The organism is Burkholderia aenigmatica (assembly GCF_902499175.1).
Classification (GTDB): Bacteria; Pseudomonadota; Gammaproteobacteria; order Burkholderiales; family Burkholderiaceae; genus Burkholderia; species Burkholderia aenigmatica.
On the sequence record NZ_CABVQC010000055.1, the window covers coordinates 1 to 57,110 of the forward strand.

Below are 57,110 nucleotides of genomic sequence, written 5' to 3' on the forward strand. Positions count from 1 at the left end.
ACCCCTCGATCCGGGCCCGGCACCCGACCGCTCGCGCGTGCGGACGTTCGCACTCGACAGCCGCGTGCTCGAATACCGCCTGAAGCGCTCCGCGCGCCGCACGATCGGCTTCACGATCGACGGCAGCGGACTGTCGATCACCGCGCCGCGCTGGGTCACGCTCGCTGACATCGAGGCGGCGATCGCCGAGAAACAACGCTGGATCTTCGCGAAGCTCGCGGAGTGGAAGACGCGCACCGAGCAGCGCGCGTTGCCGCAGATCGACTGGCGCGACGGCGCGCAACTTCCCTATCTCGGCAAGACGGTGACGATCGCGCTCGGCGCGGGCGCCGTCGCGTTCGATGGCGACGCGCTGCGGCTCTCGCTGCCGTTGCCCGTGCAGGCCGACATGCAGCAAATCAAGGATCGCGTGCAGGGCTGGCTGCAGGGCGAAGCCAAGCGGATCTTCGGGGAACGCCTTGCGGTCTATGCAGAGAAGCTCGGTGTCTCGTATTCGATGTACGCGCTGTCGTCGGCCGCGACGCGCTGGGGCAGCTGCTCGAGCGACGGCAAGATCCGCCTGAACTGGCGGCTGATCCATTTCCCGATGTCGATCATCGACTACGTCGTCGCGCACGAGTTGTCGCACCTGCGCGAGATGAACCACAGCCCGGCCTTCTGGCAGACCGTCGAATCGATCTTTCCCGAGTTCCGCGAGGCGCGGCACACGCTCAAGCATCACCCGCCCGAACTGCTGCCGTCGCTTTGACGCGCACGGCTTCGCCGCCGACGAAAAAGGGCGATGCGGGTCACCCCGCATCGCCCTTTTTTGCGGCCGCGGCGCACATCGCGCGCCGCAGCCCGGGTCATCCGGCGCTCAGTGCGCCTTCTTCTGGATGAACTCGATCTTGTAGCCGTCCGGATCCTCGACGAACGCGATCACGGTCGTGCCGTGCTTCATCGGGCCCGCTTCGCGCGTGACCTTGCCGCCTTGCGCCTTGATCTTGTCGCAGGCCGCGTATGCGTCGTCGACTTCCAGCGCGAGATGGCCGAAACCCGTGCCGAGGTCGTACGACGGGGTGTCCCAGTTGTGGGTCAGTTCGATCACCGTGTTGTCGCTTTCATCGCCGTAGCCGACGAATGCGAGCGTGAACTTGCCTTCCGGATAGTCGTCGCGGCGCAGCACCTTCATGCCGAGCAATTCGGTGTAGAACTTGATCGAGCGGTCGAGATCGCCGACTCGCAGCATCGTATGCAGCAATCGCATGGGTTGTACTCCTGTGGGGACTTTCCAGAACCGGGAACTCTACCAGAGTCGGGTAAATTTCGCCGGGGGCGCCTAGCCGGGGACGGCCAAGCCCGGAGGCGCCAGGCCGGAGCTCGGCCGAACCGGCTCATCGATACCGATCGGCGCGAGCACCACGCCGGAAAACGGCACGATCCGGCTCGCCCGGCTACCGCGCCGATCGGGTAACATCCTTCCACCTCGCACCAAAAGCGGGCATGTGACCCACCGCCCGAACGCGACCACCCACGCTCCCTACCACTACACTGCCGTGCGAAACCGCCGATTCGAGCGCGCCGGATGCGCCGCCCTCCCGATCTCGCTGCCGCCGTCCCGAACCGGCGAGGTTCGCCGATGACCACGCTCGCCGCTGCCCCCGTGCGCCGCGCGCTCGATACGCGTGCCGTCGGCCTGATGCTGCTGCTGTGCGCGATCTGGGGCTTCCAGCAGGTCGCGATCAAGAGTACGAACGCGGCGATTGCACCGATGTTCCAGGCCGGGCTGCGCTCGGTGATCGCGGCGGTGCTGCTATGGGGCTGGGCCCGCTCGCGCGGCACGCCGCTGTTCCAGGCCGATGGCACGTTCGGCCCAGGCCTCGCGGCCGGTGCGCTGTTCGCCGGCGAATTCATCTGCGTGTTCTTCGGGCTGACGCTGACGAGCGCGTCGCACATGGCGATCTTCCTGTACACGGCGCCGTGCTTCACCGCGCTGGGCCTGCACCTGTTCGCACCCGGCGAACGGCTGCAGCGCACGCAGTGGGCCGGCGTCGGCCTCGCCTTCGCCGGCATCGCGCTCGCGTTCGCGGACGGCTTCCTGAAGCCGCGCGCACCCGGTGCATCGGTGCTGGCCGGGCTCGCCGGCGACGCGCTCGGGATACTCGGCGGTGCGATGTGGGCCGCGACGACGGTCGTCGTGCGCTCGACGACGCTCGCGCGGGCAAGCGCGAGCAAGACGCTGTTCTATCAGCTCGCGGTGTCGGCGGTCGTGCTGGTCGCGCTGGCCGCGCTGTTCGGCCAGGTGTCGTTCGCGCGCGTCACGCCGGTCGCGATGGCGAGCCTCGCGTACCAGTCGGTGATCGTCGCGTTCGTCAGCTACCTGTCGTGGTTCTGGCTGCTGACGCGCTACAGCGCGTCGCGGCTGTCCGTCTTCACGTTCCTGTCGCCGCTGTTCGGCGTCGCGTTCGGCGTGCTGCTGCTCGGCGAATCGGTCGGCTGGCGCTTCATGTCCGCGGCCGCGCTCGTGCTGACCGGAATTGCACTCGTCAACGCGCCGCAGCGCAGGCGAGCATGACAACCCTGCGCGACACGCGCGCGTCCACGCGATAAAAAAGGCTGCCCCGCAGGGCAGCCTTTTTCGTCCATCCGGGCCGGCTCGCGTGACCGGCCTTGACCCGCGTCAACCGGCCTTGCGCACCGCCGCGAGCGCCTGCGCGACGCCGACGTATTCGGCCACGCTCACGTCCTCCGCGCGGCGCGCGAGATCGAAGCCGAGCGCATCGAAATCGATCGTCTCGCGATAGTCGCCGAGCGTATTGCGCAGCATCTTGCGGCGCTGCGAGAACGCAGCGGTGACGACTTCGCCCAACAGCACGGGATCGACGTCCGGCAGTTCATGCGGCTCGTACGGAATCATCCGGACGATCGCCGAATCGACCTTCGGCGGCGGCTGGAACGATTCCGGCGGCACGTCGAGCATCTTTTCCATCACGTAGCGGTACTGCAGCATCACCGACAGACGCGAAAACGCCTTCGTGCCCGGCTCCGCGACCATCCGTTCGACGACTTCGTTCTGCAGCATGAAGTGCTGGTCGATGACCGCGTCGGCGAACGTCATCAGGTGAAACAGCAGCGGGCTCGAAATGTTGTACGGCAGGTTGCCGACGATCCGCAGCGACGGCTTGTCGCCGGGCGCCGCGAGCGAACGGAAGTCGAACGCGAGCGCGTCGCCCGCGTGCAGTTCGAGCAGCGGGCCGAAGCGTTGTTGCAGGCGCCCGATCAGGTCGCGGTCGAGCTCGACCGCATGCAGCGGCGACTCGGGCGTCGCGAGGCGCTGGATCAGCGGCTCGGTCAGCGCGCCGAGCCCGGGGCCGATCTCGACCATGCGCTGGCCGCGCGCGGGGCCGATCGTCGAGACGATCGAATCGATCACGCCGTGATCGACGAGGAAGTTCTGCCCGAAGCGCTTGCGCGCGAAGTGGCCTTGGTGCTGTCTGCTGTTCGACATCGACTGAGTAAAACGAAAAATACGACGAATGAGGTGAAGCCGGGCCGCGTCAGGCCGCGCGGCGATGGCGCGCCATCGTGACGGCCGTGTCGAGCGCGGCGATCATGCTGCCCGGATCCGCGCGGCCCGTGCCGGCCAGATCGAGTGCCGTGCCGTGATCGACCGACGTCCGGATGATCGGCAGCCCGAGCGTCACGTTGATGCCCTCGCCGAACGTCGCGTACTTCAGCACGGGCAGACCTTGGTCATGGAACATCGCGAGCACGCAATCGGCATCGGCGAGATGGCGTGGCTGGAACAGCGTGTCGGCCGGATACGGGCCGCGCGCGTCGATACCCTGCGCGTTCGCGCGGGCCAGCGCCGGCGCGATCACGTCGATCTCCTCGCGGCCGAGATAACCGTTCTCGCCCGCGTGCGGGTTCAGGCCCGTCACGAGGATGCGCGGCGCGGCCAGACCGAAGTCGCGCCGCAGGTCGCGATCGATGATCGCGAGCGTCTCGACGAGCCCGTCGACCGTCAATGCGGCCGCAACGTCCTTGAGCGGCAGGTGCGTGGTCGCGAGCGCGACGCGCAGCGGCTTGGGGCCGGTACCGGCCAGCATCATCACGACACGCGGCGTATGCGTGCGCTCCGCCAGGTATTCGGTATGGCCGGTGAACGGCACGCCCGCATCGTTGATCGTGCTCTTCTGCAGCGGCGCGGTAACGATCGCGTCGTACCGGCCTGCCAGCGCGCCGTCGATCGCCGTATCGAGCAGCCCGAGCACGTACAGGCCGTTCGCCGCGTCCAGCTTGCCCGCCTGCGCGGGCACGGCGAGCGCGTGATGCGCGACCGACACCGGCCCGCCACCGGCCAGCGTGGCCCGGTCGGCACCGACGGCCGCCGCCCGCGCATCGAGCAGCGCCGCATCGCCGAGCACGGTGAAATGCGCGTCGGGCCAGCGCTGCGCGGCATCACGCAGCGCCTGCACGGTCAGCTCCGGGCCGACCCCCGCCGGTTCGCCGGTGGTGATTGCGATCTGCAGCGCGGGCGTGGTCATCTGATGCTCGCTCAGTTCGCCGGACCGGCGCCGCCGAACTTGTACTGCACGTACGACGAATCGCGCAGCTCGCGCAGCCAGTCGGCATACGCCTGTTCGGCCTTGCGCTGGCCGATTGCCTGACGCGCGATGTCCATCTGCTGCTGCACCGAGCCTTCCGCTTCGCGGCGGCTCAGCACCTGGATCAGGTGATAGCCATACTCGGTACGAATCGGCTGGCTGACCTGGCCGTCCTGCAGGTTGTTCATCGCGCGCTCGAATTCCGGTACGGTCTCGCCCGGGCTGATCCAGCCGAGATCGCCGCCCTGCGACGCCGAACCGTCCTGCGAGTAGGTGCGCGCGAACTTCGCGAAATCGCCGCCGGCCTCGACCTGGTTGCGGATGTCGGCCAGCTGCTGGCGCGCCTGGCCTTCCGACTTGCCTTCGCCCACGCGCAACAGGATGTGGCGCACGTGCGTCTGAACGATCTTCGGTGCCGCGGCGGACGCGCCCTGGCTCTGGCGACGATCGACGAGACGCACGATCTCGAAGCCGTCCGGCACGCGGATCAGCGTCGGGTTGACCTGGCCCGGGCGCAGCTTCGATGCGGCGTCGACGACGTCGGCCGGCAGCGCGCTCGGCGACTTGAAGCCGAGGTCGCCGCCCTTCTTCGCGTCGTTCGCTTCCGAATTGTTCTTCGCGAGCTTTTCGAAATCGGCGCCCGACTTCGCCTGCTGCAGCAGCGCATCAGCCTTCTTCTGCGCGGCTTCGATGTCGGCCTGCGGCGCGTTGGTCGGCGCCTTGATGAAGATGTGCTGGAAGCGCAGGTCCTGCTGCTGCGACGCGTTCGGCCCGCGCTGGCTCGCGATGTAGTTCACGACCTCGGCGTCCGATACGGTGATCTTGCCGTCGACCTCGCGCTCGCGCAGCTTCGACAGCATCAGTTCGGTGCGCGCGTCGCTCGTGAAGATGCTCCAGGGCACGCCTTGCGCCTCGAGACGCGCGCGGTACTGCTCGAGCGTCATCCCGTTCGCCTGCGCGAGACGCTGCAGCGTGGACTGCACGGTCGCGTCGTCGATGCGGATCCCGTCGTCCTTGGCCTTCTGTACCTGGATACGCTCGAGCACCATCTGGTTCAGCACCTGTGCACGCAGCTGGTCGACCGGCGGCACCGGCGCGTTCTGCTGCTGCAGCCGGCGCGCGATCAGGCCTGCACGCTGGTCGAGTTCGCGGCCCGTGATCACGTCGTTGTTGACGACCGCGACGACTTCGTCGGCGAGCTGCGCACCTTGCGAACCGAGCGCCTGCGCCGCAGCCGGCGCGGCGGCGAGCAGCGCGGCGGCCGCAGCGAGGCTGGACACGACTGCCGCGAAACGAAGGGTTTTCTTCATTGCCACTGGAACTCCATTGAAATCGTGCTGACCGGTGCAGACAAGCCGGCGTTACTCGTAGTTGCTGAAGCGGGACATCGGCGGCGGCGCCGGCGGCAGCGGCGTGTAGCCCGGCACACCGGCACGGAACGCGGACACGAGGCCGTTGTCGACCGTCGACAGGCCCTTGAGCGTCAGCTGCATCATGACTCGCGTCGACGAATTCTGCTGTCCCGACGAATTGATGCCGTTCGCAAACCGCTGCACCCCGACCCCGAGCGCCCAGCAATCCGCGTCGTATTGTAAGCCGACCAGACCGTCGATCACGCGATTGCCGGCGATGTCGTAGTTGAAGCGGCCGATCGCATACAGGCTGCGCGTGAGCGGCCATTGCGCGGACACCAGGAACTGGTTGATCGGCTGGTTGTCGAGCGTGGTGTTCGATCGCGTATAGCGGTAGCCGACGTTGATCACGCGGCGCTCGCCCGGGCTGTAGCCGAAACCGACACTCGACTTCACGAGCTGGTTGTTGTTCTGGTTGTACTGGAACGCCGTCTCCGACATGAAGCCCGAGCCGAGCTTCAGCGCGGCGCCGACGATCAGGTCCGAGTGGCGCGCCTGTGCGGCGGCCTGCCCGGAATTCAGCGTGACGCGCTGATTGGCGAAGTAGTACTGCTGCGCGATCACGAAGCGCGCGCGCTCGTCGCCGGTGCGCGGATCGATGAAGCGCGACGTCAGGCCGGCCGTGATCCGGTTCGCATCGGCAATCCGGTCGTTGCCGACGAACGTGTTCGGCTGGTAGATCTCCGCGAGGCCGAAATCCGATTCCGCGGTGTCGAACAGCGGTGCGTTCGACTGGTTGCGATACGGCGTGTACACGTAGTACAGGCGCGGCTCGAGGGTCTGGATGAAGTCCTGGCCGAACAGGCGCACCGAGCGGTCGAAGATCAGGCCCGAATCGAAGCTCACGGTCGGGATCGACTCGGTGAAGCGCTTCGGGCTGTTCGGCGTGGTCGACGACAGGTAGTTCAGGTCGTACGACGCGAGGTGGTACTGGATCTTCGGCACGACGAAGTAGCCGGGGCCGTACACGCCGTACGCGATATACGGGTTGAAGACGATCCGGTCGCCTTCCGTCGCATCGGCCGTCGTGATGCGGAACCGCGAATAGTCGGCTTCCGCGCCGAAGTCGAAGCCGCCGACGTTGTACTTCGTGTACTTCACGTTCAACTGCGGCTCGCGGCTGTAAGGCGCGATCGACGGCGGCAGCGTCTGCCAGTGCTGGTAGCGCGCGAGCACCGACCACGGGCCGTTGTTGTACGTGAGACCCGCTTCCTGCTGGTACAGCGTCTGCGTCCCGTTGACGAACTGGTTCGTCGACCCGAGGTCTTCGGGATACGTGTTGTCCGAGACCTTGTTGTAGTAGACGTAGCCGCCGAAACCACCGCCGAAGTTCTGCTGGTGCTGCCAGTAGATCGCGTAGCGGTTGCGGTGCGCAAGCCGGTCGTCCGGCAGGTAATTGGCCGTAAACGTGCCCGAATACGACGGCGACAGGTAGCGGAACGTCGCCTCGGCCATCACGCCGCGCCGCGAGATGATGCGCGGCGTGAGCGTCAGGTCGCGGTTCGGCGCGATGTTGAAGTAGTACGGCAGCGACAGCTCGAAGCCGTTGTTCGAGCTCATCGAGAACGTCGGCGGCAGCAGGCCGCTGCGCCGCTCGCCCGACAACGGGAACGTCATCCACGGGCTCGCGAAGATCGGCACGCCCTGGAAGAACAGCACGCCGTTGCGCGCGGTGCCTTCGTCGGCGCCCGTATCAAAGTCGAAGCGGCTGCCCTTGATGTACCACGCGGGGTTCGTCGAGCACTGGCACGCAGTGTAGGTGCCGTTGACGAACACCGAGCGCTCGTTGTCGACCATGTCGACGCGCTCCGCGCTGCCCGAGCCGCCCGTCATGTTGAAGTGGTACTTCGGCGCCGTCATGAAGCCCTGGTTCGCTTCGATCTTCAGGTGCGCCTCGGGGCCTGCGAACGACGTACCGCCATTGACCACCTTGACCTGGCCGTACGCATCGGCCATGTCGGTATCCTGATCGTAGTGGATCGCGTCGGCCTTCACGACGGCGTCGCCGCGCCGCAGCTCGGCCGAGCCCTTCGCGGCGAGATCCTGCTCGGCCGTCCCGCTCGTGTGGTCGGCGATCACGAAGGCGGCCGGCTTCGCGCCGTCCTTCAGCGGATGATCCTCGAGCTGGGGCGCGAGACGCAGATCCCACGGCGAGTCGAGCAGCTGCGGCTGCGCGGCCGCGCCCGACAGCTGCGCGTACGACACGGCCGGCACGAGGCCGGGCACGGCCAGGAGCGCGAGCGCGAGTCGCCGTTTGCGCGGCGCCCCGTCACCGGGGAAAACATTCGGGAATAGCGGTTTGGGCGGCATCTATCGTTTGGCGAATCGCCCCTTGTCAACCGCGCCGACGCGGCACATTCGCGCACGGCGGGCCGCGCCGTCGCACCGCGACTGCGGCTGAGCGCAAACCGGGGAGGCGATCGGGCGACGGCGCGACAGGCGGCGAGCCGGCACGGCGGAAAGCTGACGCGGGGCGCGTCAAAAAAGTCGTGGGGTATTATATGGCAAGACGTTCCCCCCTCCTCCGAGTTTCATGACGCCCCCATCCGCCGCATCCCAGCCCGACGCCCGCCTCGAAGCGCTCACCGCGTGGCTGCACCCGCTCGCCGACCGCTACGCACTCGACCTGTCGACCCTCGCGCCCGCCTCGTCGGACGCCAGTTTCCGCCGCTATTTCCGTGTCGCATCGGCCACGAGCGCCGGCGGCACGCTGATCGCCGTCGACGCGCCGCCGCCCGAGAAGTGCCGTGAGTTCGTCCAGGTCGCGCAGCTGCTCGCCGCGGCCGGCGACCACGTGCCGGACGTGCTGGCCCACGATTTCGACGCGGGCTTCATGCTCGTGACCGATCTCGGCCGCACATCGTACATCTCGGTGCTCGATCCGGCCGACCCGGCCGCCGCCAAGCCGCTGATGCGCGCCGCGCTCGACGCGCTGATCCGCTTCCAGCTGACGTCGAAGCCCGACGTGCTGCCGCCGTTCGACGAGGCATTCCTGCGCCGCGAGATGGAGCTGATGCCCGAATGGTTCGTCGGCCGCCACCTCGGCAAGCCCGTCACCGACGCGATGCGCGGCACGCTCGACCGCACCTTCGCGCTGCTGGTCGCCAGTGCGCACGCGCAGCCGCAGGGTTTCATGCTGCGCGACTTCATGCCGCGCAACCTGATGGTCTGCGAGCCGAACCCGGGCATCCTCGACTTCCAGGACGCCGTCTACGGGCCGCTGACGTACGACGTCGTGTCGCTGCTGCGCGACGCGTTCATCAGCTGGGACGAGGAATTCGAGCTCGACTGCTTCGCGTACTACTGGGAAAAGGCCAAAAAGGCCGGCCTGCCGGTCGACCCCGATTTCGGCGAGTTCTACCGCCAGCTCGAATGGATGGGGCTGCAGCGCCACATCAAGGTGCTCGGCCTGTTCGCGCGCATCAATTACCGCGACGCCAAGCCGCACTACCTGAACGACCTGCCGCGCTTCATCACGTATGCGCGCAAGGTCGCGCTGCGCTACCGCCCGCTCGTGCCGTTCGCGAAGCTGCTTGACGAACTCGAGGGCAACGCGCCGGCCGACGTGGGCTACACGTTCTGACCGTTCCGACTCTCCTGATACCCGGCCGAACATGAGCAACACCCTGACCACGGCGATGATCTTCGCCGCCGGGCGCGGCGAACGGATGCGCCCGCTCACCGACACCCGTCCGAAGCCCCTGCTCGAAGCGGGCGGCAAGCCGCTGATCGTGTGGCAGATCGAAGCGCTCGCGCGCGCAGGCATCGAGACGATCGTGATCAACCACGCGTGGCTCGGCGAGCAGATCGAGGCCGCGCTCGGCGACGGTTCGCGCTGGGGCGTACGGCTCGCGTATTCGGCCGAGGGCGACGCGCTGGAAACTGCGGGCGGCATCGCGCAGGCATTGCCGCTGCTCGAGCGCGACGGCCAGCCGGCCGTGTTCGCGGCGGTCAGCGGCGATGTGTACTGCGCGTTCGACTACCGGACGCTCGCGCCGCGCGCCGCGCGGATGGCCGCGCTCGACGCGCCCGCGATGCATCTCGTGATGGTGCCGAACCCGCCGTTCCATCCGGCCGGCGACTTCGCGCTCGGCGACGACGGCCGCCTGGCGCTCGACGGCGTCGCGCGCTTCACGTTCGGCAACATCGGCGTGTACGACACGCGGATGTTCCGCGATCTCGCACCCGGCACACGGCGCGCGCTGACGCCGTACTATCGCGCGGCGATCGAAGCCGGCCGCGCGAGCGGCGAACTGTATGAAGGTATCTGGGAGAACGTCGGCACGCCCGCGCAGCTGGGCGAGCTCGACGCGCGGCTGCGCGCCGCGAAGTGACCCGCTGATGGGTCGTCAGGTTGATCGATCCACTGGCGGGTTGATCGACCGGTCAGTTGGCCGGCTGGTTAGCTGACCGACTGGCTGGCTGACCGACTGGCTGGCTGACCGGCGAACTGACCGGGTTGGCTAGGCCGTCCAACCGATCCAGCGCCCGCCGGGCCATCGTGCCGGCCCGACTCCGCCCATCGAGCAAGCCCCTCCCGCTGTGCGCCCCCGCGCGCAGCACCGCCGCTCACGCGGCCTCGGCCTCTTCCCCGCCCGCCGCCGCGCGCTGCTGCTGCAGCGCCCACATCTGCGCATACAACCCGTCGGCGCGCACGAGTTCGTCGTGCGTGCCGCGCTCGACGATCCGCCCGTGGTCCATCACGAGGATCTGCTGCGCGTGGACAACCGTCGACAGCCGGTGCGCGATCACGAGCGTCGTGCGATGCCGCGCAATCTGGTCGAGCTCGTGCTGGATCGCGCGCTCCGAGCGCGAATCGAGCGCCGACGTCGCTTCGTCGAACAGCAGCACCGGCGGGTTCTTCAGCAGCGTGCGCGCGATCGCGACGCGCTGCTTTTCGCCGCCCGACAGCTTGAGCCCGCGCTCGCCGACCGGCGTGTCATAGCCCTTCGGCAAGCTTTCGATGAAATCGTGGATGTGCGCGGCACGCGCAGCCGCGATCACCTCGTCGCGGGTCGCGGCCGGCCGCCCGTACGCGATGTTGTAATAGATCGAGTCGTTGAACAGCACGGTGTCCTGCGGCACGATCCCGATCGACGCGCGCAGCGAATCCTGCGTGACGTCGCGGATATCCTGCCCGTCGATCCGGATCGCACCGCCGGCCTGCCGGTCGAGATCGTAGAAGCGGAACAGCAGCCGCGACAGCGTCGACTTCCCGGAGCCGCTGTGGCCGACCACCGCGGTCGTCGTGCCCGCGTCGATCGTGAACGACACGTCGTGCAGGATCTGCCGCGCCGGCTCGTACGCGAAATTCACGTGCTCGAAGCGCACCTGCGCGCCGGATACCGCAAGCGGCCGCGCATCGGGCAGGTCGGCCACTTCCTTCGCGGCCGACAGCAGCCCGAACATCCGGTCCATGTCGGTGAGGCTCTGCTTCAGCTCGCGATACACGACCCCGAGGAAGTTCAGCGGAATGTACAGCTGCAACATGAACGTGTTGATCAGCACCAGATCGCCGAGCGTCAGCTTGCCGGCGAGCACGCCCTGCGTCGCACGCCACAGGATGAACACGAGCCCCGTGCCGATGATCGTCTGCTGGCCGAAGTTCAGCACCGACAGCGAGTTCTGCGAGCGGATCGCAGCCTTGCGGTAGCGCTTGAGGTTCTCGTCGTAGCGCTGCGCTTCCCACTCCTCGTTGCCGAAATACTTGACCGTCTCGTAGTTGATCAGCGAATCGATCGCCCGCGAGTTCGCGCGCGAATCGAGCTCGTTCATCGTGCGGCGGAAATGCGTGCGCCAGTTGGTGACCTTCACCGTGAACACGATGTAGGTAACCAGCGCCGCAAACGTCACGTACGCGTAATAGGCCTCGTACTTGACCACGAAGAAGCCGAGCACGAGCCCGACCTCGACGAGCGTCGGCAGGATGCTGTACAGCGAATACGAGATCAGCTGCTGGATGCCGCGCGTGCCGCGCTCGATGTCGCGCGACATGCCGCCCGTCTGGCGCTCCAGGTGAAACCGCAGCGACAGCCCGTGCAGGTGCCGGAACACCTGCAGCGCGAGCTGGCGCACCGCGCTCTCGGTGACCTTCGAGAACAGGATCTCGCGCAGCTCGGTAAACAGTGAAGTCGACAGCCGCACGAGCGCATACGCGACGACCAGCAGCCCCACGCCGCCCGCGAGCACGATGCCGGCCGACTGTTCGGCGCGGCCGATCGCGGTGATCTGCTGGACGTAGGACAGGTGGTCGACGATGCGCTTCATCACGACCGGCACGCCGAGGTTCGCGACCTTCGCGCCGATCAGGCAGCCGAGCGCGAGCGCGACGCGCCATTTGTAGGTGGTCAGGTACGGCAGCAACGACCGGATGGTCTGCCAGTCGTTGCGGGGCCCGGTCGAAGCCGGCGCGGGCTCGCCGGAAGCAGGAAATCGGCGCATGGGGGAAGGATCGGCGGCGGTGCCGGGCGCGTGCATCGGCGGCCGGCTCGCTCACTTTCTCGTACAATTTGCGAACGTTGTATTGTCGCAGAAGCCGCTTCGCGCCGCTGCCGGCGCCCTCGCCGGCCGGCCTGCGCGTGGCGGCCTATTTATTACAGGATGAAAGCCCCCGCCATGACCGATTCGACCCTCGACCTCCCGCAAAAGCAGCCCGCGCTGCGCGTCGTCCCGCAACCGCATGACGCGAACGTCCACGGCGACGTGTTCGGCGGCTGGATCATGTCGCAGGTCGACATCGCCGGCTCGATCCCCGCGAGCCAGCGCGCGAACGGCCGCGTCGCGACGGTCGCGGTCAACTCGTTCGTGTTCAAGCAGCCGGTGTTCGTCGGCGATCTGCTGAGCTTCTACGCGACCATCACGCGCACCGGCAACACGTCGATCACGGTCGACGTCGAGGTGTACGCGCAGCGCATGCGCCTGATGGGCGAGGTCGTGAAGGTCACCGAAGCGACGCTCACCTACGTCGCGACCGGCCCCGACCGCAAGCCGCGGCAACTGCCGCCGCTCTGACCGGCGCGCGCCGCGACCGCGCGACGCACGGCCGCGTCAATGCGTGGCCGTCAGCCCGAACTCCCGCATCGCGGGCAGGAAATCGTGGTTCAGCTTCGGCTTGCGCGACAGCTTCACCAGCACGTAGCGCTGGAACGGCGCGAGCCGCTGCCACTGCGCAAGCTCGGGCGCCATCAGCCCGGCCAGCGCGCTCTGCTGCACGAGCGACTCCGGCACGATGTCGGTGGCACGCCAGGTCGGCTGCTCGTCCGGCTGGAACCACGACGGTTCCAGATCGGCATGCGTGCGCAGCATTTCGAACAGCGCGTGATCGAAGTTGGGCTCGATCGCGGTGTCCTCGTCGGCCGGAAAGCGCGCGAGCAGCTTGCGGTCCTCGAGCGGCAGCAACTGCCACTGCTCAAGCGAGATCCGCAGACCGAAACGGTCGAGATTGAAACGCACGATCATCGGAATGTACGTCAAATTTTCCGACGAATCGTGTTCGAAGTTGAATAGCAACGGAGCGTCGCTGAGTCCCATGGTCGTTACCTGACGTGGCGGATGCCGGCGCGGCCGGCCTGCCTGAGGTATTTTAGAACCTCTGCGCACGGGCGGCGGACACGATTGTCGCCGCCCGTGCTTCGAATCAACGGGAGTGCTCGTGAATCCGACCGAAACAACCGAACCGCGCGGCGCGATCGAATTGTCCGTGCGCCGCACCCGCGGCGGCACCGTCGAAGCCGCGCACGACTACGTGGGCCAGGAATGGCCGGTCGCCCTCGTGTTCAACGGCATCTCGCACGCGGTGATGATGTGCACGCCGTGCGACCTCGAGGCATTCGCGGTCGGCTTCGCGATCTCGGAAGGGATCGTCGCGCGCGGCAGCGACATCAAGGACATCGAGGTGATCCTGCACGCCGACGCGCCGCTGCCGCATGCGGAAGTCCATCTGGAAGTCGTGCAGCAGGCGTTCGCCGCGCTAAAGGACCGGCGCCGCGCGCTTGCCGGGCGCACCGGCTGCGGCGTATGCGGGATCGAAAGCATCGACCTGCTCGACCTCGCACCCGAACGCGTGCCCGATACGGGCTTTCTGGCTCGCCTCGCGCCCGACGCGCTCGCGCGCGCGGCGCAGGCGCTGCCGGCTCACCAGGCGCTCACGCGGCTCACGGGCGGCCTGCACGCGGCCGCGTGGTGCGACGCAACAGGCGCGATCCGGATGGCGTTCGAGGACGTCGGGCGCCACAACGCGCTCGACAAGCTGATCGGCTCGCTCGTGCTGTCGCGCGCCGACACGACCGACGGCTTCGTGTTCCTGTCGAGCCGCGCAAGCTACGAGCTCGTGCGCAAGGCCGCGCGGGTCGGCATCCCGCTGGTGGCGACGATCTCCGCCCCGTCGTCGCTCGCGATCGAGATCGCGAAAGCGGCCGGCTTGCGGCTCGTCAGCTTCTGCCGCGAAACCGGCCACGTCGACTACGGCACGGCCTGAGCGCGATCGCGGGCGCGCGCCGGCGGCTCGCCGCCGGCGTGGCCTGCTCCGTCAGTCGAACTGACGGAAATCCGGCTTGCGCTTCTCGAAGAACGCCGTCATCGCCTCGCGCGCTTCCGGTGCACGCAGCATCGCGGCGAAGTGGCCCGCTTCCTCGGCCATCCGCGCCGACGTCGCAACACCACCCGTGTCTTTCAGCAGCGCCTTCGTCACGCGCAGCGACGACGCCGGCAGCGCCGCGAGCTTCGCCGCCTGCTTCGCCGCGAACGCGTCGAGTTCGGCGGCCGGCAGCACGCGGTTCACGATGCCGATCCGGTGCGCTTCCAGCGCATCGAACGCCTCGCCGAGCATCAGCTTCTCGGCGGCGACCTGATGGCCGGCCAGGCGCGGCAGCAGCACGCTCGATGCGGCTTCCGGGCACAGCCCGAGCTGCGCGAACGGCAGCGAGAACGTCGCCGTGTCGGCCGCGTACACGAGATCGCAATGCAGCAGCATCGTCACGCCGACGCCGATCGCGATGCCCGGCACCGCGGCCACGATCGGCTTGCTCGCGCTGCTGATCCGCGCGAGAAACTGGAACACCGACGCGTTCTCGTCCTTCGGCGGCGACTTCAGGAAATCCTCGAGATCGTTCCCCGCGGTGAAGTTGCCGTCGCCACCGCGCAACAGGATCACGCGAACCGCCTTGTCTTCCTGGGCTTCGGCGAGTGCGTCGGCCATCGTCTGATACATCGCCGCCGTCAGCGCGTTCTTCTTCGCCGGGCGCGCGATCGTGATCGTCATCACGCCATCGGCGCGTTCCACTTGAATTTCGGCCACAACCGTCTCCTTTGACTTTCCTCTATCGGAATGAAAAAACGGTGCGCGAGCTCGTGGCCCGCGCACCGTCGTCGCTGTTCGTCCCGCTCCGCTTACAGGCGTTCGATGATGCCCGCGGCGCCCATGCCGGTGCCGACGCACATCGTGACCATCCCGTACTTCAGGTTGCGGCGACGCAGGCCGTGCACGACGGTCGCCGCGCGGATCGCACCGGTCGCGCCGAGCGGGTGGCCGAGTGCGATCGCGCCGCCCATCGGGTTGACCTTCGACGGGTCGAGGCCGAGATCACGCATCACCGCCAGCGATTGCGCGGCGAACGCTTCGTTCAGCTCGATCCAGTCGAGATCGTCCTGCTTCAGGCCGGCGGCCTTCAGCGCGGCCGGAATCGCTTCCTTCGGACCGATGCCCATGATTTCCGGCGGCACGCCACGCACCGCGAAGCTCACGAAGCGCGCGAGCGGCGTCAGGTTGAATTCCTTCAGCACCTTCTCCGACACGACGAGCAGCGCGCCCGCGCCGTCCGACGTCTGCGAGCTGTTGCCGGCCGTGACCGAGCCCTTGTTCGCGAACACCGTGCGCAGCTTCGCGAGGCCTTCGATCGACGTATCCGCGCGCGGACCTTCGTCGAGCGCGATCTCGCGCGTCTTCACGTCGACTTCACCGGTCGCGAGGTTCGGGAAGCGCTCGGTGATCGTGTATGCGGCGATCTCGTCGTTGAACTCGCCGGCCTGCTGCGCGGCGAGTGCCTTGCGGTGCGACTCGACCGAGAACGCGTCCTGGTCTTCGCGGCTCACCTTCCACTGCTCGGCGACGCGCTCGGCCGTCAGGCCCATCCCGTACGCGATGCCGAAGTCTTCGTTGCGATCGAAGATGTGCGGCGACATCGACGGCTTGTTGCCCATCATCGGCACCATGCTCATCGATTCGCAGCCGCCTGCGAAGATCGCGTCCGATTCACCGACGCGGATACGGTCGGCCGCCATCGCCAGCGCCGTGATGCCCGACGCGCAGAAGCGGTTGACCGTCACGCCGCCGACCGTCTGCGGCAGGCCCGCGAGCAGCGCGCCCATCCGCGCGACATTCAGGCCCTGCTCGGCTTCCGGAATCGCACAGCCGATGATCGCGTCTTCGATCAGCTTGGTGTCGAAGCCCGGCACCTGCGCAACCGCCGACTTGATCGCGTGGACCAGCAGCTCGTCCGGGCGCGTGTTCTTGAAGACACCGCGCGGGGCCTTGCCGATCGGGGTGCGGCTGGCGGCGACGATGTATGCGTCTTGCAGTTGTTTGCTCATTTGAAGCTCCTTATCCGCTCGCTCAGTTACGCACCGGCTTGCCGGTCTGCAACATGCCCATGATCCGTTCCTGCGTCTTCTGCGTGCCGAGCAGCTCGACGAACGCACGGCGCTCCAGCGCGAGCAGCCACTGCTCGTCGACCAGGCTGCCGGCTTCGACGTCGCCGCCGCACACGGCTTCGGCGATGCGGCTCGCGATCAGGTAGTCGTGGTCGCTGATGAAGCGGCCGTCACGCATGTTGACGAGCGATGCCTTGATCGTCGCGATCGCCGAACGGCCTGCGACCGGCACGTCCTTCGCGCGCAGCGGTGCGCGGTAGCCGGTTGCAGCCAGCGCGCGCGCTTCCTTCTTCGCGGTGTCGAGCAGCTCGAACACGTTGAAGATGATCGTGTCGGACGGCTTCACGTAGCCCATCGCACGTGCATCGTGCGCGGACGCCGACACCTTCGCCATCGCCGCGTTCTCGAACGACTTCGTGACGAACTTCAGGATGTCGGTGGTCGCGTTCGCGGCCGTGGCGGCATCCGCTGCGCGCAGCGCCGCTTCCTTCAGGCCGCCGCCTGCCGGCACGAGGCCGACGCCCACTTCGACGAGACCGATGTAGCTCTCGACGTGCACGACGCGCTTCGCGCTGTGCAGCATCAGTTCGCATCCGCCGCCGAGCGCGATGCCCGACACGGCTGCGACGACCGGCACGTTCGCGTACTTCACGCGCAGCATGCCTTCCTGGAACTTCTTCACGAACGGCTCGATACCCTTCGCGCCGCCCATCATGAACGCGGGCATCGCCTCTTCGAGGTTCGCGCCGGCCGAGAACGGGCCGCCCGGCGTGCCGAGCTTCAGCGACGTCGGTTGCCAGATCACGACGCCCTTGTAGTCCTTCTCCGCGAGTTCGATCGCCTGCACGAGGCCGTCGATCACGCTCGGTCCGATCGTGTTCATCTTCGACTTGAACGACACGATCACGACGTCGTCTTCACCCGCACGGTCGTCGACCCACGCGCGTACCGCGTCGGTCTCGAACAGCGTCTTGCCGTACGTCTTCGGATCGGCACCCGCTTCGCCGAGCAGCGGCGCGCGGAATACCTGCTTGTTGTAGACAACGAGATCCGAACGCGGCACGAAGCGCTTCGCTGCCGGCGCCCACGAGCCTTCGGCCGTGTGCACGCCACCGTTCTCGGCAACCGCGCCTTCGAGCACCCACGACGGCAGCGGCACGTTTGCGAGGGCCTTGCCGGCCGCGATGTCTTCCTGCACCCACTCGGCGACCTGCTTCCAGCCGGCAGCCTGCCAGCCTTCGAACGGGCCTTCGTTCCAGCCGAAGCCCCAGCGGATCGCGAGATCGACGTCGCGCGCGTTGTCGGCGATCGACTCGAGATGCACGCCGATGTAGTGGAACACGTCGCGGAAGATCGACCACAGGAACTGCGCGTGCGGATGGTCCGTTTCACGCAGCAGCTTCAGGCGTTCTGCCGGCGGGCGCTTCAGGATGCGGCCGACGGTTTCGTCCGCCTTCGCGCCCGAATCCACGTAGGTGCCCGTCTTCGCGTCGAGCACCTTGATCGCCTTGCCTTCCTTCTTGTAGAAACCGCCGCCCGTCTTCTGGCCGAGCGCGCCCTGCTTCACCAGTTCGGCGAGCACGGCAGGCGTCTGGTAGACCGGGAAGAACGGATCGTCGGCGAGGTTGTCCTGCATCGTCTTGATCACGTGCGCCATCGTGTCGAGGCCGACCACGTCCGCGGTGCGGAACGTCGCCGACTTCGCGCGGCCGAGGCGGCTGCCCGTCAAGTCGTCGACTTCGTCGAAGCGCAGGCCGAACTTCGCGGCCTCGGTGATCACCGCGAGGATCGAGAAGATGCCGACGCGGTTCGCGATGAAGTTAGGCGTGTCCTTCGCGCGCACGACGCCCTTGCCGACGATGCTCGTCAGGAACGTCTCGAGCTGGTCGAGGATCTCCGGACGCGTATGCGCGGTCGGGATCAATTCGACGAGGTGCATGTAACGCGGCGGGTTGAAGAAGTGCACGCCGCAGAAGCGCGACTTCAGCTCGTCCGAGAAACCTTCGGACAGCTTCGTGATCGACAGACCCGACGTGTTGGTCGCGAAGATCGCGTTCGGCGCGATGTGCGGTGCGACCTTCTTGTACAGGTCGTGCTTCCAGTCCATCCGCTCGGCGATCGCTTCGATCACGACGTCGCACTCGGCGAGCTTCGCGATGTCGTCTTCGTAGTTCGCTGCTTCGAGGTACTTTGCGTCGTCCTTCACGCCGAACGGCGCGGGCGACAGCTTCTTCAGGTTCTCGATCGCCTTCAGCGCGATCGCGTTTTTCGGGCCTTCCTTGGCCGGCAGGTCGAACAGCAGCACCGGCACGCGCGCGTTGATGAGGTGCGCGGCGATCTGCGCGCCCATCACGCCGGCGCCCAGCACGGCGACCTTGCGAATCAGGAAATTGCTCACGGGATGTCTCCGGATAGTGTCGTGCAGCGCGGGAGGGGTGGGCTGCACGGCGAAGTGAGTACCAGGAACCGTTGCGTTCGGGCGGCGCGCATCGCGCCCCGCCCGGTCTCGCGTCAGAACAGCGATTCGTCGACTTCCATCATCGTCTTCGAACCGGCGCGTGCGGCGCGGATCGTCGACGCCGTCTCGGGCAGCAGGCGCGCGAAGTAGAAGCGTGCAGTCGCGAGCTTCGACTTGTAGAACGGATCGCCCGACGCTTCCTTGTCGAGTGCGAGGCGCGCCATGCGCGCCCAGAAGTACGAGAACACCAGGTGGCCGACGGTGCGCAGGTACGGCACGGCGGCAGCGCCGACTTCGTCCGGGTTCTGCATCGCCTTCATGCCGATTTCCATCGTCAGCTTCTGCACCTTGTCGCCGATGTCGGCGAGCGGGTTGATGAACTCGGCCATTTCCGGCTTCACGCCTTCGGCTTCCGCGAATTCCGTGACGAGCTTGCCGAACTTCTTCAGCTTCGCGCCCATGTCGCCGAGCACCTTGCGGCCCAGCAGGTCGAGCGACTGGATCGAGTTCGTGCCTTCGTAGATCATGTTGATCCGCGCGTCGCGCACGTATTGCTCCATGCCCCACTCGGAGATGAAGCCGTGGCCGCCGTAGATCTGCATCGCGTGGTTGGTCGACTCGAACGCGTTGTCGGTCAGGAACGCCTTGATGATCGGCGTGAGCAGCGCGACGAGATCGGCCGCCTCCTTGCGCACCGCTTCGTCACCGTGCGACAGTTCCTTGTCGATCTGCAGCGCGGACCAGTACGTGAACGCGCGCGCGCCTTCGGCGTAGGCCTTCTGCGTGAGCAGCATGCGGCGCACGTCCGGGTGCACGATGATCGGGTCGGCCGGTTTGTCCGGTGCCTTCGGGCCCGTCAGCGAACGCATCTGCAGGCGTTCCTTCGCGTACGTGAGCGAGTTCTGGTACGCGACTTCCGTGAGGCCGAGGCCCTGCATGCCGACGCCGAGACGCGCGGCATTCATCATCACGAACATCGCGTTCAAGCCCTTGTTCGGCTCGCCGACCATCCAGCCCTTCGCGCCGTCGAGGTTCATCACGCACGTCGAATTGCCGTGGATGCCCATCTTGTGCTCGATCGAGCCGCACTTGATGCCGTTGCGCTCGCCCGGCTCGCCTGCTGCGTCGGGGATGAACTTCGGCACGATGAACAGCGAGATCCCCTTGGTGCCCTGCGGCGCTTCCGGCAGGCGCGCGAGCACGAGGTGGACGATGTTCTTCGACATGTCGTGCTCGCCGCTCGAGATGAAGATCTTCGTGCCGCTGATCGAGTACGAGCCGTCGCCGTTGGGTTCGGCCTTGGTGCGCAGGATGCCGAGGTCGGTGCCGCAGTGCGGCTCGGTCAGGCACATCGTGCCCGTCCATTCGCCCGTCACGAGTTTCGGCAGGTAGCGTTGCTGCAGTTCCGGCGCGCCGTGTGCGTGCAGGCACTCGTAGGCGCCGTGCGACAGGCCCGGATACATCGTCCAGGCCTGGTTCGCCGAGTTCAGCATTTCGTAGAGCGCGTTGTTCACGAACGCGGGCAGGCCCTGGCCGCCGTAGTCCGGATCGCAGCCGAGTGCCGGCCAGCCGGCCTCGACGTACTGCTGGTAGGCTTCCTTGAAGCCGGTCGGGGTCTTCACGACGCCGTCGCCTTCATACGTGCAGCCTTCGCGGTCGCCGACCTGGTTCAGCGGGAACAGTACCTCGGAGCAGAACTTGCCCGCCTCCTCGAGGACCTGGTTGATCGTGTCGGCGTCGAGGTCCGCATGCTTGGGCATTTGCTTGACTTCGGCTTCGACGTTCAGAAGCTCGTGCAACACGAATTGCATGTCGCGCAGCGGCGCGGCGTACTGTCCCATGACTCTCTCCAAAGGTGGGCAAAACGGCTCGAGCTCCTGGCGGGCGGATCACGCGCCGCTAACGGCTCTCGCTCTGATACGAAACAATCGTCTTTTCCAGCGCGGCCCACGTGAGGCGCACGGCGTCCGGCGAATGCAGGAAGCGTGCGTCGTGATGCAGGCCGAGCGTGAAGCTGTACAACTCGAAGAGCATCAGGTCCGGATCCGTATCCGCACGCAGATGGCCTTCTTCCTTCGCCTGCGAAATGGCACGCAGCATCGCGGCACGCCAGGCCGTCACGCTTGCGATCAACTGCTCGCGCACGGGGCTGTCAGGCCGGTCGTCGTACTCGACGGCACCGCTGATGTAGATGCATCCGGTCGTCACCTCCTGGATGCGCTTCTCCGTCCAGCGGGCCAGCATCGCCCGAAGGCGCGGCAAGCCTCGCGGCTCGCGCAGGCTCGGAAAGAACACCTCGTTTTCGAAACGATGGTGATACTCGCGGACGACCTCGACCTGCAGGTCCTCACGCGATCCGAAGTGCGCGAACACACCGCTCTTGCTCATCTGCATGCGCTCGGCCAGCAGGCCGATCGTCAGCCCCTCCAGCCCATCACGGCTGGCGAGGTCCAAAGCAGCTTCAAGTATCGCGGCACGCGTCTGTTCGCCTTTTCGCATAGCTATTTCTGTAACCGTTCGGGGGTTCGAATAAAATCGAACGGCCGTACTATTATTGAGTGCGGCCGCTCGCGAAACAAGGAAATTATTAGAAACCGGTGTCTAACCGAGCCGCTATTTTGCGCGATTCCGGCGGGACCGGAGCGGCTTTTCCGCACGAACGTGCGGACAGATTTTTTGAAGCGAACGCTTAGTCTTCGTCAGTCGTAACCACCGACCGTCAGCGCCTTCATCACGACGCGATACGCCGTATAGGCGAGCCAGTTCAGCATGCGCTCGATGCGCGGGCGCGCGGCGAATCGAGCGGGGTCGATTTCCCGACCGTCGGCGAACGCGGCCGCGATCGCGTCGCGCAGTTCGTTCGTGACCGCATCGTAGCGCACCAGCACGACATTCGCTTCATTGTTCAACATCAGGCTCAGCGCGTCCAGGTTCGACGAGCCGACCGTCGCCCAATTATCGTCGATCACGGCCACCTTGCCGTGCAGCATCGTCTTGTCGTATTCGGCCACGCGCACGCCTGCACGCAGCAACGCGTGATAGAGGAACGGCACGGCCGTATCGAGTGCCGCGAATTCCTTGCGGCCGATCAGGATCCGCACGTCGACGCCGCGTCGCGCGGCGCCCGTCAGCGCCCGGCGCAGCTTGCGGCCGGGCATGAAGTACGGATTGGCGAGCAGGATCCGCTGCCGCGCCTGGCCGATCGCCGCGAGATATGCCTTCTCGATCGCGCGGCGGTTCACGACGTTGTCGCGCGCGACGAACGCGACGCTCGGCTCCGTCACGACCCGCAGCGCGCCGGCCTTGATCCAGCGGTGGCTGCGCATCCAGCGCCGGAACATCTCGGGGAACGCTTCGCCGCCATACAGCCCGGCCGCGTATTGCGCATACGGCTTGTGACCGAACATGATCCGGTGCCACTGCAGTTCGAACGCGGCGCGCACGTCGGACACCGCGGGCCCTGCCATCTCGACCGCGAAATCCCAGCGTGGAAACGGCAGCGTCGTGCCGCCCTGCGCGTAGTCGTCGATGATGTTGATGCCGCCGCAGAACGCGACCGCGTAATCGATCACCGCGAGCTTGCGATGCGTGCGCGAGAAGCCGAAGCGGCCGAACAGGAAACGGTTGTAGATGCAGTGCTCGACGCCGGCCTCGCCCCACGTGTCGAACAACGGCAGGCGGGCAGTGCCGATGCCGTCGGTGATCACGCGTACGCGCACGCCACGCTGCGCCGCGCGGATCAACGCGTCCGACACCGGCCGGCCGGCCGCGTCGTCGCAGAAGATGTAGGTTTCGAGCATCACCTGCTCACGGGCGGCATCGATCCGTTCGATCAGCGCCTGGAAGAATGCGCCGCCGCCCTCGCACAACCGCACGGTGTTGCCCGACGTGAAGGCGAGCCGCGACGCGGAACCGCGTTCCTGCAGGAACATCTGCCGCAATTGCGCGAAGCGCTTGCGGGCTTCCGCCGTCATGCGGACGAGCCGTGCGGCGCGCGCGACAGTGCCACGCGCGCGGGCAATTGCAGAATCGCCTCGGCGTTCGACGGCGAGAAGCAGCGCGCGGCCGCCTCGCGGAACGGCAGCCACGCATGGTCGACATGCTCGCGCGGCGACAGCGTCACGTCGACGCGATACGGCACGCACAGGCCGAACCAGTGCTCGGTGTTGCGCGTGACGCCCGGCGCATAGCGGTGCAGGTATTGCGGATAAATCGCGTATTCGATCCGGTGGCGCCAGTCGACGAGCGCGCCGGGCGGCACGTCCGGCGTGCCGATCGTGATGCCGGTTTCCTCGGCCACTTCGCGCGCGGCGGTGACCGCGAGCGGCTCGTCGAGCGCGTCCTTCGAGCCCGTCACCGATTGCCAGAAATCAGGCTGGTCGGCACGCTTGATCACGAGCACATCGAGGTCGGGCGTGTAGATCACGACAAGAACGGATTCGGGGATTTTCGGCGGCTTCGTCATCTTTATTTCATGCGGCACGGGGCCGCGCGCCGGGCAAATGCTCCGAACGGGCGGCAAGTGCTGCGACTGTACCGCAAAAAACGAAAAAGGCGCATCGCTGCGCCTTTTTCATGTGCGTCGTGTGCGCGTGAACGCACACACGACCGGGTACGAAGCGCGTTACGCCTTCGGTTGCTCCGGCTGACGCAGACGGATGTGCAGTTCGCGCAGCTGACGCTCGTCGACCGGGCTCGGTGCTTGCGTGAGCAGATCCTGCGCGCGCTGCGTCTTCGGGAACGCGATCACGTCGCGGATCGAATCGGCGCCGGCCATCATCGTGACGATGCGGTCGAGACCGAAAGCGATACCACCGTGCGGCGGCGCGCCGTACTGCAGTGCGTCCAGCAGGAAGCCGAACTTCAGCTGCGCTTCTTCCGCGCCGATCTTCAGCGCGCGGAACACCTTGCTCTGCACTTCCTCGCGGTGGATACGCACCGAGCCGCCGCCGATTTCCCAGCCGTTCAGCACCATGTCGTACGCCTTCGCGAGGCAACGGCCCGGATCGGTCTCGAGGTACTCGAGGTGCTCGTCCTTCGGGCTCGTGAACGGGTGGTGCGCAGCGACGTAGCGCGCATCTTCGTCGTCGTATTCGAACATCGGGAAGTCGACGACCCACAGCGGCTTCCAGCCGGCATGGACGAGGCCGTTCGCCTTGCCGAATTCCGAATGGCCGATCTTCAGGCGCAGTGCGCCGAGGCTGTCGTTGACGACCTTCGCGCGGTCGGCCGCGAAGAAGATGATGTCGCCGTCTTCCGCGCCGGTGCGCTCGAGGATCGCCGCGATCGATGCATCGTGCAGGTTCTTGACGATCGGGCTCTGCAGGCCGTCACGGCCCTTCGCCTTCTCGTTGACCTTGATCCAGGCGAGACCCTTCGCGCCGTAGATGCGCACGAATTCGGTGTAGCCGTCGATGTCGCCACGCGACAGCTCGCTGCCCTTCGGCACGCGCAGTGCCGCGACACGGCCGTCCTTCGCGTTGGCCGGCGTGCTGAACACCTTGAAGTCGACGTCCTTCATCGCGTCGGTCAGCTCGGTGAATTCGAGCTGCACGCGCAGGTCCGGCTTGTCCGAACCGAAACGCGCCATCGCTTCCGAGTACGGCATCACCGGGAAGGTCGCGTCGAGTTCGACGTCGATCGTCGACTTGAAGATGTGACGGATCATGTCTTCGAACAGGTCACGGATTTCCTGCTCGCCGAGGAACGACGTTTCGCAGTCGATCTGCGTGAATTCCGGCTGACGGTCGGCACGGAGGTCTTCGTCGCGGAAGCACTTGGTGATCTGGTAGTAACGGTCGAAGTTCGCGACCATCAGCAGCTGCTTGAACAGCTGCGGCGACTGCGGCAGCGCGAAGAACTGGCCCGCGTTCGTGCGCGACGGCACGAGGTAGTCGCGCGCGCCTTCCGGCGTGCTCTTCGTCAGCATCGGCGTTTCGATGTCGATGAAGCCCTGCTCGTCGAGGTACTTGCGCGCTTCGATCGCGACGCGGTAGCGCAGGCGCAGGTTGTGCTGCATCTGCGGACGGCGCAGGTCGAGCACGCGGTGCGTGAGGCGCGTCGTTTCCGACAGGTTGTCGTCGTCGAGCTGGAACGGCGGCGTGACCGATGCGTTCAGCACGTTCAGTTCGTGGCACAGCACTTCGATCTTGCCGCTCTTCAGGCCGGCGTTGACCGTGCCTTCCGGACGGTTGCGCACGAGGCCCTTGATCTGCACGCAGAACTCGTTGCGCACGCCTTCGGCGGTCGCGAACATTTCCGCGCGATCCGGGTCGCACACCACCTGCACGAGGCCTTCACGATCGCGCAGGTCGATGAAGATCACACCGCCGTGATCGCGGCGGCGCTGCACCCAGCCGCACAGCGACACGGTTTGGCCCAGCAGGTGTTCGGTCACGAGACCGCAGTATTCAGTACGCATCGACATGATGTTTGCTTTCGTTCGGTTTGATCAACGGGCGCCGCAACGCGCGGCCCGGGCGATGATTCTTTACTTACAGCGGCGGCTCGACGGGGCGGCGTGCAGGCGCCGGAGCCGGCGCCGGGGGCGCCACCACGCCCATCGAGACGATGTACTTGAGCGCGGCATCGACCGACATGTCGAGTTCGATGACTTCGCTCTTCGGCAGCATCAGGAAGAAGCCCGACGTCGGGTTCGGCGTCGTCGGGATATAGACGCTCACGTATTCTTCCGTCAGATGATTGAGCACGTCGCCGCCCGGCGTGCCGGTCAGAAACGCGATCGTATACGAGCCGCGACGCGGGTATTCGATCAGCAGCGCCTTGCGGAACGCGTTGCCGCTGCTCGACAGCAGCGTGTCCGACACCTGCTTGACGCTCGTGTAGATCGGCCCGACGACCGGGATGTGACGCACCACGGCGTTCCACCACGTGACGAGCTTCTGGCCGATGAAGTTCCGCGTGGCCAGCCCGACGACGAAGATGAACGCGAGCGTCAGCACCGCGCCGATCCCCGGCAGATGGAAGCCGAGCATCCGCTCGGGCTGCCACGATTCGGGCAGCAGGAGCAGCGTCTGGTCCATCGTGCCGATGATGAGACCGAGCACCCACAGCGTGATCGCGAGCGGGACGAGAACCAGCAGGCCGGTCAGAAACACCGATTTCAGGGTCGTCTTTTTCATCATCTGCCGTCAATGAACCGCGCCGGTGGCGCGGGTTGGTCGCAGCCCGGCCGGGCCGCGACGGTCAACTGCTGGCGGCGGGCGCTGCAGCCGGGGCAGGCGCGGCACTCGTCGTCGTGCTGGCGGAAGGGCTTGCTGCAGCCGGTGCGGCTGCAGCGGGCGCGGCTTCCGCCGGTGCGGCCGGGGCTGCGTCGCCCGACGCCGTCGCCGGCGCGCTGGTGCCGCCCGAACCGCCACGGAAATCGGTGACATACCACCCCGAGCCCTTCAGCTGGAAGCCCGCGGCAGTGACCTGCTTGCGAAATGTATCCTTCCCGCATTCCGGACACTGCGACAGCGGCGCGTCGCTCATCTTCTGGAGCACGTCCTTCGCGAAACCACACGCTTCGCATCGATAGGCGTAGATCGGCATGATATTTTTCCCGCGGAAACTGGAAACGGCTTGCAAAACCTTGAATTATAGCTGAAACCCTGGCGCACTCCGGCAATGGCCGCGACACGCGTGCATCAGCGGCGGCGCCACGTGAGCCAGCGCTCGTGCCCTTCGAACACGGGCAGCGAATCGGTCACGGGCAAATCCTCGATCAGCTCGAAGTGCGGCGCGAGCAGCGCATCGAGTTCGGCACGCTCGATTCCGAACGGCGGCCCCTTCGGTTTCGCCGTCAGGAAGAAATAGCCGGCCAGCAAACCGTCCGTTGGCAGCAACTCGGCCATGCGCGCCGCATAGTCGGCGCGCATGGCCGGCGGCAGCGCGCACAGGAACGCGCGCTCGTACACCCACTGCACGTCGAACGGCGGCCGGTACGCAAAGAAATCGGCCTGCTCGACGACGGCCGCATGCGCGCCGAGCTGCGCCTTCGCGGCAACGACCGCCTGCGCGGCGAAATCGATCGCACGCACGGGCCAGCCGGCCTGCGCGAGCCACCCGGCCTCCTGCGCACTGCCGCAGCCGGGAATCAGCACCGCGCACGGCTCGAGCCGGTGCGCGAACACACGGAAACCATCCGGCACGCCACCGAATTCCCACGGCGTCATGCCGCGCTCGAAACGCTCGTCCCAGAACGATGCGTCGCCGGGATCGCGCGTCGTGAAATCGGCGGCTGCCGGTGTGACGGGTTGCTTCGGATCGGACATCGCCCTGCTCCTTTCGATCATGTGCCGTACGCGAGCGCGAGCAGCACGCGCGCAACGAGCGCCCCGACGCCGACGGCGAGGCCGAAGATCAGCAGCGCCTGCATCAGCCGGTTCGTCCGCTTCTGCTCGACAAGGATCTGCCGCATCAGGTCCTCGCTCGCCGCGCGCGGCGCGTCATGGCGCGCCGCCATCGCGTGATGGATCAGGCGCGGCAGTTGCGGCAGCGTCTTGCTCCACTGCGGCGCTTCGACCTTGAAGCGCTCGTACCAGCCGCGCAGGCCGATCTGCTCGGTCATCCAGCGCTCGAGGTACGGCTTCGCGGTTTTCCACAGGTCGAGCTCGGGGTCGAGCGAGCGGCCGAGCCCCTCGACGTTCAGCATCGTCTTCTGCAACAGCACGAGCTGCGGCTGGATCTCGACGTTGAAGCGGCGCGACGTCGAGAACAGGCGCATCAGCACCTGGCCGAGCGAGATGTCCTTCAGCGCACGGTCGAAATACGGCTCGCACACCGCGCGGATCGCGCTTTCGAGCTCCTCGACGCGCGTTTCGGGCGGCACCCAGCCCGATTCGAGGTGGAGCGTCGCGACGCGGTGGTAATCGCGCTTGAAGAACGCGAGGAAGTTCTGCGCGAGGTAGTTCTTGTCGAAATCGGACAGCGCGCCGACGATCCCGAAATCGAGCGCGACGTAGCGGCCGAACGTGTTCGGATCGAGGCTCACCTGGATGTTGCCCGGGTGCATGTCCGCGTGGAAGAAGCCGTCGCGGAACACCTGCGTGAAGAAGATCTCGACGCCTTCGCGCGCGAGCTTCTTGATGTCGACGCCGGCGGAACGCAGCGTCTCGACCTGGCTGATCGGCACGCCGGTCATGCGCTCCATCACGAGCACCTGCGACGTCGAGAAATCCCAGAACATCTCGGGCACGAGCAGCAGGTCGAGGCCCGCGAAATTGCGGCGCAGCTGGCTGCCATTGGCGGCCTCGCGCATCAGGTCGAGCTCGTCGTGCAGGTACTTGTCGAATTCGGCGACGACTTCGCGCGGCTTCAGGCGCCGGCCGTCTGCCCACATGCGCTCGGTCCAGATCGCGATGTCGCGCATCAGCGCGAGGTCGGAATCGATCACCGACAACATGTTCGGGCGCAGCACCTTGACGGCCACGGCCTTGCCCGCATGCTGGCCCTGCTTGAGCTTCGCGAAATGCACCTGCGCGATCGACGCGCTCGCGATCGGCTCGCGCTCGAATTCGTCGAACAGCTCGTCGACCGGCGCACCGAGCGACTTCTCGATGATTCCGATCGCGACCGCGGAATCGAACGGCGGCACCTGGTCCTGCAGCTTCGCGAGTTCGTTCGCGAAATCGACCGACAGCAGGTCGCGGCGCGTCGACAGCACCTGGCCGAACTTCACGAAGATCGGGCCGAGGCTTTCGAGCGCGTGGCGCAGCCGCACGGCAGGCGGATCGGAATAACGGCGGCCGATCGTCGTGATCCGCAGCAGCAGCTTCACGCGCCGGTCGTCGATCCGGGACAGCATCACTTCGTCGAGACCAAAGCGGATGACGGTGTAGACAATCTTGATGAAACGGAAAATGCGCATGCCCTGCGGCCCCTCAGTGCGCGCCGCGCGGGCCGGAACCCGTGCGCGCGCCGATTTTTTGTTCGAGTCGCTCGACCCGCTTTTCGACCCGTGCGAGCGCATCGCGTGCGCGCGCCAGTTCGGCATCGAAGCCGCCGAGCGACGCGCGCCGGACGACTTGCGGGTTCTCGTCGAGCCAGTATTCGGCGACGGAATCGAGCACGTTGCGGCCGGTGCGTCGCGCGCGCGCACCGGCGTCGCGCACGACCGTCGCGATCCGGTATGCCGCCGCGTCGCCGACCAGCTTCGCGAGATCTTCTTCAGGTTCCCAGCGCAGGTGCTCGGCCAGCTTCGCGATCTGCGTCGCGAACTCCGCGTCGCCCTCGATCTTCACGTGCTTCATCACGGCCGCCTGGCCGCCCTGCAGGAACGCGGCGACCGTGTCGCCGGCGAGCGCGATCGACACGTCGACCTGTTGCGCATCGTGCGCGTCGACGGCCGACAGATAGCCGTCGGGCTGCACCAGCAGCGTGAGCGTAACGGGAGGCACGTCGATCCGGGCTGTCTTGCCCGCATACGGAATCAGGCGGTCGCGCGCCCACGATTCGCGGGCGAGCAGGTGATTGACGGCAGCAGCAAAAGGCTTGGCGGCAAAGGTCATCGGACTGGGAAAGAAAAAACCCGCGCAGGCCGGGCGCCCACGCGGGTTTCTATTGTAACGTCGGATCGTCGGCAGACCGTGGCTGACCGCACACCCGGGCGGCAAGCGGTCGCAGTACGGCGGCCGTTGCCCGGGTGTCCGGCGGCGTGGGCCGCCGGTCACGCTCAGTGCGTGTTGATCTGCTGGATGCCCGCGAGCAGCCAGCCCTGACTGCCCGACTTCGACAGGTTCCACACCTCGTCGAACGGCGCTGCCGACGCACTCGCCGATTCGCGGATCAGGCCGTGGAAGCGCACGCTCGCCGACTGCTCGATGCCGCGATCTTCGATCGCGACCAGTTCCGCGTCGAGCTGCACGACGTCGGTCTGGTTCGACTCGTTGCCACGCGAATCGAGGTCGATCTTGATCTCGGCGAACATTTCGGGCGTCGTGAATTCGCGGATGTCGGCCAGGTTGCCCTGGTCCCACGCGGCCTGCAGGCGCACGAAATAGACCTTCGAGCTGCGCAGGAACGCTTCGGTGTCGAAGCCGGCCGGCACCTGGAGCGGTGCTGCCGCACCCGCCGCCGCGCCGGCGGCCGCGGCACCGCCGCCGAACACGCCTTGCGCTTCGTTCGCGTAGTTGCTGCCGCTGCCCGCGTAGTTGCTGCCGGTGTTGCCCTGCTGGAACGACGGGCTTTGCGAGTAGCCACCCGACGACGACGCCGAACCGCCGACCGAGTATGCCGGCTCCTGCGGACGACGGCGGTTCATGAACTTGCGGATCAGCCAGATACCGACCGCCGCGAGCAGCGCGATCACGATGACGTTCGCCATCATGCTTGCGAACGCGCCGCCCATGCCGAAGTGCGACAGCAGCGCCGCGATGCCGAGACCAGCCGCGAGGCCGGCGATCGGCCCGAGCCAGCGCGAGCGGTTGGGCTGCGCGGCCGGCGCCGGAGCGGCCGGGTTCGCACGCTGCGCCTGCGACGGCGCGGCCTGCTGCATCGGCTGCTGCGCGGGCGGCGTGGCCTGGCGCTGCGTGACGGTGGAGTTCTGGCGGCCGATGCTGCGCCCGCCGCCCATGCGCTTGGCTTCGGCGTCGAGCGATGCGAACGTGCCGGCCGTGAGCAGGCCGACCATCAGCAGCGTGCCGACCCGTCGAGCCCACGGCTTCGACGGCTTGCTACGGTTGAACAACGAACGCGATTCGAACATCAATTTCTCCAGATGTAAGACAAATGTATGGGAAGAGCCCCTTAGTACTTGGCTCCCATGTGTAAAGCTACCACGCCACCTGACAAATTGTAATATTTGACGGCATCGAGGCCCGCTTGTTCCATCATCGTCTTCAGCGTGTCCTGGTCGGGGTGCATCCGGATAGATTCAGCAAGATACCGGTAACTTTCAGCATCTTTCGCGAACTTGTCGCCAAGCCACGGTAATACTTTGAAAGAATACAGATCGTACGCTTTTTTCAGCGGATCCCAGACTTTCGAGAATTCCAGCACCATCACGCGGCCGCCGGGCTTCGTCACGCGGCGCATCTCGGCCAACGCGGCATCCTTGTGCGTCATGTTGCGCAGCCCGAATGCGACCGTGACTACATCGAAGTAGTTGTCCGGAAAGGGAATTTTCTCCGCGTCGCACAGCAGCGACGGCGTCACGATGCCCTTGTCGAGCAGCCGGTCACGGCCGACGCGCAGCATCGATTCGTTGATGTCCGTGTGCCAGACCTCGCCCGTCGGCCCGGCCGCTTTCTTGAACGACTTGGTCAGGTCGCCGGTGCCGGCCGCGATGTCGAGCACCTTGAAGCCGGGGCGCACGTTCGCCTGCGCGATCGTGAACGCCTTCCACGCACGGTGCATGCCCGCCGACATCAGGTCGTTCATCAGATCGTAGTTGCTCGCAACCGAATGGAACACACCCGCCACTTTCTTCGCTTTTTCGTTTTCCTCGACGCTTTCGAAGCCGAAGTGGGTTTTGCTCATCGCGTTGATCCTCAGTAAATGGCAAGACGGCGCCAAGCGGGCGCCGTCGAATTTCAGTGGCAGTGGCCGTGCGACGCACCCGCCGCCGGCATCGGGGCATCGCGCTCGACGCCCGCCGCCTTCAGTTTGTCGAAATAGTCGCGCCACAGCGTGTCCTGCTGCGTGGCCAGCTCGTACAGCAGATCCCACGAGTAGATGCCGGTCGAATGGCCGTCGGAGAAGGTCGGCTGCAGCGCATAGTTGCCGACGCCCTCGAGCGCGGTGATCGTCACCTCGCGCTTGCCCGTCTGCAGCGTTTCCTGGCCGGGCCCGTGGCCGCGCACCTCGGCCGACGGCGAATACACGCGCATCAGCTCGAACGGAATCCGGAAACTGTCGCCGTTCGGGTACTGCAATTCGAGCACGCGCGACACCGCGTGCACGACGACGCCGGACGGAATCGGCGTCGTGGAAGTCAAACCGCTCATGGCTGCCTCGAATCGGTCATGCGTTGAATTTCCTCGCGCACCGCATTGTGCAGCAGCGAGGCCTGCGCTGCGCGCGAGCGCAACAGCGCCTCGGACACGCTGCGCTGACGCGGCGCCCAGACGGGCTGCGGGAAGTGTGCGTCGTTGGAAAAGCGCGGGATCACGTGCCAGTGCACGTGCGGCACCATGTTGCCGAGGCTCGCGAGATTCACCTTGTTCGGCTGCATCACGCGGCGCACGGCCCGCTCGACCGCGTAGACCACGCGCATCAAATGGGCCCGCTCGGGCTCGCCGAGATCGGAGAATTCGGCCACGTGCGCGCCCCAGATCACCCGGCAGAAGCCCGGATACTCGTGCTCGCCCGTCGCGAGGACGACACGCACCGCATCGTCCCGCCAGAGCACCTCGCCGCCGTCTTCACGGCAAAACACGCATTCCATCGTCGCTCCCATGTGGACGGGCGCCGGCATTGCTGCACCGGCGCCCGCTCATTCCCGGCCCGGTCGGGCGGTCGTCATGCCCGCATTAGACCAGCACGCGCTCGATCCCGCCATTGTTCGCACGTGCGACATAATCAGCCATCCAGTTCTCGCCGAGCACCTGACGCGCGATTTCGACCACGATGTAGTCGGCTTCGAGGTTCGCATCCTCGCTGTAGCGCGACAGGCCCTGCAGGCACGACGGGCAGCTGGTCAGAATCTTCACGTCCGGGCCGTTCGCGGCCGCGGCGGCCGGCGCCGGCGCGTTGCCGGCCACGACCGGGATGCTGCGCAGCTTCGCGGCACCCTTGCGGATCTCCTCTTCCTTGCGGAAGCGAACCTGCGTCGAGATGTCCGGGCGCGTGACCGCGAGCGTGCCCGATTCACCGCAGCAACGCTCGTTCTTCTCGATCTTGTAGCCGTCCTTCTCCGAGCCCATCAGCTCGTTGACGAGCTTCACCGGGTCCATCGTCTTGATCGGCGTGTGGCACGGGTCGTGATACATGTAGCGCGTGCCCGACACGCCATCGAGCTTCATCCCCTTCTCGAGCAGGAACTCGTGGATGTCGATGATCCGGCAGCCCGGGAAGATCTTGTCGAATTCGTAGCCCGCGAGCTGGTCGTAGCAGGTGCCGCACGACACGACCACCGTCTTGATGTCGAGGTAGTTCAGCGTGTTCGCAACCCGGTGGAACAGCACGCGGTTGTCGGTGACGATCTTCTCGGCCTTGTCGTACTGGCCCGAGCCGCGCTGCGGATAGCCGCAGCACAGGTAGCCCGGCGGCAGCACGGTCTGCACGCCGGCTTCCCACAGCATCGCCTGCGTCGCGAGGCCGACCTGCGAGAACAGGCGCTCGGAGCCGCAGCCCGGGAAGTAGAACACCGCTTCCGAATCGACGGTGGTCGACTTCGGATTGCGGATGATCGGCACGATCTTGTTGTCCTCGATGTCGAGCAGCGCGCGCGCCGTCTTCTTCGGCAGGTTGCCCGGCATCTTCTTGTTGACGAAGTGGATCACCTGCTCGACCACCGGCGGCTTGCCGACCGTGGCCGGCGGGTGCTGCGTCTGCTTCGTCACGACCTTCTTCAGCATGTCGTTCGCGAAGCGCTGCACCTTGTAGCCGGCGCCCATCATCACGCTGCGCGCGACGTTGATCGTCTGCGGGTTGGTCGCGTTCAGGAAGAACATGCCCGCCGCATTGCCGGCGTTGAACTTCTTCTTGCCCATCTTGCGCAACAGGTTGCGCATGTTCATCGTGACGTCGCCGAAGTCGATCTTCACCGGGCACGGCGTCGCGCACTTGTGGCACACCGTGCAGTGGTCGGCCACGTCGTTGAACTCGTCCCAGTGCTTGATCGACACGCCGCGGCGCGTCTGTTCTTCGTACAGGAACGCCTCGACCAGCAGCGACGTCGCGAGGATCTTGTTGCGCGGGCTGTACAGCAGGTTCGCGCGCGGCACGTGCGTCGCGCACACCGGCTTGCACTTGCCGCAGCGCAAGCAGTCCTTCACCGAATCGGCGATCGCGCCGATGTCGGACTGCTTCATGATCAGCGACTCGTACCCCATCAGCCCGAAGCTCGGCGTATACGCGTTGCGAAGATCGGCGCCTTCGAGCAGCTTGCCCTTGTTGAAGCGGCCGTTCGGGTCGACCCGCTGCTTGTACGCGCGGAATTCGGCGATCTCGTCGTCGGTCAGGAACTCGAGCTTCGTGATGCCGATGCCGTGCTCGCCGGAAATCACACCGTCGAGCGAGCGCGCGAGCGTCATGATGCGTGCGACCGCCGCGTGGGCGTCCTGCAGCATCTCGTAGTTGTCGGAGTTGACCGGCAGGTTGGTGTGGACGTTGCCGTCGCCCGCGTGCATGTGCAGCGCGACGAACACGCGGCCGCGCAGCACCTGCTTGTGGATCGCCTGCGCCTCGTCGAGGATCTGCTTGAACGCGCCGCCATTGAAGATCGCGCGCAGTTCCGCGCGGATCTCCTGCTTCCACGAGATCCGCACCGTGCGGTCCTGCGTGATGTGGAACACGGTCGCGCCCGGCTGCTCGTCGGCGCGGTCCGCGAACTTCTCGGCGAGCGCCTCGTAACCGAGCTGCACGAGGTAGTGCTGCGCCTCGCGCAACGGCTGGTCGAGCCGGTCGCGCACGAATTCCCAGCGGGCGCGCACGCGGCTGAGCAGTTCCAGCGCCTGCTGGACACGGTCTTCGAGCAGTTCGGCGCTCGGGATCTCGTTCGCGTCGTCGGTCTTGCCGAGCGGCAGGTTGCCGGCGCGGAAAAACGCTTCCAGCGCGTCGACGAGCTGCAACTTGTTCTTCAGCGACAGCTCGATGTTGATCCGCTCGATGCCGTCGGTGTACTCGCCCATCCGGTTCAGCGGGATCACGACGTCTTCGTTGATCTTGAACGCGTTCGTGTGCTTCGCGATCGCGGCCGTGCGGCTGCGGTCGAGCCAGAAGCGCTTGCGCGCCTCCGCGCTGACCGCGACGAAGCCTTCGCCGCTCTTGCCGTTCGCCATCCGGATCACTTCGGACGTCGCGTGCGCGACCGCATCGGCATCGTCGCCGACGATGTCGCCGATCAGCACCATCTTGGGGAATGCGTTGCGCTTGCTCTTGGTCGCATAGCCGACCGCGCGCAGATAGCGCTCGTCGAGGTGCTCGAGGCCCGCGAGGATCGCGCCGCCCTGCTTCGACGTTTCGAACAGGTAGTCCTTGATCTCGACGATGCTCGGGATCGCTTCGCGCGCCTGGCCGAAGAACTCGAGACAGACGGTGCGCGTGTGCGCGGGCATCTTGTGCAGCACCCAGCGCGCAGACGTGATGAGCCCGTCGCAGCCCTCCTTCTGCACGCCCGGCAGCCCCGCGAGGAACTTGTCGGTCACGTCCTTGCCGAGACCTTCCTTGCGGAACCGGCGGCCTTCGATCTCGAGCATCTCGCTCTTCAGCAGCTTCTCGCCCGGCGCGTACGCGCCGTCGAACCACTTCAGCTCGAAACGCGCGACCGCGATGTCGTGGATCTTGCCCTGGTTGTGCTCGTGGCGCGTGACTTCGAGCCAGTTGCCGTCCGGGTCGACCATCCGCCACCAGGCCAGGTTGTCGAGCGCGGTGCCCCACAGCACGGCCTTCTTGCCGCCCGCGTTCATCGCGACGTTGCCGCCGATGCACGATGCGTCGAGCGAGGTCGGATCGACCGCGAACACGTAGCCGGCCGCTTCCGCCGCCTCGGTCACGCGGCGCGTGACGACGCCCGCGCCGGAGAAGATCGTCGGCACCTTGTGCGCGACGCCCGGCAGCTCGGTCAGCTCGACCGCGCCGAGTTGTTCCAGCTTTTCGGTGTTGATCACCGCGGAGAACGGCGTGAGCGGCACCGCGCCGCCCGTGTAGCCGGTACCGCCGCCACGCGGGATCACGGTCAGCCCGAGCTCGAAGCAGGCCTTGATCAGCCCCGCGATCTCGGCTTCGGTATCCGGGGTCAGCACGACGAACGGGTATTCGACGCGCCAGTCGGTCGCGTCGGTCACATGCGACACGCGCGACAGCCCGTCGAAGCGGATGTTGTCCTTCTGCGTGCAGCGGCCGAGTGCCTTGGTCGCGCGGCGACGCAGGTCGGCCATCTTCTCGAATTCGTCGGCGAACTCGTTGACCGCGCGCTGCGCGGCGGTTTCGAGCATCTCGACGCGCACCGCGCGTTCGCGGCCCGCGTCGTCGCGGTGCGCGGTGAGGTCCGCGCTGCGGCGCTTGCCGATTTCGGTCAGGCGGTGGTTCAGCGCCTCGATCAGCAACGCGCGGCGCTTCGGGTTGTCGAGCAGGTCGTCCTGCAGGTACGGGTTGCGGCGCACGACCCAGATGTCGCCGAGCACTTCATACAGCATCCGTGCGGAGCGGCCCGTGCGGCGCTCGGCGCGCAACTCGTCGAGCACCGACCACGCCTCTTCGCCGAGCAGGCGGATCACGATCTCGCGATCCGAGAAGGACGTGTAGTTGTAGGGAATCTCGCGCAAGCGGGGCGCGGGGTCGGCGGCGACGGCAGCAGCCGCGCCATGCGGATCGAAAACTTGTGGTGCGTTCATGTTCGGACGACTCGGAGGGCCGATACACCGTGCACGGGCGTCGGCAAGCGCGTGGGCGCAATCTTGGGGAAATCTGTTCTGTTACCAGGCGCGCGGCTGTCCTTCATGGGGCCGGAGCGGGCGACTCGCCCCTCCTGGCCGGCGACAGGGCCTGGCGGCACTCGGAACCATCAGCACGATCGCGCGCGGCGCGCATGCCGCTCCGCCGCGGGGGTGGCTGCACGCGGCGTCGGCTTCAACGGGGCGATCCGAGGGTGCCTCTGCATCTTCCGATCCTTGATTCAAAACGGAATTCTAACCCATGATCGGGCCACGCGTGACACGTCGGACAGGTCGTGGGGCTATCGCCGCGAGCCGCGCCAGGCGGGGCTCGGCGCGATTTCGTGCGACCATTCGCCGTCCGTCCGGTCGGTAACCGTGCAGTTAAACCGGTAAAAAAGCCGCGCAAGCTCGCCGACGCACCGCCCGTACGGCCCGCCAAGCGCACGCTCGGCATGCCGCTTGCATGCGGGCGGACCCTTGGCGCTATCATTGATCTTTTACCGTCTGCTTCCGCACTGCACGCGAGCGCCCATGGCATCCCACGATTACCTGAAGAAAATCCTCACCGCGCGCGTCTACGACGTCGCGATCGAGACGGAACTCGAATCCGCCCGCAACCTGTCGGCCCGGCTGCGCAACGCCGTCTACCTGAAGCGCGAGGACAACCAGCCGGTGTTCTCGTTCAAGCTGCGCGGCGCGTACAACAAGATGGCGCATATTCCGGCGGACGCGCTCGCACGCGGCGTGATTACGGCGTCGGCCGGCAATCACGCACAGGGTGTCGCGTTCTCGGCGGCCCGGATGGGCGTCAAGGCCGTGATCGTCGTGCCCGTCACGACGCCGCAGGTGAAGGTCGATGCGGTGCGTGCGCACGGCGGCCCGAGCGTCGAGGTGATCCAGGCCGGCGAGTCGTACAGCGACGCATATGCGCATGCGGTCAAGGTACAGGAAGAGCGCAGTCTCACGTTCGTCCATCCGTTCGACGATCCGTACGTGATCGCCGGCCAGGGCACGATCGCGATGGAAATCCTGCGCCAACACCAGGGCCCGATCCACGCGATCTTCGTGCCGATCGGCGGCGGCGGGCTCGCGTCCGGCGTTGCGGCCTACGTGAAGGCGGTGCGCCCGGAGATCAAGGTGATCGGCGTGCAGGCCGAGGATTCGTGCGCGATGGCGCAGTCGCTCAGCGCGGGCAAGCGCGTCGAGCTGAGCGAGGTCGGCCTGTTCGCGGACGGCACCGCCGTGAAGCTGGTCGGCGAAGAAACCTTCCGGCTCTGCAGCGAATACCTCGACGGCGTCGTGACGGTCAACACCGACGCACTGTGCGCGGCGATCAAGGACGTGTTCCAGGATACCCGCAGCGTGCTCGAGCCGTCCGGCGCGCTCGCGGTCGCCGGCGCGAAGCTCTATGCGGAACGTGAAGGCATCGAGAACCAGACGCTCGTCGCGGTCACGTCCGGCGCGAACATGAACTTCGACCGGATGCGCTTCGTCGCCGAGCGCGCGGAAGTGGGTGAAGCGCGCGAAGCCGTGTTCGCGGTCACGATCCCCGAGGAGCGCGGCAGCTTCAAGCGCTTCTGCTCGCTGGTCGGCGACCGCAACGTCACCGAGTTCAACTACCGGATCGCCGATGCGCAGGCCGCGCACATCTTCGTCGGCGTGCAGATCAAGCGCCGCGGCGAATCGGCCGAGATCGCCGCGAATTTCGAATCGCACGGCTTCAAGTCCGTCGACCTGACGCACGACGAACTGTCGAAGGAACACATCCGCTACATGGTGGGCGGCCGTTCGCCGCTCGCGCTTGACGAACGCCTGTTCCGTTTCGAATTCCCGGAACGGCCGGGCGCGCTGATGAAGTTCCTGTCGTCGATGGCGCCGGACTGGAACATCAGCCTGTTCCATTACCGCAACCAGGGCGCGGACTACAGCTCGATCCTCGTCGGGCTGCAGGTGCCGCAGGCCGATCGCGCCGAATTCGAACGCTTCCTCGCGGCACTCGGCTATCCGTATGTCGAGGAAAGCGCCAACCCGGCTTACCGCCTCTTCCTGTCGTAAAGGCGTCACGCATGAATCCCGAACATTCCCCGCTCGGCAAGGCCACCGTCTACGCCGCCCAGTACGACGCGTCGCTGCTGTTCCCGATCCCGCGCGCCGGCGCGCGCGCGCAGCTCGGCATCACGTCGGCACTGCCGTTCTTCGGCACCGACATCTGGAACGCCTACGAGCTGTCGTGGCTCAACGCGCGCGGCAAGCCGCAGATCGCGGTGGCGACCTTCTACGTGCCGGCCGAATCGCCGAACATCGTCGAATCGAAGTCGTTCAAGCTGTATCTCGGCTCGTTCGCGCAAACGAAATTCGACTCGATCGACGCGGTGCGCGACACGCTGAAGCGCGACGTATCGGCCGCATGCGGCGCGACCGTCTCCGTGCAGCTGGTGTCGCCGCACGATTTCGGCAAGCTCGAAATGGACGAACTCGACGGGTTGTCGCTCGACCGGCTCGACCTCGACACCGACGTGTACGAACCCGACCCGTCGCTGCTGTCGGCCGCCGAAGACGAAGCGCCGGTCGAGGAGACGCTCGTGTCCGACCTGCTGCGCTCGAACTGCCCGGTCACCGGCCAGCCCGACTGGGGCAGCGTGCAGATCCACTACATCGGGCCGCAGATCGACCACGCGGGCCTGTTGCGCTACATCATCTCGTTCCGCAATCACACGGGCTTTCACGAGCAGTGCGTCGAGCGGATCTTCCTCGACATCCTGCATGCGTGCAAACCGGTGAAGCTCGCGGTGTATGCACGCTATACGCGCCGCGGCGGGCTCGACATCAACCCGTTCCGCACCAACTACAACCAGCCGATGCCGGACAACGCGCGCAACGCACGGCAGTGACGGCGGCGGGCGGCCGCCGCGGGTTGCAGTGGGCAACGCGCGGCCGCCACCCCGGACAAAAACAGCCCGGCCGGAATCAACCGGCCGGGCTGTTTTTCATTGCGCGGAAACGCACGAACGGCCCTCACCCGCTCGCCGGCCGCTCCGGGAGAATCTCAACCAGGCGCAAAAGGTAGCCGTCGGGATCCTGCACCAGCATCTCGACCTGGCCATGTTCGATCTCGTCCTCCCGATACCAGGACGTGCGCGGTTCGACGAACAGCGTTACGCCCGCGGCGCGAATCCGGTCGAGGATGGGGTCGAGCGCATCGACCTCGATCTGCAGATTGATCCCGCGCCCGAACGGCGGCTCCAGCGGGCCGGTCAGCCAGCCCTCCGGGCTGTACTGCTCGAGCATCAGCTGGGCCCGCCCGAATTCAAGATAGACGAAGCCGTCTTCCGGACGCTCGAAGCGAATCCGGAATCCGAGTACGTCACGATAGAAGCGAATGCTTCCGGCAAGGTCCGAGCAGATCAGCTCCGGCACCAGCGCAGCCCATTCCATGCATGTCATCTCCGTATGATCATGCGGCACATTACCTGAACGGACGGGATGCGTTGCGGCGGTTGCCGCCTCGGGCATAACGCCCGCCGGTCGACCCGTGGCCGGCACATAAAAAACGGGCCCGGCGCACATGCATGCGCCGGGCCCGTTGCGTAGCGGCTCGCCGTGGCGGCGTTACTTTGCCGGCGCCTTGTACGCGATGCAGTCGACCTCGACCTTGCAGTCGATGACCATGCTCGACTGCACGCACGCGCGTGCCGGCGGATGCTCGCCGAAGTACGAGATGAACACCTTGTTGAACGACGCGAAATCGCGCGCGTCGTCGAGCCACACGCCGCAGCGCACGACGTGCTCGAGGCCGTAGCCGGCTTCCTTCAGGATCGCGATCACGTTCTCGATCGTCTGCTTCGACTGCGTGACGATGCCGCCTTCGACGACCTCGCCGTTCACCATCGGCGTCTGGCCCGACACGTACAGCCAGCCGTCAGCCTCGACCGCGCGTGCGAACGGCATCACCTGGCCGCCGGTCCCCTTCGCTTCGCCTACGCCATATCGCTTCATCGTTTCACTCCTTGCTTCGGTTACGGATGCGCGCGCCGACGATGGCGCGCGCGGCAGATCGGAACAACCACCGCGTTCAGAACGCGGCGTCGGCACTCGCCGGCACGCGCTCGCCGCGCGCGACGAAGCCGCCGGCGCGCTCGCCGGTCGGCTGACCATTCTCGTAGGTCAGCACGCCGTTCACCCACACGGCGTCGATCCCGTGCGCGGGCTGCTGCGGCTTCTCGAACGTCGCGGCGTCGATCACGATCGCCGGGTCGAACAGCACGAGATCCGCGTGGTAGCCCACGTGCACCTCGCCGCGCCGCGCGATTCCGTAGCGGCGCGCGGACAGCGACGTCATCTTGCGAATCGCCTCCTCGAGCGGCAGCAGGTTCGTGTCGCGCACGTAATGGCCGAGCACGCGCGGGAATGCGCCCCACAGCCGCGGATGCGGCAGCGGATCGTTCGGCAGGCCGTCGGAGCCGACCATCGTCGCGGGATGCGACAGGATCCGGCGCACGTCGTCCTCGGACATGTTGTGGTACACGGCGCCTGCCGGGCGGATGCGCTGCGCGGCTTCCTGCTCGGTCACGCCCCACTCGGCCGCGATCGCCTTCAGCAGCTTGCCGGCCACTTCCGGGTGCGGCTCCGACCACGTGATCGTGATGTCGATGTCGCCCGTCACCTGCTTCATGTCGAGCGTCGACGAGCTGCGGCTGTACGGATAGCAGTCGCAACCGACCGGCTGGTAGCGGCGCGCGCCTTCGAGCGACGCGAGCACTTCGGTGCTGCGCCCCCAGTTCGACGGGCCCGCGCACTTCAGGTGCGAGATCACGACCGGCACGCGCGCATGGCGGCCGACCTGGTACGCCTCTTCCATCGCGTCGAGGATCGCGTCGAACTCGGTGCGCATGTGCGTGGTGTACAGCGCGCCCGCGTTCGCGAGCGGCTCGGCGAGCGCCATCACCTCCTCGGTCGGCGCCGCGAACGCGGAGCCGTACGCGAGGCCCGACGACAGGCCGAGCGCGCCGTTCGCGAGCGCCTCCTCGAGCTGCCCGCGCATGCCGGCGATCTCGCCGTCGGTCGCCGCGCGGTCGAGGCGGTCCATCTGGTTGTTGCGCAGCGCCGTGTGGCCGACGAGCGCCGCGACGTTCACGGCCGGACGCGCGTCGTTCACGGCCGCGACGTAGTCGGCGAAGGTCGGGTACAGGAACGCACCGCGTTCGCCAAGCAGGTTCATCGGATCGGGCGGATCGCCCGCGAGCGTCACTGGCGACGCGCTGATCCCGCAGTTGCCGACGATCACGGTCGTCACGCCCTGCGAGATCTTCGGGATCATCTGCGGCGCGCGGATCACGTGCGTGTCATCGTGCGTGTGCACGTCGACGAAACCCGGCGCGAGCGCGCGGCCGTTCGCATCGACGACGTTCTCGGCCAGCCAGTTGGACAGGTTGCCGATCGCCGCGATCACGCCGTTGCGGATCGCGACGTCGCGCGTGACGGGCGGCGCGCCGGTACCGTCGTAAAGCTGCGCGCCGACGATCAGCGTATCGGCGGCTTCGGGATGCGAATGCATGGTCAGTCTCCTACCGGTTGACGGTCTCCGCCGCCGCGATGCGCATCGAGCGCGTGCTTGATGCGACGCAGCGATTCTCGGCCCGCATCGCCGAGCCGCAATGCGACTCCGGTGACGAGCACGTCGATCGCCATCATCATCGCGTAGCGCGATGTCGACGGCTTGTAAATGAAATCGGTTTCGAACGCGACGACCGGGATCAGGTGGTCGGCCAGCTTCGCGAGCGGCGACGCCGGCGCGGTGATCGCGATCAGCTTCGCGCCGTAGCGCTTCGCGAGCCGGCAGCTCTCGAGCAGCTCGGGCACGCGCCCGCTCACCGACAGCGCGACCACGACGGTATCGCGCGACAGCGTCGCGGCCACCATCCGCTGCAGCACGCTGTCCTGATAGCTCGCGACCGGCCGGCCGAAGCGCACGAGCCGGAAGCGCAGCTCGTCGGCGAGCGCGGTCGAGCCGCCGCCCTGTCCGTACACGTAGGTCATCTTCGCGCTGGCGAGCAGGTCGGCCGCTTCCTCGAACGACGTATTGCGCAGCAACTGATGGTTGTGCGCGAGCGCCACGCGGATCTCGTCGTAGACCATCGACGCGGGGCTCGTGTCGTCGGCCGGCGTCTCGTCGGACGGCACCAGAAAGCGCTGGCCGACGGCCGCCGCCTGCGCGACCAGCACCTTCAGTTCGCGCACGTCGCGGCAGCCGACGGCCTTCGCGAAACGCGTGACCGTCGCGACGCTGACCTCCGCATCGCGCGCGAGCGCGCCGATGCTCGCATGCGCGGCGCGCGCGAGATCGGCGAGGATGAACGCGGCGACCTTGCGCTCGGCTTCGCGCAGCTCGGGCGCGCATTCGGCGATCCGCGCGACGATGTCGAGGACCGGCGGAGCAGCCGGAGCCGGATGGCGCTCGGCGGCGAGCGGAGCGGACGGGGGAGCGGGCGTATTCATCTGCGGAAAAGGGTGCGAAGCTCGATGTTACTAAATAACATCACCGCGCCGATGCTACTTTCTGTACCATCGGCGTGTCAACTTCAGTGCAATGCATAGTGATGATGGAGCGGGATGACATGAAAGTTACAAACTATCAGGAAGCGACGATCGATCCGTTCGGCAAGGGTCTCGGCAATCTGCCGAGCGCGAGCGTGCCGCTCGGCGACGCAGGCCGACTCGAGTGGAACCTGCTCGCGGAAGACGTCAGCTTGCCGGCCGCCGTGCTTTACGAGGATCGCATCGAACACAACCTGAACTGGATGCAGGCATTTGTCCAGAAGTACGGCGTCAAGTTTGCGCCGCACGGCAAGACGACGATGGCGCCGCAACTGTTCCGCCGCCAGCTCGACGCCGGCGCGTGGGGCATCACGCTCGCGACCGCGCACCAGACGCAGGCCGCGTATCACGGCGGCGTGCGGCGCGTGCTGCTCGCGAACCAGCTGGTCGGCCGCCAGAACATGACGATCATCGCCGGGCTGCTGTCCGATCCCGATTTCGAATTCTTCTGTCTCGTCGATTCGGCGGAGAGCGTCGACCAGCTCGGCCGCTTCTTCGGCGCATTGAAGAAGCCGCTGAACGTGCTGCTCGAGCTCGGCGTGCCGGGCGGCCGCGCGGGCGTGCGCGATGCCGCGCAGCGCGAGGCCGTGCTCGCCGCGATCGCGCGCTATCCGGACACGCTGAAGCTGGCCGGTATCGAACTCTACGAAGGTGTGCTGAAGGAGGAAGGCGAGATCCGCACGTTCCTGCAGGAAGCGGTCGCGCTCACGCGCGAGCTCGCCGAAGCAGGCCGCTTCGCGCGTACGCCGGCGATCCTGTCCGGCGCCGGTTCGGCCTGGTACGACGTGGTTGCGGAAGAATTCGCGAAGGCGTCCAACGCCGGCTTCGCGGAAGTCGTGCTGCGTCCGGGCTGCTACCTGACGCACGATGTCGGGATCTACAAGAAGGCGCAGACCGACGTATTCGCGCGCAACCCGATCGCACGCACGATGGGCGAAGGGCTGCTGCCCGCGCTGCAGCTGTGGGCGTACGTGCAGTCGGTGCCGGAGGCCGATCGCGCGATCGTCGCGCTCGGCAAGCGCGACGCAGCGTTCGACGCGGGGCTGCCGGAGCCGGCGCGCCACTTCCGCCCGGGCCGCGACACGGCACCGCGCGACGTCGCCGCCGCCGAAGGCTGGGCCGTCACCGGGATGATGGACCAGCACGCGTACCTGCAGATTCCGCCGGGTGCGGACGTGAAGGTCGGCGACATGGTCGCGTTCGACATCTCGCACCCGTGCCTGACGTTCGACAAGTGGCGCCAGGTGCTCGTGCTCGATCCGCAGTTCAGCGTGACGGAAGTCGTCGAAACCTTCTTCTGACGCACCTCGCGCGCACCGCCCCGCCGCTCGCGCGGGGCGGCCGTCACGCGCGCTTCAAGCGGCCGGAGTACACTGCGCTTTCGTCCTCGGGGCCCCAGGCGGGCGTTGCATTCGCCTGCCGCGCGGGCCCTCAACGCAGCTCCACTGGAGAAAGCCATGGCCGCGAAGAAGATCCTGTTCCTGACCGGCGATTTCGCCGAAGACTACGAAACGATGGTGCCGTTCCAGGCGCTGCAGGCCGTCGGCCACCACGTCGATGCAGTCTGCCCGGGCAAACGCGCGGGCGACAAGATCAAGACCGCGATCCACGATTTCGAGGGCGACCAGACCTACACCGAGAAGCCCGGCCACCAGTTCACGCTGAACGCGGCGTTCGACGACGTCGACGCATCGCGCTACGACGCGCTCGCGATCGCGGGCGGCCGTGCTCCCGAATACCTGCGACTCGATCCGAAGGTGATCTCGCTCGTGCGCGAGTTCGCCGAAGCCGGCAAGCCGATCGCCGCGATCTGCCACGCGGCGCAACTGCTCGCGGCGGCCGACGTGATCCGCGGCAAGCGCATCTCGGCCTACCCGGCGTGCGCGCCCGAGGTGAAGCTCGCGGGCGGCGAATACGCGGACATCCCGGTCGACGCGGCCGTGACCGACGCACCGTTCGTCACCGCGCCCGCCTGGCCCGCGCATCCGGCCTGGCTCGCGCAGTTCCTCGCGCTGCTGGGCACGCGCATCGAGCTTTGAACCTGAAGGGAATTGAGATGAGATAGAAGTGCCGGGCCGGCGGCGTATTCGCGCCGCCCTGCCCCGCGCTTCAGCGCGCGGCCGGCGTCGAGCCGACGTCCGCGATCCGCGACTCCAGCATCGCCAGCGCGCCCGACAGCGCATTCAGCACGTCGTCCGGCAATTGCGCCATCGTCTGCTCGAGAAACGCCTTGCGGCGCGGCAGGCACGCGTCGAATGCGGCGCGGCCTTCGTCCGTCAGCGTCACGTTGGTCACGCGATTGTCGCGTGCGTCGGATTCACGCTGGATCCAGCCGAGCGCGTCGAGCGACTTCAACTGGCGCGTGAGCGCGCCCGGATCGACGCGCAGCACTTCGACGAGCTTCTTCTGCGACGAATGCCCGCCCATCGTGTGCAACGCGACCATGATGCGCCAGCGCGGCATCGGCTGCCCGACCTGCGCCTCGAACGCGGTCATGAACGCGCGATACGTGCGTCCGAATTGCTGCAAGATCGCGACGCGGTCCTGTTCTTCCATGCGCTCAGTTCTACTCGTTCAATCGTTCAGTCGGCCGCGACATGCGGTTCGATCTTGCGCCGCAGCGCGATGGGCGGCACGCGGCGGCATTGCCACACCGACACGACGGCTACGACGGCCGCCATCGCGACGCCCAGGTGAATCGCGCTGACGAGCGACTCGCGGGCCGCTTCCAGCAGCAGCGCGCCATTATGCCCGGCACGCGTCAGCTCGGCGACCAGGCCGCCCTGCGCGGCGCGATCGATCAGGATTTGCGGATCGGCGAGCTGCGCATGCCACTGCATCGCGTGGTCGGCCGACAGCGCATTGCGCACGCCGCCCGAATACATCTGGTTGACGAGCGTGCCGGTCAGCGCGGTGCCGATCATCCCGCCGACCATCCGCAGCGACTGCAGCAGCGCGGTCGCGATGCCGAGATGCTCGCGGCCGGCCGTCTGCTGCGCGAAGACGGTGAGGTTCGGCAGCACGAAGCCGAGCCCGATGCCGCCCGCGACCATCAGCGCCATCAGCACCCACTTCGGCGTCGTGTGGGTCGACACGACGATGCCCGCGCAGGTGATCGCGAACAGCACGAAGCCGACGTGCAGCATCGCGTTCGGATTGCGGATGCGCGTGACGACCCGGCCGTTCATGATGCTGCCGATCGTGATGAACACGACGAGCGGCGTGATCACGAGCCCCGCCTCCTTCGGCGACATCCCGAACCCGCCCTGGAACAGCAGCGGCGCGTAGAACAGCAGCGAGAACATCGAGAAGCCGGCGAGGATCGCCAGCACGAAGAGCGCCGACAGCGCGCGGTTGCCGAACATGTCGAACGGCAAAATCGGCTGCGCGCAGCGCCGCTCCCAGTGCCACAGGCCAAAGCCGGCCGCGATCGCGACGACGAGCAGCAGCGACGCCCAGCTCGCGACGCCGTACTTCGGCAGCCATTCGACGAACAGTTGCAGCGCGCCGAGCGACAGCGCGATCAGCAGCGCACCCGGCCAGTCGAGCCGCATCTTGCGATCGTGCTCGACCTGGCGCAGGTGCGGCAGGTAGCGCCACACGAACAGCAGCGACAGCAGGCCGACCGGCAGGTTCACGTAGAACACCGAGCGCCAGCCGAACGACTGGGTCAGCACGCCGCCGAGCGACGGGCCGACTGCGTTCGCGATGCCGAACGCGGAGCTCATCAGCACCTGCCAGCGCAGCCGCACGACGGAATCGGGGAACAGGTCGGGAATGCACGCGAACGCGGTGCCGACCAGCATCCCGCCGCCGATCCCCTGCAGCCCGCGCGCGAGGACGAGCATCAGCATGTCGTTCGCCATCCCGCACAGCACGGACGCGCCGGTGAACACGACGATCGACACGATGACGAACGGCTTGCGGCCGTAATAATCGCCGAGCCGGCCGAAGATCGGCACCGTGATCACGGAACTGAGCAGGTACGAGGTCGCGACCCACGCGTACAGGTCGAACCCGCGGAGCTCGGCGACGATGGTCGGCAGCGCGGTGCCGACGACGGTCTGGTCGAGCGCGACGAGCATGGTGACAAATGAGATCCCGATCATCGCCAGCAGCGATTCGCGGAACGGCAGGACTTGCCCACTCGAATGATGGGCGGCAGTATGGACGGCCATTTTTTGTTGGCGCAACTTTTGACGAGTCAAACAATCTCAAAATTCTAGCACGCCGGAGTAATCTAGGCTGGCGACGGTCAAACTGGCTCAGACCGCCAAGGAGAATGATGGAACCGATTTCAATTACCCCCGCGACCACGCTGTCGCAGGAGGATCGGGACGCGCTGTGGCGCGCGAAGCAGGTGCTCGAAAGCCCGTCGCTGACGATGAAGCTGACGGGCATGCTGGGCGCGCCGGTCGAGAAAATGATCGCCCGGCTGCCGGATTTCGCGACCGGCAAGATCAACGATGCGACGCAGCTCGCGCTGCGCAAGTGCCTGAACATCGCGCTGCGCACGCTCGGCAAGCCGCCCGCGCCGGACGCCGAGCCCGACAAGCCGAGCAACCTGCTGCACAAGCTCGCGGTCGCGACGACCGGCGCGGCGGGCGGGGCGTTCGGCTTTCTCGCGCTGCCGGTCGAGCTGCCGGTCACGACCACGCTGATCTTCCGTTCGGTGTGCGACATCGCGCGCAGCGAGGGCGAAGACCTGAGCTCGGTCGATACGCAGCTGCAATGCCTGGCCGTGCTCGGCATGGGCGGCAACCCGGACAAGCAGGAAGAGGACGCCGATCTCGGCTACTTCGTGCTGCGTGGCGCACTCGCGCAGGCGATCTCGAAGGCGTCGTCCGACATCACGACGAAGGGCATCGCCGCGCACAGTTCGGCGGCCGTGTTCAAGCTCGTGCAGACGGTGGCGTCGCGCTTCTCGGTGCAGGTGACCGAGCAGATGGCCGCGAAGTCGATTCCGGCGATCGGCGCCGTGCTCGGCGCGACCGTCAATACGCTGTTCATCGACCATTTCCAGCAGATGGCGCACGGCCACTTCACCGTCCGCCGGCTCGAGCGCAAGTACGGCTCGGTGGCCGTCAAGGCCGCCTATCAGGCAATCGACGCCTCGCCGGCGCGCTGAACCGCACGCTCGACCGCGACGCGGCGCAGGAACGCCGCCGCGCGGTCGAGCGCGTCGCGCGCTTCCGGCACCATCGGCGTGTACAGCTGCCACACGTGCGGCATGTCCGGCCACACCTCGATCTCCACCGCCACGCCGGCCGCCTTCGCCTTCTCGGCGACGCGGCGCGAATCGTCGAGCAGTACCTCGGTGCTGCCGACCTGGATATACAACGGTGGCAGGCCCGTGAAATCCGCGTAGAGCGGCGACGCGTACGGATTCGTCCCCGGCTCGTCGCCCAGGTACAGCTTCGCGGCCTTCGACAACGCCGCACCCGCGAACATCGGATCGGCGCCATCGTTCGTGCGCAGCGTGGCGCCGGTGGCGGCCAGGTCGGTCCACGGCGAGAACAGGATCGCGCCGGCCGGCAGCGGCTCGCCGCGGTCGCGCAGCGCGACGAGCGTCGCGAGCGCGAGGCCGCCGCCCGCCGAATCGCCGCCGAGCACGATCGACTCGGGCGGGATGCCGAGCGCCAGCAGTTGCCGGTACGCGGCCAATGCGTCGTCGAGCGCGGCCGGGAAGCGGTTTTCCGGCGCCAGCCGGTAGTCGAGCGAGAACGAGCGCACGCCCGCACGCTTCGTCAGGCCGAACACGAGCGGCCGGTGGGTCTTCGTCGAACAGAAGTAATAGCCGCCGCCGTGGATGTACAGCAGCGTTCGGCCGGACCCGCGGCCTGCAACCGAGTCAGTGCGTTCGAGCCATTCGCCGCGCAGCGGCGCGTCGCCCGGGCCATAGCACTGGCGCAACCGGTAGCCCGATGGCGCACGGCGCGGCACGACCATTCGCAGGTCGGTAAAGCGCCGTGCGCGGGCAGGATCGAGCACCTCGCGCGTAGTCTCGGGACGGAACTGCCAGCGCAGCAGCCAGCAGGCGAACTTGCTTTGCCAACTCATCGGACGCACTCCGTAATCGCAGTGTGACGATGGTACGTGCGATCGTTCCCGCACCACTCGACAGGTGCCTCTATTTGACATCCTCCCGCGCCTGAAGGCTCGGGATTCCTACCGCGTTTGAAACGATGATGCTTGTCTCAGACCGCCTCGGCGGGTTCCTGCTTCACGGAGCGGCCCGACTGCACCGGCTCTCCACAGGCTGCAACGCGGTGCCCCCGCGCCAGTATGTCGATCGCACCGACCACGTCGGCATGGCCCTCATGACCGCACGCGACACAGCGGAATGCCGCCTGCGTCTGCCGGTTTTCGGCGCTCACGGCTCAAACGCCGGCACTCAGTTCGCCGGCATCACCTGGCCGCGGATCTCGCCGGCCGGGTGGTCCTTCGTATGGACGTTGAAGTACCACTTGCCGCCCATCAGGTCGGTGACCTGCGCGTCGGTGAGTTCCTTCGAACCCTTGATCGGGCTCGCCAGCTCGTCCTTCGGAATCGGCACCTGCACGCCCGCGTTCTGGCCGACCGGTGCGGGCCCGTGGAAGTGCGCGGCGGTGGCCGGCCCCGTGAGGTGTTCGTAAGTGACCTTCCACTGCAGCATGTGCGTGGCCGTGTCGTAGGTGGCCTCGACGTCGCCCGAGCCCTTGGTCGCCGTCGGCGGCACTTCGCTCGACGGCTGGAGATTGGCGGACAGGCGCACCGTTTCGGCGGCGGCGCTGCCGGCGGCCAGCACGCCCGCGAGTAACGCAACCTGGAGCAAACGCAGCTTGAGCATGGACTCTCCTTGTACGACGTGGTACGCCGCCCGAGCGGGGGCGTCAGACAAGATGGTAGTCGATCGCCGCTGATCCGGGCATCCACCGAACGGCCATGCTGCGAATCGCCGCAGCGCGCACGGCCGGCCATCTCGCGCGGCGCACGACGCGTCAGTCTGCGTCAACCTGGAATGGACCTTTGCAGCCAGATGACTGAATCGGCGCGCGGCCTTTCGCTACACTTCGTCTCACAGTTGCTTGTTTCCTTCGTCCGAAGGAGTCTGCGAGTATTCACGCGGCCGCCCGGCCGCGTTTTTTTTGCGCGCGCCGCCGGATCCGGTTCACGCCGTATCAAGCATGACGAAGCGATCTCGCCGCTTCGCGTCACGCGCGATAGCCGGGATCGATGCGATCGACGATACGCTGCAGCGCATCGAACGCGTCCTGCCCCGCGCCATGCTTCGGATCGAAATTCAGCGAATCGCGCACGCACCCTTCGAGCACGGGCGGCGCGATCGACAGCGCATCGCCGATCGCATGCGTGGCGACCTGCACCTCGCACGCGCGATTGAGCAGCCACATCAGCGAGAACGTCTGCGCGAGCGTCGCGCCGATCGTCACGGGTCCATGATTGCGCAACAGCAGCACGGGCCGGCCGCCGGCGCTCTCGACGATGCGCCGCCCCTCTTCGAGATGCACGGTGATGCCCTCGAAGTCGTGATACGCGATCTTCCCGTACAGCTGCGCCGAATAGAAATTCGAGAACGACAGCCCGTCGCGCGAACAGCACACGGCCATCGTCGGCGTCGTGTGCACGTGCATCACGCAGTGCGCGTCGGGCAGCGTCGCATGGATCGCGCTGTGGAACGTGAAGCCGGCCGGGTTGATCGGCCAGTCGGAATGACCGATCACGTTGCCGTCGATGTCGATCTTTACGAGGTTCGACGCGCACACCTCGCGGTAATGGAGCCCGAACGGGTTGATCAGGAAATGTCCATCCTCGCCCGGCACGCGCAGCGAGATATGGTTGTAGATCAGCTCGGTCCAGCCGAGATGGTCGAAGATGCGGTAGGCCGCCGCGAGCTGCACGCGCGCCTGCCATTCGGCTTCGGAGAAACGCGCGGGACGCGTGAACGGCTGGTTCGGGACACGTTGCATGGGGGAGGCTCCGGTTGCGGGCGCATGGCGCGGCTGTGCGGCCGTGCGCCCCGTCTCCTGGCGCCGCGCAGGATCAAATCGCGGCCCGGTTCGTCTGGCCGCCTTGCCCCTTGAATGCGGCTGCCGGCGGCATCTTCACGATGCAACGATAGTTGCGCGCACAACCATATCACCTTTCCCCGCGCACCGGTATCGCGGGTTTTGCCGGAGCGCCCTGCCCGCTTCCGCCCCCTTTTACAGCTGGTCGTCGACCGGCAACAGCATGAACACGCCGGTCATCAGGTTGCGCAGCAGCCCCGCATGCGGATCGACGTGGTACGTGCTCGGCACGCCGTCGTCGACGCCGGTCCATTCCAGTTCGGGCGTGCCGCCGCCCGGCGGCGTCACGAGGCTCACGCGGTAGCTGTCGTCGGGCTGCGTCACGCGCGCGAAGATCGTCGCGACCTGCTGCGCGAGCGCCGGGCTGTGGATCACCAGCGCAAGCTCGGTATTCAGGTTCACCGAGCGCGGATCGAGGTTCATCGAGCCGATCACGAGGATCTTCCGGTCGATCACGTACGCCTTCGCGTGCAGGCTCGCGCGCGAACGCGAGCCGAACAGCCGCGCCCGCCGCCGGCCCGGCTCCGCCTTGAACTCGTACAGCTCGACGCCGTGCTGCAGCAGCGGCACGCGGTACGGCCCGTAGCCGGCCTGCACGGCCACCGCGTCGGTCGCAGCGAGCGAATTCGTCAGGATCGCGACCCGCACGCCGCGCGCGGTCGTCTCGCCGAGGATCTTCACGCCCGCGTCGTGCGGCACGAAGTACGGCGAGAACGCGAGGAATTCCTGCTGCGCGTGGCGCGTCAGCTCGACGAGCCGCTGCATCGGCGGGCTCACGTAGCCGGTCGGCTGCGCGACCTTGTCCGGCGCGTCGACCTTGAATTCGGCCGGCGCCCACACGAGCCCGAGCTCGTCGCGTGCAATCTGCTGCGCGAGCGGCGTCGCGTTCAGCGGCTTCGCGTTGTACGGCTCGGCGTTCTTGCGCCAGTGGGCGCGCAGCTCGTCGCGCATCGCGTCGAGGTCCTTCGCGTCGAACGACTGGTGGTTCAGCTCGCGCAGCGGATAGCTGCTGCCACTCGCCCAGTAGGTGTCGAAGCTTCCCGAGACGTCGTTCGTCACGGGGCCCGCGGCGAGCACGTCGAGATCGCGGAACTGCAGCGTCGGGCTCGCGCTGAAGTATTCGTCGCCGAGATTGCGCCCGCCGACGATCGCGATCTGGTTGTCCGCGATCATCGCCTTGTTGTGCATCCGGCGCGTGAAGCTGTCGATCCGCGTGAAGAAGTTGGTCGTGCGCTCGACCATCCCGTGCTGCGATGCGCCGAACGGGTTGAACACGCGGATCTCGATGTTCGGGTGCGTGTTCAGCGCGGCCATCACGCGATCGATATCGCGGAAGTTCAGGTCGTCGACCAGCATCCGCACGCGCACGCCGCGATCGGCCGCGTACAGCGCCGCGCCGAGCAGCAGCTTGCCGGTCGTATCCTCGGTCGCGATGTAGTACTGCATGTCGAGCGTCTTCGTCGCCGCCCGCGCGAGTGCGATGCGCATCTGCAGCGCCGACGCGCCGTCGGCCAGCAGCCGGAAGCCCGACTGGCCCGGATGCGCGGCTTCGGGTGCGGCGAGCGCGTCGTGCAGCGGCGTCGCGGTGTCGGGCGACAGCGCACGAGACACGGGGCGATCGAGCGCGGTGGCGGGCGGATGGGTCGCACAGGCCGCGACGAGCGACAGCAGTGCGCAGGCGGCGAGCGCGCGGGCCGGGCGGCACGCGGCACGCCACGACCGGGCGGCCGGCGCGTGCCGGATGAAAGACATGAGCACGGGGCTTCCTCGACAGGCGGATCAACGGGTCCGCATTCACCGCGGCGCGCGGCTGATGGGCGTTCCGGCCGATTCTAGTGGGCGGCCGACGACACGGTCAATCGCGCGGCGGCGGCCGGACAGGCTTGCGGCCGCCGCGTGGCGTCGCGCCACCGGGGCAACCGGCCGCGCGTTCGCCGCGGCCGTCACGCGCCGCCCCGCACGGTTCGCCCGCGCCCGCCCGGCGGCCTGCGCCGCGAAGCGGTCCAACCAATTTCAGCGCGCATCGCCGCTTTGTTCGAAGTGGCTGCGCACGTAGTCGATATGCGTCTGCATCGCGGTGCGCGCCTCCTCGGGCCGCTGCGCGCAGATCGCGTCGCACACGACGCGGTGCTGCCGCAGCAGCAGATCCGACGCATATTCGTCCTGCTCGGTCATCCCCGACACGTTGATCGAGATGTGTTCGCGCAGCATCCCGAGCACGCTCGTATGCAGGTGCAGGAACATCGTGTTGTGCGACGCGAGCGCGATCGCCTCGTGCAGCTTCGAATCGGTCGCGGCCTCCACGGCCCGGTCGTTGTGCGCGTGCGCGGTTTCGAGCTCGCGCAGCAGCGCACGGATCCGGCGCCGGTCGCTCGCGTCGGCGCGCAGCGCGGCGAAATACGCGGTCGCGCCTTCGAGCACGCGGCGGAATTCGAGGATGTCGTCGCGCAGCGCGGGGTGATCGGCGACCAGCTGGCCCCACGGCGACGCGATACCGGCCCGCAACTGGTCCGTCACGTAGACGCCCGCGCCGCGCCGGCTCTGCAGCAGCCCGCGCGCGACGAGCCGCTGGGTCGCCTCGCGCACCGTATTGCGCGCCACCCCGTACTGCTGCGCGAGCACGCGCTCGGCCGGCAGGCGTGCGCCGGCCGGCCAGGTGCCGTCGAGCAGCGCCGTCTCGATCTTGCGCATCACCACTTCGGTCCGGCCCCGTGCCGTCATCGCTGCCATCGTCGTGTCCCCCTGCGGAATGCCTGCCACGCCGATTGGCCCAACCAATTTGAGCTACGGCGCCGTCGCGGGAATTATGCAGCGAAATCGTCGTCCCGCATCCGCATGCCGGGCCGTCGCCTCTGGAGCGAGACATGAACGAAAGGCAGTACCCCGCCGCCGCCCCCGCGCACGTCTATCTGTTCGCGACCTGTCTGGTCGACCTGTTCGTCCCCGAAGCCGGGCTCGACGCGGTCCGCCTGCTGGAACGCGAAGGCCTGACCGTCCACTATCCCCGCGGCCAGAGCTGCTGCGGGCAGCCGGCCTACAGCAGCGGCAATCCCGACGAAGCGCGCCGCGTCGCGGCTGCGCAGCTCGACCTGTTCGCCGAACCGTGGCCCGTGATCGTGCCGTCCGGCTCGTGCGGCGGGATGATCCGGCACCATTGGCCGGCGCTGTTCGCCGACGATCCCGTCCACGGCCCGAAGGCCCGCGCGATCGCGGAACGGACCTACGAACTCGCCGAATTCCTCGTCCATATGCTCGACGTGCGGCTCGATGCCCTCGCCGCGCCGGCCGGCGCCGACGAGCGCGTGGTGCTGCATACGTCGTGCGCAGCCCGCCGCGAGATGGGCACACGCGTGCACGGCGTCGCGCTCGTCGACGCGCTGCCGGGCGTGACGCGCATCGAACACGAACGCGAATCCGAATGCTGCGGCTTCGGCGGCACGTTCTCGCTGAAGCATCCCGACATCTCCGGCGCGATGGTGCGCGACAAGGTCGCGTCGGCCTGCGCGACGGGCTGCGACCGGATCGTGTCCGCCGACTGCGGCTGCCTGCTGAACATCGGCCACGCGGCCGACCAGTCCGGCGCGCCGCTGCCGGTCGAGCACCTCGCCAGTTTCCTGTGGCGCCGCACGGCCGGCGCCGCGTCGCTGCGCGGAGACAAGCGATGAGCGCGCGCGACGCAATCCTCAGGCGGCTGCGCGCCGCCGCCCCGGGTGTCGCCGCCGAGGCCGCCCCCGCGCTCGACGCGCGCATCGACACGCACTACGACACGTGCCGCGCGCAGACCGAGACCGCTCTCGATCCGCACACACTGGCCCACACGATGCAGGCCGCGCTCGCCGCGTCGCACGCGGACGTCTGGTGCGCAACCGCAGACGAATGGCCCGCGCAACTCGCGGCGCGCCTCGCTGAAGCCGGCGTACACCGCCTGCTGCTCGATCCGGCCCGCGCCGAATCCGCGGCGCTCGCCCGCGCGCTGCCCGGCACGGTCGCGCCCGTGCCGTTCGACCGGCCGATCGACGCGTGGAAAACCGAACTGTTCGACACGATCGATGCAGGCTTCACCGTGGCGCGCTCGGGCATCGCGGCCACCGGCACCGTCGTGCTCGCGCCCGACACCGGCACGCCGCGCACGGTGTCGCTGGTGCCGCCGCTGCATGTCGCGCTCGTCCACGCGAGCACGCTGCATCCCGACCTGCACGCGGCCGTGCACGCGGAGCGCTGGCACGCCGGCATGCCGACCAACCTCGTGCTGGTGTCGGGCCCGTCGAAGACGTCCGACATCCAGCAGACGCTGGCCTATGGCGCGCACGGCCCGCGCCGCCTGTGGGTCGTGATCGTCACCGATTCTGCCGCCCCGCCCGCCGCCACCGCCCGCGAGGACCTCCCGCAATGAGCGACCACACGCTGCAATTCGTCGCCCCCGGCGACTTCAAGGCCCGCGCGCGCGCCGCGCTCGACGACCCCGCGCTGCGCAAGAGCTTCCGCGGCGCGATGGACTTCCTCCAAGGCAAGCGCGCGACCCAGTTCCCCGACGACGCCGAGCTGCAGCAACTGCGCGACCTCGGCGAAGCGGTGCGGCAGCATGCGCTCGCGCAACTGCCCGCGCTGCTCGAACGGCTGGAGACGAAGCTCACCGAAGCCGGCGTGCACGTGCACTGGGCCGAGACGGCCGCCGACGCGAACGCGATCGTGCTCGGCATCGCGCAGGCGAAGAAGGCGCGCCGCGTGATCAAGGGCAAGTCGATGGCGAGCGAGGAAATCGAGCTGAACCATTACCTCGCGGAGCACGGCGTCGACTGCATCGAATCCGACATGGGCGAATTCATCGTGCAGCTCGCGGGCGAGAAGCCGTCGCATATCGTGATGCCGGCGATCCACAAGACGCGCAGCGACATCGCCGAGCTGTTCGAGGCACACATCCCCGGCACGCGCTACACGGAGGACGTCGACGAGTTGATCCAGACCGGCCGGCGCGCGCTGCGCCGCGCGTTCGCCGATGCGGACATCGGTCTGTCGGGCGTGAACTTCGCGGCGGCCGACACCGGCACGCTATGGCTCGTCGAAAACGAAGGCAACGGCCGCCTGTCGACGACGGTACCCGACACGCACGTCGCGATCATGGGGATCGAGAAGGTCGTCGAGAAACTCGAGCACATCGTGCCGCTGTCGAGCCTGCTCACGCGCTCGGCCACCGGCCAGGCGATCACGACCTACTTCAACCTGATCTCGGGCCCACGCCGCGACGGCGAACGCGACGGCCCGCGCGAGTTGCATCTCGTGCTGCTCGACAACGGCCGCACGCAGGCCTACGCGGACGAGCAGCTGCGCGCGACGCTGCAGTGCATCCGCTGCGGCGCGTGCATGAACCACTGCCCCGTCTACACGCGCATCGGCGGCCACGCCTACGGGACGACCTATCCCGGCCCGATCGGCAAGATCATCTCGCCGCACCTGCTCGGCCTCGACGCAACGGCCGACCTGCCGACCGCGTCGACGCTGTGCGGCGCATGCGGCGAAGTGTGCCCGGTGCGGATCCCGATCCCGCAACTGCTCGTGCGGCTGCGTACCGAGGCAAACCGCAAGCCCGACGAACCCGTCGCGCATCCGCTGCGCGGCCAGGGCGCGAACTACAACCGCGCGGAAGACCTCGTGTGGCGCTTCTGGTCGGGCGCGTTCGCGCATCCGCGCGCGTACCGCGCGTTCCGCTGGACCGCGACGCGCCTGCGCGCGCTGACGCCCGCGAAACAGATGGGCTGGACGCAGCACCGCACGCCGCTCGAACCGGCACCGCGCAGCCTGTCCGATCT

Annotated in this window: 50 protein-coding genes and 1 pseudogene (1 of these 51 running past the window's edge); 14 read left to right on the top strand and 37 right to left on the bottom strand. The window is 67.3% G+C overall.

Going from position 1 to position 57,110, the window contains the following annotated elements; genetic code table 11:
- Positions 1-748: M48 family metallopeptidase (locus BDO18943_RS30605; protein ID WP_175025224.1), on the top strand; the 748-nt coding region annotated here is incomplete at its 5' end.
- A gap of 108 nt (positions 749-856) precedes the next feature.
- On the opposite strand, the gene gloA is transcribed toward BDO18943_RS30605, so the two are convergent.
- On the bottom strand, positions 857-1,246 hold the full coding sequence (gloA, locus tag BDO18943_RS30610) for a lactoylglutathione lyase (protein WP_043190639.1): 390 nt from the start codon (positions 1,244-1,246) through the stop codon (positions 857-859).
- 372 nt (positions 1,247-1,618) lie between these two features.
- Between gloA and BDO18943_RS30615 the strand changes: the two genes are divergently transcribed.
- Positions 1,619-2,554: a DMT family transporter gene (locus BDO18943_RS30615; protein ID WP_175025225.1), complete on the top strand. Its 936-nt coding sequence runs from the start codon at positions 1,619-1,621 to the stop codon at positions 2,552-2,554.
- A gap of 105 nt (positions 2,555-2,659) precedes the next feature.
- On the opposite strand, the gene rsmA is transcribed toward BDO18943_RS30615, so the two are convergent.
- The 4 genes from rsmA to BDO18943_RS30635 are packed head-to-tail and all read right to left on the bottom strand — an operon-like array spanning position 2,660 to position 8,308.
- Positions 2,660-3,487 (bottom strand): 16S rRNA (adenine(1518)-N(6)/adenine(1519)-N(6))-dimethyltransferase RsmA, encoded by an 828-nt coding sequence (gene rsmA / locus BDO18943_RS30620; protein ID WP_043190633.1) that lies wholly within the window; start codon positions 3,485-3,487, stop codon positions 2,660-2,662.
- 49 nt (positions 3,488-3,536) lie between these two features.
- Entirely contained in the window at positions 3,537-4,526 is a 990-nt protein-coding gene (gene pdxA, locus BDO18943_RS30625; RefSeq protein WP_175025226.1) for a 4-hydroxythreonine-4-phosphate dehydrogenase PdxA, read from the bottom strand.
- A gap of 11 nt (positions 4,527-4,537) precedes the next feature.
- Positions 4,538-5,896: a peptidylprolyl isomerase gene (locus BDO18943_RS30630; protein WP_043190627.1), complete on the bottom strand. Its 1,359-nt coding sequence runs from the start codon at positions 5,894-5,896 to the stop codon at positions 4,538-4,540.
- A 51-nt stretch (positions 5,897-5,947) separates the two neighbouring features.
- Positions 5,948-8,308, bottom strand: coding sequence for an LPS-assembly protein LptD (locus BDO18943_RS30635; protein ID WP_175025227.1), 2,361 nt, complete (start codon positions 8,306-8,308; stop codon positions 5,948-5,950).
- A 223-nt stretch (positions 8,309-8,531) separates the two neighbouring features.
- Here BDO18943_RS30635 and BDO18943_RS30640 point away from each other — a divergent pair, with 223 nt between their 5' ends.
- Together BDO18943_RS30640 and murU are read left to right on the top strand one after the other, a co-directional pair.
- Complete coding sequence (locus BDO18943_RS30640; protein ID WP_175025228.1) at positions 8,532-9,581, top strand: aminoglycoside phosphotransferase family protein; 1,050 nt, start codon at positions 8,532-8,534, stop codon at positions 9,579-9,581.
- A gap of 31 nt (positions 9,582-9,612) precedes the next feature.
- Entirely contained in the window at positions 9,613-10,332 is a 720-nt protein-coding gene (gene murU, locus BDO18943_RS30645; protein WP_175025229.1) for an N-acetylmuramate alpha-1-phosphate uridylyltransferase MurU, read from the top strand.
- Positions 10,333-10,567: 235 nt separating this feature from the next.
- On the opposite strand, the gene BDO18943_RS30650 is transcribed toward murU, so the two are convergent.
- Entirely contained in the window at positions 10,568-12,439 is a 1,872-nt protein-coding gene (locus BDO18943_RS30650) for an ABCB family ABC transporter ATP-binding protein/permease (protein WP_175025230.1), read from the bottom strand.
- Positions 12,440-12,613: 174 nt separating this feature from the next.
- Here BDO18943_RS30650 and BDO18943_RS30655 point away from each other — a divergent pair, with 174 nt between their 5' ends.
- Entirely contained in the window at positions 12,614-13,009 is a 396-nt protein-coding gene (locus BDO18943_RS30655) for an acyl-CoA thioesterase (RefSeq protein ID WP_043190612.1), read from the top strand.
- Positions 13,010-13,045: 36 nt separating this feature from the next.
- On the opposite strand, the gene BDO18943_RS30660 is transcribed toward BDO18943_RS30655, so the two are convergent.
- The gene (locus BDO18943_RS30660; protein ID WP_043190609.1) at positions 13,046-13,528 is read right to left on the bottom strand and encodes a nitrate reductase associated protein; all 483 of its coding nucleotides are present in this window, start codon (positions 13,526-13,528) and stop codon (positions 13,046-13,048) included.
- 115 nt (positions 13,529-13,643) lie between these two features.
- Between BDO18943_RS30660 and fdhD the strand changes: the two genes are divergently transcribed.
- A complete protein-coding gene (gene fdhD, locus BDO18943_RS30665; RefSeq protein ID WP_374101833.1) occupies positions 13,644-14,474 on the top strand; it encodes a formate dehydrogenase accessory sulfurtransferase FdhD in 831 nt (276 codons plus the stop codon).
- Positions 14,475-14,525: 51 nt separating this feature from the next.
- On the opposite strand, the gene BDO18943_RS30670 is transcribed toward fdhD, so the two are convergent.
- The 18 genes from BDO18943_RS30670 to BDO18943_RS30755 form a co-directional block, all read right to left on the bottom strand.
- On the bottom strand, positions 14,526-15,293 hold the full coding sequence (locus BDO18943_RS30670; protein WP_043190606.1) for an enoyl-CoA hydratase: 768 nt from the start codon (positions 15,291-15,293) through the stop codon (positions 14,526-14,528).
- Between the two features lie 92 nt (positions 15,294-15,385).
- Positions 15,386-16,585, bottom strand: coding sequence for an acetyl-CoA C-acyltransferase (locus BDO18943_RS30675; RefSeq protein WP_043190603.1), 1,200 nt, complete (start codon positions 16,583-16,585; stop codon positions 15,386-15,388).
- 22 nt (positions 16,586-16,607) lie between these two features.
- Positions 16,608-19,043 carry a 3-hydroxyacyl-CoA dehydrogenase/enoyl-CoA hydratase family protein gene (locus tag BDO18943_RS30680; protein WP_175025232.1) on the bottom strand — a complete coding sequence of 812 codons (2,436 nt, stop codon included), beginning with the start codon at positions 19,041-19,043 and terminating at the stop codon, positions 16,608-16,610.
- 113 nt (positions 19,044-19,156) lie between these two features.
- Positions 19,157-20,944: an acyl-CoA dehydrogenase C-terminal domain-containing protein gene (locus BDO18943_RS30685; RefSeq protein ID WP_043190599.1), complete on the bottom strand. Its 1,788-nt coding sequence runs from the start codon at positions 20,942-20,944 to the stop codon at positions 19,157-19,159.
- Between the two features lie 58 nt (positions 20,945-21,002).
- Positions 21,003-21,602 (bottom strand): TetR/AcrR family transcriptional regulator, encoded by a 600-nt coding sequence (locus tag BDO18943_RS30690; RefSeq protein ID WP_006751498.1) that lies wholly within the window; start codon positions 21,600-21,602, stop codon positions 21,003-21,005.
- A gap of 200 nt (positions 21,603-21,802) precedes the next feature.
- The gene (gene clsB / locus BDO18943_RS30695) at positions 21,803-23,077 is read right to left on the bottom strand and encodes a cardiolipin synthase ClsB (protein WP_175025233.1); all 1,275 of its coding nucleotides are present in this window, start codon (positions 23,075-23,077) and stop codon (positions 21,803-21,805) included.
- Positions 23,074-23,568 carry a dihydroneopterin triphosphate diphosphatase gene (gene nudB / locus BDO18943_RS30700; RefSeq protein ID WP_175025234.1) on the bottom strand — a complete coding sequence of 165 codons (495 nt, stop codon included), beginning with the start codon at positions 23,566-23,568 and terminating at the stop codon, positions 23,074-23,076. The genes clsB and nudB overlap by 4 nt, the downstream gene beginning before the upstream one ends.
- Before the next feature lie 159 nt (positions 23,569-23,727).
- A complete protein-coding gene (aspS, locus tag BDO18943_RS30705) occupies positions 23,728-25,530 on the bottom strand; it encodes an aspartate--tRNA ligase (RefSeq protein ID WP_175025235.1) in 1,803 nt (600 codons plus the stop codon).
- A 67-nt stretch (positions 25,531-25,597) separates the two neighbouring features.
- The gene (locus tag BDO18943_RS30710; protein ID WP_011353157.1) at positions 25,598-26,248 is read right to left on the bottom strand and encodes a DUF502 domain-containing protein; all 651 of its coding nucleotides are present in this window, start codon (positions 26,246-26,248) and stop codon (positions 25,598-25,600) included.
- 61 nt (positions 26,249-26,309) lie between these two features.
- Complete coding sequence (locus BDO18943_RS30715) at positions 26,310-26,657, bottom strand: FmdB family zinc ribbon protein (RefSeq protein WP_175025236.1); 348 nt, start codon at positions 26,655-26,657, stop codon at positions 26,310-26,312.
- A gap of 95 nt (positions 26,658-26,752) precedes the next feature.
- Positions 26,753-27,379 (bottom strand): class I SAM-dependent methyltransferase, encoded by a 627-nt coding sequence (locus tag BDO18943_RS30720; protein WP_175025237.1) that lies wholly within the window; start codon positions 27,377-27,379, stop codon positions 26,753-26,755.
- Between the two features lie 17 nt (positions 27,380-27,396).
- Positions 27,397-28,974: a ubiquinone biosynthesis regulatory protein kinase UbiB gene (gene ubiB, locus BDO18943_RS30725; RefSeq protein ID WP_043190583.1), complete on the bottom strand. Its 1,578-nt coding sequence runs from the start codon at positions 28,972-28,974 to the stop codon at positions 27,397-27,399.
- A gap of 13 nt (positions 28,975-28,987) precedes the next feature.
- Entirely contained in the window at positions 28,988-29,614 is a 627-nt protein-coding gene (locus BDO18943_RS30730) for a ubiquinone biosynthesis accessory factor UbiJ (RefSeq protein WP_006487883.1), read from the bottom strand.
- Between the two features lie 164 nt (positions 29,615-29,778).
- The gene (locus tag BDO18943_RS30735; RefSeq protein ID WP_175025238.1) at positions 29,779-30,810 is read right to left on the bottom strand and encodes a Tim44 domain-containing protein; all 1,032 of its coding nucleotides are present in this window, start codon (positions 30,808-30,810) and stop codon (positions 29,779-29,781) included.
- Between the two features lie 41 nt (positions 30,811-30,851).
- Positions 30,852-31,583 carry a bifunctional demethylmenaquinone methyltransferase/2-methoxy-6-polyprenyl-1,4-benzoquinol methylase UbiE gene (ubiE, locus tag BDO18943_RS30740; RefSeq protein WP_043190578.1) on the bottom strand — a complete coding sequence of 244 codons (732 nt, stop codon included), beginning with the start codon at positions 31,581-31,583 and terminating at the stop codon, positions 30,852-30,854.
- A gap of 53 nt (positions 31,584-31,636) precedes the next feature.
- Positions 31,637-32,050: a gamma-butyrobetaine hydroxylase-like domain-containing protein gene (locus BDO18943_RS30745; protein ID WP_175025239.1), complete on the bottom strand. Its 414-nt coding sequence runs from the start codon at positions 32,048-32,050 to the stop codon at positions 31,637-31,639.
- On the bottom strand, positions 32,047-32,490 hold the full coding sequence (locus BDO18943_RS30750) for an HIT family protein (protein ID WP_175025240.1): 444 nt from the start codon (positions 32,488-32,490) through the stop codon (positions 32,047-32,049). Before BDO18943_RS30750 ends, BDO18943_RS30745 begins: the two co-directional genes overlap by 4 nt.
- A gap of 85 nt (positions 32,491-32,575) precedes the next feature.
- Complete coding sequence (locus tag BDO18943_RS30755) at positions 32,576-36,601, bottom strand: DUF3683 domain-containing protein (RefSeq protein ID WP_043190572.1); 4,026 nt, start codon at positions 36,599-36,601, stop codon at positions 32,576-32,578.
- Positions 36,602-37,174: 573 nt separating this feature from the next.
- On the opposite strand from BDO18943_RS30755, the gene ilvA reads away from it, so the two are divergent.
- Positions 37,175-38,698, top strand: coding sequence for a threonine ammonia-lyase, biosynthetic (ilvA, locus tag BDO18943_RS30760; RefSeq protein WP_175025241.1), 1,524 nt, complete (start codon positions 37,175-37,177; stop codon positions 38,696-38,698).
- Positions 38,699-38,709: 11 nt separating this feature from the next.
- On the top strand, positions 38,710-39,534 hold the full coding sequence (queF, locus tag BDO18943_RS30765; RefSeq protein WP_175025242.1) for an NADPH-dependent 7-cyano-7-deazaguanine reductase QueF: 825 nt from the start codon (positions 38,710-38,712) through the stop codon (positions 39,532-39,534).
- Between the two features lie 124 nt (positions 39,535-39,658).
- Here the strand turns inward: queF and BDO18943_RS30770 are convergent, their stop codons facing one another.
- The 4 genes from BDO18943_RS30770 to BDO18943_RS30785 form a co-directional block, all read right to left on the bottom strand.
- The gene (locus BDO18943_RS30770) at positions 39,659-40,078 is read right to left on the bottom strand and encodes a bleomycin resistance protein (protein WP_175025243.1); all 420 of its coding nucleotides are present in this window, start codon (positions 40,076-40,078) and stop codon (positions 39,659-39,661) included.
- Positions 40,079-40,252: 174 nt separating this feature from the next.
- A complete protein-coding gene (locus BDO18943_RS30775) occupies positions 40,253-40,639 on the bottom strand; it encodes a RidA family protein (RefSeq protein ID WP_011353171.1) in 387 nt (128 codons plus the stop codon).
- Positions 40,640-40,715: 76 nt separating this feature from the next.
- Entirely contained in the window at positions 40,716-42,197 is a 1,482-nt protein-coding gene (locus tag BDO18943_RS30780; RefSeq protein WP_175025244.1) for an N-acyl-D-amino-acid deacylase family protein, read from the bottom strand.
- A 2-nt stretch (positions 42,198-42,199) separates the two neighbouring features.
- Complete coding sequence (locus tag BDO18943_RS30785) at positions 42,200-43,138, bottom strand: MurR/RpiR family transcriptional regulator (RefSeq protein WP_043190562.1); 939 nt, start codon at positions 43,136-43,138, stop codon at positions 42,200-42,202.
- Between the two features lie 119 nt (positions 43,139-43,257).
- Between BDO18943_RS30785 and BDO18943_RS30790 the strand changes: the two genes are divergently transcribed.
- The gene (locus BDO18943_RS30790) at positions 43,258-44,538 is read left to right on the top strand and encodes an amino acid deaminase (RefSeq protein ID WP_043190560.1); all 1,281 of its coding nucleotides are present in this window, start codon (positions 43,258-43,260) and stop codon (positions 44,536-44,538) included.
- A 156-nt stretch (positions 44,539-44,694) separates the two neighbouring features.
- Positions 44,695-45,276, top strand: a complete 582-nt coding sequence (locus BDO18943_RS30795; RefSeq protein ID WP_021161332.1) for a DJ-1/PfpI family protein — start codon at positions 44,695-44,697, stop codon at positions 45,274-45,276.
- A 70-nt stretch (positions 45,277-45,346) separates the two neighbouring features.
- Here BDO18943_RS30795 and BDO18943_RS30800 read toward each other — a convergent pair whose 3' ends face one another.
- Entirely contained in the window at positions 45,347-45,793 is a 447-nt protein-coding gene (locus tag BDO18943_RS30800; RefSeq protein WP_043190558.1) for a MarR family winged helix-turn-helix transcriptional regulator, read from the bottom strand.
- Between the two features lie 26 nt (positions 45,794-45,819).
- Entirely contained in the window at positions 45,820-47,415 is a 1,596-nt protein-coding gene (locus tag BDO18943_RS30805; protein WP_175025245.1) for an MDR family MFS transporter, read from the bottom strand.
- Positions 47,416-47,522: 107 nt separating this feature from the next.
- Here BDO18943_RS30805 and BDO18943_RS30810 point away from each other — a divergent pair, with 107 nt between their 5' ends.
- Positions 47,523-48,365: an EcsC family protein gene (locus BDO18943_RS30810; protein ID WP_043190554.1), complete on the top strand. Its 843-nt coding sequence runs from the start codon at positions 47,523-47,525 to the stop codon at positions 48,363-48,365.
- Here the strand turns inward: BDO18943_RS30810 and BDO18943_RS30815 are convergent.
- The 6 genes and pseudogenes from BDO18943_RS30815 to BDO18943_RS30840 form a co-directional block, all read right to left on the bottom strand.
- Entirely contained in the window at positions 48,335-49,297 is a 963-nt protein-coding gene (locus BDO18943_RS30815; RefSeq protein ID WP_175025246.1) for an alpha/beta hydrolase, read from the bottom strand. The genes BDO18943_RS30810 and BDO18943_RS30815 overlap by 31 nt on opposite strands.
- 137 nt (positions 49,298-49,434) lie before the next feature.
- A pseudogene (locus tag BDO18943_RS30820) lies at positions 49,435-49,614 on the bottom strand (RNA-guided endonuclease InsQ/TnpB family protein); the annotation flags it as partial.
- 17 nt (positions 49,615-49,631) lie between these two features.
- Positions 49,632-50,066, bottom strand: coding sequence for a CHRD domain-containing protein (locus tag BDO18943_RS30825; RefSeq protein ID WP_043190550.1), 435 nt, complete (start codon positions 50,064-50,066; stop codon positions 49,632-49,634).
- Positions 50,067-50,430: 364 nt separating this feature from the next.
- Positions 50,431-51,204, bottom strand: a complete 774-nt coding sequence (locus BDO18943_RS30830) for a class II aldolase/adducin family protein (RefSeq protein ID WP_175025247.1) — start codon at positions 51,202-51,204, stop codon at positions 50,431-50,433.
- A gap of 234 nt (positions 51,205-51,438) precedes the next feature.
- A complete protein-coding gene (locus BDO18943_RS30835; protein ID WP_175025248.1) occupies positions 51,439-53,061 on the bottom strand; it encodes a phospholipase D family protein in 1,623 nt (540 codons plus the stop codon).
- 255 nt (positions 53,062-53,316) lie between these two features.
- Positions 53,317-54,033, bottom strand: a complete 717-nt coding sequence (locus tag BDO18943_RS30840) for a FadR/GntR family transcriptional regulator (RefSeq protein WP_175025249.1) — start codon at positions 54,031-54,033, stop codon at positions 53,317-53,319.
- Positions 54,034-54,167: 134 nt separating this feature from the next.
- Here BDO18943_RS30840 and BDO18943_RS30845 point away from each other — a divergent pair, with 134 nt between their 5' ends.
- The 3 genes in view from BDO18943_RS30845 to BDO18943_RS30855 are tightly spaced (each overlapping or abutting the next) and all read left to right on the top strand, a layout consistent with a single transcriptional unit that may run on beyond the window.
- Positions 54,168-54,968: a (Fe-S)-binding protein gene (locus tag BDO18943_RS30845; protein WP_175025250.1), complete on the top strand. Its 801-nt coding sequence runs from the start codon at positions 54,168-54,170 to the stop codon at positions 54,966-54,968.
- Positions 54,965-55,696 (top strand): LutC/YkgG family protein, encoded by a 732-nt coding sequence (locus tag BDO18943_RS30850; protein WP_175025251.1) that lies wholly within the window; start codon positions 54,965-54,967, stop codon positions 55,694-55,696. Before BDO18943_RS30845 ends, BDO18943_RS30850 begins: the two co-directional genes overlap by 4 nt.
- Positions 55,693-57,110: the 5' portion of a LutB/LldF family L-lactate oxidation iron-sulfur protein gene (locus tag BDO18943_RS30855; RefSeq protein WP_175025252.1), read on the top strand. 28 nt of this gene lie beyond the right edge of the window; the window shows 1,418 of its 1,446 coding nt (coding positions 1-1,418); it begins with the start codon at positions 55,693-55,695; its stop codon lies beyond the right edge, outside the window. Before BDO18943_RS30850 ends, BDO18943_RS30855 begins: the two co-directional genes overlap by 4 nt.

Bases quoted from the DNA above. Each gene is read 5' to 3' on its own strand.
- BDO18943_RS30850 (WP_175025251.1), top strand. From the start codon at position 54,965: ATGAGCGCGCGCGACGCAATCCTCAGGCGGCTGCGCGCCGCCGCCCCG.
- BDO18943_RS30845 (WP_175025250.1), top strand. From the start codon at position 54,168: ATGAACGAAAGGCAGTACCCCGCCGCCGCCCCCGCGCACGTCTATCTG.
- clsB (WP_175025233.1), bottom strand. From the start codon at position 23,077: ATGACGGCGGAAGCCCGCAAGCGCTTCGCGCAATTGCGGCAGATGTTC.
- BDO18943_RS30825 (WP_043190550.1), bottom strand. From the start codon at position 50,066: ATGCTCAAGCTGCGTTTGCTCCAGGTTGCGTTACTCGCGGGCGTGCTG.
- BDO18943_RS30805 (WP_175025245.1), bottom strand. From the start codon at position 47,415: ATGGCCGTCCATACTGCCGCCCATCATTCGAGTGGGCAAGTCCTGCCG.
- BDO18943_RS30810 (WP_043190554.1), top strand. From the start codon at position 47,523: ATGGAACCGATTTCAATTACCCCCGCGACCACGCTGTCGCAGGAGGAT.
- BDO18943_RS30640 (WP_175025228.1), top strand. From the start codon at position 8,532: ATGACGCCCCCATCCGCCGCATCCCAGCCCGACGCCCGCCTCGAAGCG.
- BDO18943_RS30840 (WP_175025249.1), bottom strand. From the start codon at position 54,033: ATGGCAGCGATGACGGCACGGGGCCGGACCGAAGTGGTGATGCGCAAG.
- BDO18943_RS30785 (WP_043190562.1), bottom strand. From the start codon at position 43,138: ATGAATACGCCCGCTCCCCCGTCCGCTCCGCTCGCCGCCGAGCGCCAT.
- BDO18943_RS30715 (WP_175025236.1), bottom strand. From the start codon at position 26,657: ATGCCGATCTACGCCTATCGATGCGAAGCGTGTGGTTTCGCGAAGGAC.
- nudB (WP_175025234.1), bottom strand. From the start codon at position 23,568: ATGACGAAGCCGCCGAAAATCCCCGAATCCGTTCTTGTCGTGATCTAC.
- BDO18943_RS30755 (WP_043190572.1), bottom strand. From the start codon at position 36,601: ATGAACGCACCACAAGTTTTCGATCCGCATGGCGCGGCTGCTGCCGTC.
- BDO18943_RS30735 (WP_175025238.1), bottom strand. From the start codon at position 30,810: ATGTTCGAATCGCGTTCGTTGTTCAACCGTAGCAAGCCGTCGAAGCCG.
- BDO18943_RS30800 (WP_043190558.1), bottom strand. From the start codon at position 45,793: ATGGAAGAACAGGACCGCGTCGCGATCTTGCAGCAATTCGGACGCACG.
- BDO18943_RS30775 (WP_011353171.1), bottom strand. From the start codon at position 40,639: ATGAAGCGATATGGCGTAGGCGAAGCGAAGGGGACCGGCGGCCAGGTG.
- BDO18943_RS30685 (WP_043190599.1), bottom strand. From the start codon at position 20,944: ATGGGACAGTACGCCGCGCCGCTGCGCGACATGCAATTCGTGTTGCAC.
- BDO18943_RS30770 (WP_175025243.1), bottom strand. From the start codon at position 40,078: ATGGAATGGGCTGCGCTGGTGCCGGAGCTGATCTGCTCGGACCTTGCC.
- BDO18943_RS30780 (WP_175025244.1), bottom strand. From the start codon at position 42,197: ATGCATTCGCATCCCGAAGCCGCCGATACGCTGATCGTCGGCGCGCAG.
- BDO18943_RS30660 (WP_043190609.1), bottom strand. From the start codon at position 13,528: ATGGGACTCAGCGACGCTCCGTTGCTATTCAACTTCGAACACGATTCG.
- gloA (WP_043190639.1), bottom strand. From the start codon at position 1,246: ATGCGATTGCTGCATACGATGCTGCGAGTCGGCGATCTCGACCGCTCG.
- BDO18943_RS30675 (WP_043190603.1), bottom strand. From the start codon at position 16,585: ATGAGCAAACAACTGCAAGACGCATACATCGTCGCCGCCAGCCGCACC.
- rsmA (WP_043190633.1), bottom strand. From the start codon at position 3,487: ATGTCGAACAGCAGACAGCACCAAGGCCACTTCGCGCGCAAGCGCTTC.
- BDO18943_RS30635 (WP_175025227.1), bottom strand. From the start codon at position 8,308: ATGCCGCCCAAACCGCTATTCCCGAATGTTTTCCCCGGTGACGGGGCG.
- BDO18943_RS30655 (WP_043190612.1), top strand. From the start codon at position 12,614: ATGACCGATTCGACCCTCGACCTCCCGCAAAAGCAGCCCGCGCTGCGC.
- BDO18943_RS30690 (WP_006751498.1), bottom strand. From the start codon at position 21,602: ATGCGAAAAGGCGAACAGACGCGTGCCGCGATACTTGAAGCTGCTTTG.
- BDO18943_RS30790 (WP_043190560.1), top strand. From the start codon at position 43,258: ATGAAAGTTACAAACTATCAGGAAGCGACGATCGATCCGTTCGGCAAG.
- BDO18943_RS30615 (WP_175025225.1), top strand. From the start codon at position 1,619: ATGACCACGCTCGCCGCTGCCCCCGTGCGCCGCGCGCTCGATACGCGT.
- aspS (WP_175025235.1), bottom strand. From the start codon at position 25,530: ATGTCGATGCGTACTGAATACTGCGGTCTCGTGACCGAACACCTGCTG.
- BDO18943_RS30795 (WP_021161332.1), top strand. From the start codon at position 44,695: ATGGCCGCGAAGAAGATCCTGTTCCTGACCGGCGATTTCGCCGAAGAC.
- BDO18943_RS30630 (WP_043190627.1), bottom strand. From the start codon at position 5,896: ATGAAGAAAACCCTTCGTTTCGCGGCAGTCGTGTCCAGCCTCGCTGCG.
- pdxA (WP_175025226.1), bottom strand. From the start codon at position 4,526: ATGACCACGCCCGCGCTGCAGATCGCAATCACCACCGGCGAACCGGCG.
- murU (WP_175025229.1), top strand. From the start codon at position 9,613: ATGAGCAACACCCTGACCACGGCGATGATCTTCGCCGCCGGGCGCGGC.
- ubiB (WP_043190583.1), bottom strand. From the start codon at position 28,974: ATGCGCATTTTCCGTTTCATCAAGATTGTCTACACCGTCATCCGCTTT.
- BDO18943_RS30830 (WP_175025247.1), bottom strand. From the start codon at position 51,204: ATGCAACGTGTCCCGAACCAGCCGTTCACGCGTCCCGCGCGTTTCTCC.
- BDO18943_RS30650 (WP_175025230.1), bottom strand. From the start codon at position 12,439: ATGCGCCGATTTCCTGCTTCCGGCGAGCCCGCGCCGGCTTCGACCGGG.
- BDO18943_RS30720 (WP_175025237.1), bottom strand. From the start codon at position 27,379: ATGTCCGATCCGAAGCAACCCGTCACACCGGCAGCCGCCGATTTCACG.
- queF (WP_175025242.1), top strand. From the start codon at position 38,710: ATGAATCCCGAACATTCCCCGCTCGGCAAGGCCACCGTCTACGCCGCC.
- BDO18943_RS30750 (WP_175025240.1), bottom strand. From the start codon at position 32,490: ATGGAATGCGTGTTTTGCCGTGAAGACGGCGGCGAGGTGCTCTGGCGG.
- ubiE (WP_043190578.1), bottom strand. From the start codon at position 31,583: ATGAGCAAAACCCACTTCGGCTTCGAAAGCGTCGAGGAAAACGAAAAA.
- BDO18943_RS30710 (WP_011353157.1), bottom strand. From the start codon at position 26,248: ATGATGAAAAAGACGACCCTGAAATCGGTGTTTCTGACCGGCCTGCTG.
- BDO18943_RS30745 (WP_175025239.1), bottom strand. From the start codon at position 32,050: ATGAGCGGTTTGACTTCCACGACGCCGATTCCGTCCGGCGTCGTCGTG.
- BDO18943_RS30815 (WP_175025246.1), bottom strand. From the start codon at position 49,297: ATGAGTTGGCAAAGCAAGTTCGCCTGCTGGCTGCTGCGCTGGCAGTTC.
- BDO18943_RS30730 (WP_006487883.1), bottom strand. From the start codon at position 29,614: ATGACCTTTGCCGCCAAGCCTTTTGCTGCTGCCGTCAATCACCTGCTC.
- ilvA (WP_175025241.1), top strand. From the start codon at position 37,175: ATGGCATCCCACGATTACCTGAAGAAAATCCTCACCGCGCGCGTCTAC.